General features: G+C 46.1%; 54 protein-coding genes and 1 riboswitch. Of the genes, 18 read left to right on the top strand and 36 right to left on the bottom strand.

Annotation, left to right across the window (positions count from 1 at the left end; all coding sequences use genetic code 11):
- The first annotated feature begins 291 nt into the window (after positions 1 to 291).
- Positions 292 to 747: an RNA-binding protein gene (locus VHA02S_RS18710; RefSeq protein ID WP_005451980.1), complete on the top strand. Its 456-nt coding sequence runs from the start codon at positions 292 to 294 to the stop codon at positions 745 to 747.
- Here the strand turns inward: VHA02S_RS18710 and murI are convergent.
- The 3 genes from murI to VHA02S_RS18725 form a co-directional block, all read right to left on the bottom strand.
- Positions 710 to 1,516, bottom strand: a complete 807-nt coding sequence (murI, locus tag VHA02S_RS18715) for a glutamate racemase (RefSeq protein WP_005451981.1) — start codon at positions 1,514 to 1,516, stop codon at positions 710 to 712. The genes VHA02S_RS18710 and murI overlap by 38 nt on opposite strands.
- Positions 1,517 to 1,556: 40 nt before the next feature.
- On the bottom strand, positions 1,557 to 2,240 hold the full coding sequence (locus tag VHA02S_RS18720; protein ID WP_009695926.1) for a Dph6-related ATP pyrophosphatase: 684 nt from the start codon (positions 2,238 to 2,240) through the stop codon (positions 1,557 to 1,559).
- Positions 2,241 to 2,322: 82 nt separating this feature from the next.
- The gene (locus VHA02S_RS18725; protein ID WP_038897956.1) at positions 2,323 to 4,176 is read right to left on the bottom strand and encodes a TonB-dependent receptor domain-containing protein; all 1,854 of its coding nucleotides are present in this window, start codon (positions 4,174 to 4,176) and stop codon (positions 2,323 to 2,325) included.
- A gap of 58 nt (positions 4,177 to 4,234) precedes the next feature.
- Positions 4,235 to 4,435: riboswitch (cobalamin riboswitch) on the bottom strand.
- 184 nt (positions 4,436 to 4,619) lie between these two features.
- Here VHA02S_RS18725 and trmA point away from each other — a divergent pair.
- On the top strand, positions 4,620 to 5,729 hold the full coding sequence (gene trmA, locus VHA02S_RS18730) for a tRNA (uridine(54)-C5)-methyltransferase TrmA (protein ID WP_005451984.1): 1,110 nt from the start codon (positions 4,620 to 4,622) through the stop codon (positions 5,727 to 5,729).
- Positions 5,730 to 5,793: 64 nt separating this feature from the next.
- On the opposite strand, the gene VHA02S_RS18735 is transcribed toward trmA, so the two are convergent.
- Positions 5,794 to 6,159, bottom strand: coding sequence for a YijD family membrane protein (locus VHA02S_RS18735; protein ID WP_005430908.1), 366 nt, complete (start codon positions 6,157 to 6,159; stop codon positions 5,794 to 5,796).
- Entirely contained in the window at positions 6,159 to 6,800 is a 642-nt protein-coding gene (gene fabR / locus VHA02S_RS18740; RefSeq protein ID WP_005430912.1) for an HTH-type transcriptional repressor FabR, read from the bottom strand. The genes VHA02S_RS18735 and fabR overlap by 1 nt, the downstream gene beginning before the upstream one ends.
- Before the next feature lie 261 nt (positions 6,801 to 7,061).
- On the opposite strand from fabR, the gene sthA reads away from it, so the two are divergent.
- Entirely contained in the window at positions 7,062 to 8,492 is a 1,431-nt protein-coding gene (gene sthA, locus VHA02S_RS18745) for a Si-specific NAD(P)(+) transhydrogenase (RefSeq protein WP_012126563.1), read from the top strand.
- 68 nt (positions 8,493 to 8,560) lie between these two features.
- Here sthA and dinF read toward each other — a convergent pair whose 3' ends face one another.
- The 3 genes from dinF to lexA all read right to left on the bottom strand — a co-directional run bounded on the left by dinF (position 8,561) and on the right by lexA (position 11,609).
- Complete coding sequence (gene dinF / locus VHA02S_RS18750) at positions 8,561 to 9,904, bottom strand: MATE family efflux transporter DinF (RefSeq protein WP_038897955.1); 1,344 nt, start codon at positions 9,902 to 9,904, stop codon at positions 8,561 to 8,563.
- A 55-nt stretch (positions 9,905 to 9,959) separates the two neighbouring features.
- Positions 9,960 to 10,754, bottom strand: coding sequence for a class I SAM-dependent methyltransferase (locus tag VHA02S_RS18755; RefSeq protein ID WP_005451992.1), 795 nt, complete (start codon positions 10,752 to 10,754; stop codon positions 9,960 to 9,962).
- A gap of 234 nt (positions 10,755 to 10,988) precedes the next feature.
- Positions 10,989 to 11,609, bottom strand: coding sequence for a transcriptional repressor LexA (gene lexA, locus VHA02S_RS18760; RefSeq protein WP_005438488.1), 621 nt, complete (start codon positions 11,607 to 11,609; stop codon positions 10,989 to 10,991).
- Between the two features lie 368 nt (positions 11,610 to 11,977).
- On the opposite strand from lexA, the gene plsB reads away from it, so the two are divergent.
- Positions 11,978 to 14,404, top strand: coding sequence for a glycerol-3-phosphate 1-O-acyltransferase PlsB (plsB, locus tag VHA02S_RS18765; RefSeq protein ID WP_038897954.1), 2,427 nt, complete (start codon positions 11,978 to 11,980; stop codon positions 14,402 to 14,404).
- 84 nt (positions 14,405 to 14,488) lie between these two features.
- Here the strand turns inward: plsB and ubiA are convergent, their stop codons facing one another.
- Both ubiA and VHA02S_RS18775 read right to left on the bottom strand, forming a co-directional pair.
- Complete coding sequence (gene ubiA / locus VHA02S_RS18770; RefSeq protein ID WP_005451994.1) at positions 14,489 to 15,343, bottom strand: 4-hydroxybenzoate octaprenyltransferase; 855 nt, start codon at positions 15,341 to 15,343, stop codon at positions 14,489 to 14,491.
- Positions 15,344 to 15,883 (bottom strand): chorismate lyase, encoded by a 540-nt coding sequence (locus VHA02S_RS18775; protein ID WP_009695930.1) that lies wholly within the window; start codon positions 15,881 to 15,883, stop codon positions 15,344 to 15,346.
- 153 nt (positions 15,884 to 16,036) lie between these two features.
- Between VHA02S_RS18775 and VHA02S_RS18780 the strand changes: the two genes are divergently transcribed.
- Positions 16,037 to 16,447, top strand: a complete 411-nt coding sequence (locus VHA02S_RS18780; protein WP_005451996.1) for a flagellar basal body-associated protein FliL — start codon at positions 16,037 to 16,039, stop codon at positions 16,445 to 16,447.
- Positions 16,448 to 16,550: 103 nt separating this feature from the next.
- On the opposite strand, the gene glpG is transcribed toward VHA02S_RS18780, so the two are convergent.
- The 6 genes from glpG to ftsY all read right to left on the bottom strand — a co-directional run bounded on the left by glpG (position 16,551) and on the right by ftsY (position 22,028).
- Positions 16,551 to 17,393 (bottom strand): rhomboid family intramembrane serine protease GlpG, encoded by an 843-nt coding sequence (gene glpG, locus VHA02S_RS18785; RefSeq protein WP_038897953.1) that lies wholly within the window; start codon positions 17,391 to 17,393, stop codon positions 16,551 to 16,553.
- Positions 17,393 to 17,713, bottom strand: coding sequence for a thiosulfate sulfurtransferase GlpE (glpE, locus tag VHA02S_RS18790; RefSeq protein ID WP_009701354.1), 321 nt, complete (start codon positions 17,711 to 17,713; stop codon positions 17,393 to 17,395). The genes glpG and glpE overlap by 1 nt, the downstream gene beginning before the upstream one ends.
- 412 nt (positions 17,714 to 18,125) lie before the next feature.
- Positions 18,126 to 18,983 carry an RNA polymerase sigma factor RpoH gene (rpoH, locus tag VHA02S_RS18795; protein ID WP_005452003.1) on the bottom strand — a complete coding sequence of 286 codons (858 nt, stop codon included), beginning with the start codon at positions 18,981 to 18,983 and terminating at the stop codon, positions 18,126 to 18,128.
- A gap of 175 nt (positions 18,984 to 19,158) precedes the next feature.
- Positions 19,159 to 20,127: a permease-like cell division protein FtsX gene (ftsX, locus tag VHA02S_RS18800; protein WP_005452004.1), complete on the bottom strand. Its 969-nt coding sequence runs from the start codon at positions 20,125 to 20,127 to the stop codon at positions 19,159 to 19,161.
- Positions 20,117 to 20,791 (bottom strand): cell division ATP-binding protein FtsE, encoded by a 675-nt coding sequence (gene ftsE, locus VHA02S_RS18805; protein ID WP_005452005.1) that lies wholly within the window; start codon positions 20,789 to 20,791, stop codon positions 20,117 to 20,119. Before ftsE ends, ftsX begins: the two co-directional genes overlap by 11 nt.
- 22 nt (positions 20,792 to 20,813) lie before the next feature.
- On the bottom strand, positions 20,814 to 22,028 hold the full coding sequence (ftsY, locus tag VHA02S_RS18810) for a signal recognition particle-docking protein FtsY (protein WP_038897952.1): 1,215 nt from the start codon (positions 22,026 to 22,028) through the stop codon (positions 20,814 to 20,816).
- A gap of 223 nt (positions 22,029 to 22,251) precedes the next feature.
- Between ftsY and rsmD the strand changes: the two genes are divergently transcribed.
- Both rsmD and VHA02S_RS18820 read left to right on the top strand, forming a co-directional pair.
- Positions 22,252 to 22,851, top strand: a complete 600-nt coding sequence (rsmD, locus tag VHA02S_RS18815) for a 16S rRNA (guanine(966)-N(2))-methyltransferase RsmD (protein ID WP_005452007.1) — start codon at positions 22,252 to 22,254, stop codon at positions 22,849 to 22,851.
- A 25-nt stretch (positions 22,852 to 22,876) separates the two neighbouring features.
- The gene (locus VHA02S_RS18820) at positions 22,877 to 23,143 is read left to right on the top strand and encodes a DUF1145 domain-containing protein (RefSeq protein WP_005438504.1); all 267 of its coding nucleotides are present in this window, start codon (positions 22,877 to 22,879) and stop codon (positions 23,141 to 23,143) included.
- A 65-nt stretch (positions 23,144 to 23,208) separates the two neighbouring features.
- Here the strand turns inward: VHA02S_RS18820 and VHA02S_RS18825 are convergent, their stop codons facing one another.
- From VHA02S_RS18825 to VHA02S_RS18840, 4 genes are all read right to left on the bottom strand, one after another.
- Complete coding sequence (locus tag VHA02S_RS18825) at positions 23,209 to 23,793, bottom strand: YhgN family NAAT transporter (protein ID WP_005452008.1); 585 nt, start codon at positions 23,791 to 23,793, stop codon at positions 23,209 to 23,211.
- Positions 23,794 to 23,905: 112 nt separating this feature from the next.
- Positions 23,906 to 24,127, bottom strand: a complete 222-nt coding sequence (locus VHA02S_RS18830) for a YecH family metal-binding protein (RefSeq protein ID WP_009700794.1) — start codon at positions 24,125 to 24,127, stop codon at positions 23,906 to 23,908.
- Positions 24,128 to 24,196: 69 nt separating this feature from the next.
- Positions 24,197 to 24,817 (bottom strand): lysoplasmalogenase, encoded by a 621-nt coding sequence (locus tag VHA02S_RS18835; protein ID WP_005452011.1) that lies wholly within the window; start codon positions 24,815 to 24,817, stop codon positions 24,197 to 24,199.
- Positions 24,818 to 25,837: 1,020 nt separating this feature from the next.
- Positions 25,838 to 26,203 (bottom strand): hypothetical protein, encoded by a 366-nt coding sequence (locus tag VHA02S_RS18840; RefSeq protein WP_005430355.1) that lies wholly within the window; start codon positions 26,201 to 26,203, stop codon positions 25,838 to 25,840.
- Between the two features lie 241 nt (positions 26,204 to 26,444).
- On the opposite strand from VHA02S_RS18840, the gene VHA02S_RS18845 reads away from it, so the two are divergent.
- Positions 26,445 to 26,774 (top strand): DUF2500 domain-containing protein, encoded by a 330-nt coding sequence (locus tag VHA02S_RS18845; protein ID WP_009695938.1) that lies wholly within the window; start codon positions 26,445 to 26,447, stop codon positions 26,772 to 26,774.
- A gap of 1 nt (position 26,775) precedes the next feature.
- Here VHA02S_RS18845 and VHA02S_RS18850 read toward each other — a convergent pair whose 3' ends face one another.
- A complete protein-coding gene (locus VHA02S_RS18850) occupies positions 26,776 to 27,789 on the bottom strand; it encodes an acyltransferase (protein WP_005452013.1) in 1,014 nt (337 codons plus the stop codon).
- Positions 27,790 to 28,039: 250 nt separating this feature from the next.
- Here VHA02S_RS18850 and VHA02S_RS18855 point away from each other — a divergent pair, with 250 nt between their 5' ends.
- Complete coding sequence (locus VHA02S_RS18855; RefSeq protein ID WP_038897951.1) at positions 28,040 to 28,420, top strand: cystatin domain-containing protein; 381 nt, start codon at positions 28,040 to 28,042, stop codon at positions 28,418 to 28,420.
- An 89-nt stretch (positions 28,421 to 28,509) separates the two neighbouring features.
- Here the strand turns inward: VHA02S_RS18855 and arsJ are convergent, their stop codons facing one another.
- From arsJ to rhtB, 6 genes are all read right to left on the bottom strand, one after another.
- Complete coding sequence (gene arsJ, locus VHA02S_RS18860) at positions 28,510 to 29,727, bottom strand: organoarsenical effux MFS transporter ArsJ (protein ID WP_038897950.1); 1,218 nt, start codon at positions 29,725 to 29,727, stop codon at positions 28,510 to 28,512.
- 257 nt (positions 29,728 to 29,984) lie between these two features.
- Positions 29,985 to 30,479 (bottom strand): cyclin-dependent kinase inhibitor 3 family protein, encoded by a 495-nt coding sequence (locus VHA02S_RS18865; RefSeq protein ID WP_005452015.1) that lies wholly within the window; start codon positions 30,477 to 30,479, stop codon positions 29,985 to 29,987.
- A gap of 11 nt (positions 30,480 to 30,490) precedes the next feature.
- On the bottom strand, positions 30,491 to 31,492 hold the full coding sequence (locus VHA02S_RS18870; RefSeq protein WP_005430364.1) for an ArsJ-associated glyceraldehyde-3-phosphate dehydrogenase: 1,002 nt from the start codon (positions 31,490 to 31,492) through the stop codon (positions 30,491 to 30,493).
- A gap of 27 nt (positions 31,493 to 31,519) precedes the next feature.
- Complete coding sequence (locus tag VHA02S_RS18875; protein ID WP_005452016.1) at positions 31,520 to 31,855, bottom strand: metalloregulator ArsR/SmtB family transcription factor; 336 nt, start codon at positions 31,853 to 31,855, stop codon at positions 31,520 to 31,522.
- Positions 31,856 to 31,957: 102 nt separating this feature from the next.
- Entirely contained in the window at positions 31,958 to 33,181 is a 1,224-nt protein-coding gene (locus tag VHA02S_RS18880; protein WP_005452018.1) for an EAL and HDOD domain-containing protein, read from the bottom strand.
- A 28-nt stretch (positions 33,182 to 33,209) separates the two neighbouring features.
- On the bottom strand, positions 33,210 to 33,824 hold the full coding sequence (gene rhtB / locus VHA02S_RS18885) for a homoserine/homoserine lactone efflux protein (protein WP_005452019.1): 615 nt from the start codon (positions 33,822 to 33,824) through the stop codon (positions 33,210 to 33,212).
- A 65-nt stretch (positions 33,825 to 33,889) separates the two neighbouring features.
- Between rhtB and VHA02S_RS18890 the strand changes: the two genes are divergently transcribed.
- Positions 33,890 to 34,879 carry an alpha/beta fold hydrolase gene (locus tag VHA02S_RS18890; protein ID WP_038897949.1) on the top strand — a complete coding sequence of 330 codons (990 nt, stop codon included), beginning with the start codon at positions 33,890 to 33,892 and terminating at the stop codon, positions 34,877 to 34,879.
- Between the two features lie 171 nt (positions 34,880 to 35,050).
- Entirely contained in the window at positions 35,051 to 35,875 is an 825-nt protein-coding gene (locus VHA02S_RS18895) for a Cof-type HAD-IIB family hydrolase (protein WP_009695945.1), read from the top strand.
- 69 nt (positions 35,876 to 35,944) lie between these two features.
- On the opposite strand, the gene VHA02S_RS18900 is transcribed toward VHA02S_RS18895, so the two are convergent.
- The gene (locus VHA02S_RS18900) at positions 35,945 to 36,415 is read right to left on the bottom strand and encodes an EVE domain-containing protein (protein ID WP_005452022.1); all 471 of its coding nucleotides are present in this window, start codon (positions 36,413 to 36,415) and stop codon (positions 35,945 to 35,947) included.
- A 41-nt stretch (positions 36,416 to 36,456) separates the two neighbouring features.
- On the opposite strand from VHA02S_RS18900, the gene VHA02S_RS18905 reads away from it, so the two are divergent.
- Together VHA02S_RS18905 and VHA02S_RS18910 are read left to right on the top strand one after the other, a co-directional pair.
- On the top strand, positions 36,457 to 38,007 hold the full coding sequence (locus VHA02S_RS18905) for a COG3650 family protein (RefSeq protein WP_038897948.1): 1,551 nt from the start codon (positions 36,457 to 36,459) through the stop codon (positions 38,005 to 38,007).
- Positions 38,007 to 38,603: a tRNA-uridine aminocarboxypropyltransferase gene (locus VHA02S_RS18910; RefSeq protein WP_038897947.1), complete on the top strand. Its 597-nt coding sequence runs from the start codon at positions 38,007 to 38,009 to the stop codon at positions 38,601 to 38,603. Before VHA02S_RS18905 ends, VHA02S_RS18910 begins: the two co-directional genes overlap by 1 nt.
- Before the next feature lie 110 nt (positions 38,604 to 38,713).
- Here the strand turns inward: VHA02S_RS18910 and VHA02S_RS18915 are convergent, their stop codons facing one another.
- From VHA02S_RS18915 to lptM, 7 genes are all read right to left on the bottom strand, one after another.
- Positions 38,714 to 41,200: a bifunctional diguanylate cyclase/phosphodiesterase gene (locus VHA02S_RS18915; RefSeq protein ID WP_017817446.1), complete on the bottom strand. Its 2,487-nt coding sequence runs from the start codon at positions 41,198 to 41,200 to the stop codon at positions 38,714 to 38,716.
- 138 nt (positions 41,201 to 41,338) lie between these two features.
- Positions 41,339 to 42,055 (bottom strand): 5-amino-6-(5-phospho-D-ribitylamino)uracil phosphatase YigB, encoded by a 717-nt coding sequence (yigB, locus tag VHA02S_RS18920; RefSeq protein ID WP_038897946.1) that lies wholly within the window; start codon positions 42,053 to 42,055, stop codon positions 41,339 to 41,341.
- Positions 42,056 to 42,067: 12 nt separating this feature from the next.
- Positions 42,068 to 43,009 (bottom strand): tyrosine recombinase XerC, encoded by a 942-nt coding sequence (xerC, locus tag VHA02S_RS18925; RefSeq protein ID WP_005430404.1) that lies wholly within the window; start codon positions 43,007 to 43,009, stop codon positions 42,068 to 42,070.
- Entirely contained in the window at positions 42,975 to 43,679 is a 705-nt protein-coding gene (locus VHA02S_RS18930) for a DUF484 family protein (RefSeq protein ID WP_038897957.1), read from the bottom strand. Before VHA02S_RS18930 ends, xerC begins: the two co-directional genes overlap by 35 nt.
- 20 nt (positions 43,680 to 43,699) lie before the next feature.
- Positions 43,700 to 44,530 (bottom strand): diaminopimelate epimerase, encoded by an 831-nt coding sequence (gene dapF / locus VHA02S_RS18935; protein WP_038897945.1) that lies wholly within the window; start codon positions 44,528 to 44,530, stop codon positions 43,700 to 43,702.
- Positions 44,531 to 44,540: 10 nt separating this feature from the next.
- Entirely contained in the window at positions 44,541 to 45,794 is a 1,254-nt protein-coding gene (lysA, locus tag VHA02S_RS18940) for a diaminopimelate decarboxylase (protein ID WP_005452029.1), read from the bottom strand.
- A gap of 61 nt (positions 45,795 to 45,855) precedes the next feature.
- Positions 45,856 to 45,972, bottom strand: coding sequence for an LPS translocon maturation chaperone LptM (lptM, locus tag VHA02S_RS26590; protein ID WP_005533626.1), 117 nt, complete (start codon positions 45,970 to 45,972; stop codon positions 45,856 to 45,858).
- Positions 45,973 to 46,046: 74 nt separating this feature from the next.
- Here lptM and cyaY point away from each other — a divergent pair, with 74 nt between their 5' ends.
- The gene (gene cyaY, locus VHA02S_RS18950) at positions 46,047 to 46,361 is read left to right on the top strand and encodes an iron donor protein CyaY (RefSeq protein ID WP_005438551.1); all 315 of its coding nucleotides are present in this window, start codon (positions 46,047 to 46,049) and stop codon (positions 46,359 to 46,361) included.
- A 75-nt stretch (positions 46,362 to 46,436) separates the two neighbouring features.
- On the opposite strand, the gene VHA02S_RS18955 is transcribed toward cyaY, so the two are convergent.
- Positions 46,437 to 48,965, bottom strand: a complete 2,529-nt coding sequence (locus VHA02S_RS18955) for a class I adenylate cyclase (protein ID WP_005452031.1) — start codon at positions 48,963 to 48,965, stop codon at positions 46,437 to 46,439.
- 348 nt (positions 48,966 to 49,313) lie between these two features.
- On the opposite strand from VHA02S_RS18955, the gene hemC reads away from it, so the two are divergent.
- From hemC to VHA02S_RS18975, 4 genes are read left to right on the top strand one after another with little or no spacing between them, the layout of a single operon-like run.
- Positions 49,314 to 50,252, top strand: a complete 939-nt coding sequence (hemC, locus tag VHA02S_RS18960; protein ID WP_005438556.1) for a hydroxymethylbilane synthase — start codon at positions 49,314 to 49,316, stop codon at positions 50,250 to 50,252.
- Between the two features lie 2 nt (positions 50,253 to 50,254).
- Entirely contained in the window at positions 50,255 to 50,983 is a 729-nt protein-coding gene (locus tag VHA02S_RS18965) for a uroporphyrinogen-III synthase (protein WP_038897943.1), read from the top strand.
- 17 nt (positions 50,984 to 51,000) lie between these two features.
- Complete coding sequence (locus VHA02S_RS18970) at positions 51,001 to 52,212, top strand: uroporphyrinogen-III C-methyltransferase (RefSeq protein WP_005452033.1); 1,212 nt, start codon at positions 51,001 to 51,003, stop codon at positions 52,210 to 52,212.
- On the top strand, positions 52,212 to 53,393 hold the full coding sequence (locus VHA02S_RS18975) for a heme biosynthesis protein HemY (protein ID WP_005452034.1): 1,182 nt from the start codon (positions 52,212 to 52,214) through the stop codon (positions 53,391 to 53,393). The genes VHA02S_RS18970 and VHA02S_RS18975 overlap by 1 nt, the downstream gene beginning before the upstream one ends.
- Positions 53,394 to 54,236 lie beyond the last annotated feature (843 nt).

The following is a 54,236-nucleotide window of genomic DNA, read 5'->3' on the forward strand; positions in this document are numbered from 1 at the left end:
TTTTTTCAAATTCTTTTTTCTCTCTTCCGACTCGCTGTGTGACTTTCGTCTCACTCCGTGTCGGTGGATGCGCAGTATAGGGAGTTGAGAAATTAGCGCAACCTTTTTTTGAAAAAAACTTTCTAAGCGGTTATTTATCCACCAAATGCGTTATATCTGCATATTTCTTCGTCACATTTGAGACATATCACAGCAATTGGTTGGAAAAACACCAACCATATACGTAAGATTCATGTGTCTATTTTGTTAATAGGCAGCCAATCTCTTTATCATCTATATGTAGTAATCAAAATGACGTCTAAAAAAAATCTGATCTTGTGTGCTGGGTTGGCGGTCATTGGGGGAATCATCTTCTCTCAGTTACCTGTGTCACCTGCCTTGAGCTTTGTTATCGGTGTTGTCGCTACTGCTTTTCTTTTTTCACTTTCTAGCAAAACACCTGTTCTTCAATCTTCGGATTCCGATCCTTCAACTAAAACGCTGTATGTCGGCAACCTTCCTTATAAGGCAAATGAAAGTCACGTTCGAGATTTGTTTGCTGAGTATGGTCAGGTCTATGCAGTACGCTTAATGAAAGATAAGCGCACTGGTAAAAGGAGAGGGTTTGGTTTTGTAGTGATGGCTGCGGCAGATGCAAAACCTGCTATCGCTAAACTTAACGAGAAGGAATATATGGAGCGTACACTTAAAGTGCGTATTGCTAACGATCCTAAACACCCTGATGGCGGTAAACCTGAACAGGATTAAACCCTAAGGTCGCCAAACAGGTATTCAGTGCATCTTCTTGCCAAGGAGGTGCACTGGCATAAATCTTCTTACTCCCTTCCTCTTGGCTTTCTTCCTTCATATCGCTGAGTAGTAATGCTTTCACTCGACGAGCAATGGCTTCGCCAGAATCAATTAACGTAACCTCTCCACCTAACGCTTGATGGATTTCCTCTTTAATCAAAGGAAAATGAGTGCACCCCAATACAGCTACATCGACTTTATTACGTAATGGGAGAAGAATGCTTTCGAGCTCTGGAATAGAAATACTTTCGCCACGCAGCTTTTCTTCTGCCATATCCACTAAGCGAGTGGAACCTAATAGTTCGACAGGTTTGCCTTGAGCAAAGTCACGGATCAGTTCATGAGTATATTGACGAGTCACGGTCGCGGGCGTAGCAATAAGTCCTACACCCTGAGAAGCGAGTAATGAGGCCGGCTTGATCGCAGGCACCACTCCGACAACCGGAATGGATAGATTCGCACGCAATGATGGCAACACTATGGTACTTGCGGTATTGCAGGCGATGACTACTATGTCAGCTTGATGCTCTTCAACCAATGCTGCCACCAGCTTATTAACGCGAGTGATCAGCACATCTTGGTCTAGCTCACCATATGGGTAAGCTTCGTTATCGAACAGATACAAGTAATCCATGTTTGGTAGAAGTCGGTGGATTTCTTGGAAGACCGATAGCCCTCCGACACCGGAATCAAACACTAGGACTTTTTTCTTACTTGATGCTCGCACGAGTCTTACCTGCAAATTAGAGACTCGGCGATCATACTGGTTAGATTTGTTTTGGCAATGCTTTGGCTCGGTATCTTTGATGACTGAATCGCTCCCCTGTTTCCACTTCAAGCTTAGCCAACTCTATATGTCCTTGAAATGATGAGGTTGATGTCACCAATGTATGGAATTCGCCATCTTCGCCACAGGGATCAATATGACCGGGTAATGACTCAATCAACGTTTTGTCATACCAACGTCCACACCACTCCGGCGGCAATACATTTCCATCGGTGGTAATCAACATGGTTTGAATTCCACGCTCGATAATTTCAAATGCCAATGCCTTGCTTTCTTCCCCCAACAAAGGGAATACACATTCCCAGCCGGCAGGTTCAATATAGCTGCGTCGATAATCAGCAATACCATTACAAAACATATCACCGAACGCGACAGCTTCTACATTCAGCCCACTGCTTTGTAGTGCATTAACGATCGTCGATTGATAAATGTCGTTATTCGGGAACACTTCAGGCAGTTCGATAGTAATGAGCGGAAGGCCAAGTAAGTCCGCCTGCATTTGCACGACCTCAAGCGGGGTTGCTTGAAAAGGGACTTCTTTATCAACATAAGTGGTGTACAAGCCAACTACCTGATAATGCGGATCTTCGTTTAGACGCTCCAACGTTAATGTAGAGTCTTTTCCGCTTGACCAGCTAATCACAACACGTTTTGGTTTAGTCATCGTCTTTCCTTGTTACCTATTTCCACCAGCGCTTTACTTACAAAAAGAAAGACCGCCGATATGGCGGTCTCGTTTAGCTTGATTAAAAGCGGTAGTCTGCCGAGACAAAGTACTGACGCTCTGGCGTCGCGTAACTAGTGTACATCTCGTAGTTTTTATCGAAAGCGTTGCTTAGCTTCGCATTAATATCCCAGTTTTGGTTCACGGCGTAAGAAGCAGTGAAGTTCCATAGGCTGTAGCTCGGTAGTCTGGTACTGCCATTAAAGCGTTCACCTTGGTACAGGTACTGCGAGCCCAACGTCCATTGGTCAAACGTTGCGTAGGCGTTCCACTTAGCACCACGCTTGGAGCGGTACGCTAGCTGAGTATCTTTTGCCCCAGACTTATCGACAGGATCTTTATAATCTAAGTAAAACTCGTGAGAAACGATATCCGTGTCGAATTTCACCTCTAGTTCGACACCTTTGATCTCAGCTTCACCCACGTTTTGCATGCCAGAGCCTTTCCAAATCAACATGTTCTCAATTTGGTTGTAGTAACCCGTCACCGTCCAATCAACAATCGATACAGCACCAGATAGCGACAGCTCGGTATTTTCTGATTCTTCTGGTTTTAGGTTTGGCATTTCGTAGCCTGGGTAATACAAATCAACAAAGCTCGGCGCACGGAAAGCAGTACCGTGGCTCAGGGTTAACTCATAACCTTCGTAAAAACTCCAACCCGCAGCGGTTTGCCATGTGGTGTTGTTACCAAATTGATTGTTGTCGTCATTACGTACGCTTGCTTCTAACGTCCATACGTCATAAACATATTGAGCAATGGCACTAACACCAAAGTTAGTTCTTGGGTTCTTCTCTGGATCATAGTCTTTAGCTGGTCCCCAACTGTTCGCCGCAATGTAGCCTTTTGCTAGCTTCTCAGTACGGTAATCCAAACCGCCACCAATACTCAGTTCTTCGTTAACGCTGTACGAGTTCAACCAAATCGCGTTGAACTGCTCAATAGCAACATGATCGCCAGTAGATTTGTTTTGACCTGATTTATGGTCGTAGTTGTCTTGTTGACCATAAGCCAATTTTAATTCAGATGAGTAAACGTCTTTGTTGTATTCCAGCGATATGTCGGTACCTACATACTCTACTTCACCAGTTTTTTTCTCATGACCACTCCAAATACTACTGTTGTCGTAATCGTATTCATTGTTGTAAGCACTCACCCCAACGTAACCAGACAAGTTGTCAGAAAAGTTTTGTTGGTAACCCAACTTCAGGTTTAGCGTTTCGAAGCCATGCTCATCGCCATCATTCAATCCTGGCTGAGGCTTAACATTAAAACCATCGGTTTTCTCGTATCCTAAGACACCCTTAAAGTGTTTACCTTCACCCACAGGTTTAGAGACCACAAACGTGCCTTTTTTATGGTTATTTGAGCCATAACCTGCAGACACTCGACCTGAATCGTCATTAATAGGCGCACGAGTAATAATGTTGATTACGCCAGAGATCGCTTCTGAACCATAGATAGAGGCTCGTGCACCACGAATGTAATCGATACGTTCGACAGAGTTGATTGGAAATTGGTTAAAATCGATACCACCCATGATTGCACGAGGCATACGCACCCCATCAACTAAAACGAGTACTTGAGACGAGCTACCACCTCGAACGTAGATAGATGCGGATTGACCACGCCCACCGTACTGAGCAACTTCAACACTCGGCAGTGTACGGAACACATCAAACAGACTATTTGCTTGCAGGCGTTTAATGTCTTCTTTGGTTACCGTGACGGTTTGTGCAAGAACAGCACCATCAATTTGCTTGAAGCGGTTTGCCGTAACCACAACCGTTTCATCTGCGGAAACTTCTTGGGCCTGTGAATAAAAGGTAGGTGAAAGCAGCGATGCACACGTGATCGCAAGAAATGTTTTTCTCATTGTATTGTCCTAAGTCGCGTAATTCCTACCGAGCCCTACTCGTGTTGAGCAGTCCAGTGCTGTGGCTCAGTTGCTGGCAGGTATTCGGACTTAAGAGCAAGGTTGTACCGCCTACTTACTCGACTTCCCACATAAACTAATGCAGTGTCTTGATGAGCGTTCGTTCTCTTTTACCGCTGCGCGTCAGTTCTGGATTCTCACCAGATTCCCATTTCAGCCATCTAGATTGCTAGATAGCACCAGCTTGGGGCAAATACTATTAAGCTATTGATTATTTGTCCAGCCAATATTACCTCTGACAATTGTAACGATTTGGTTCATTGGTGTATCAACTGACACAGAACACACTATCTTTAAATCAATTGGGGCACAAAACTGGACATCCTATTGAGATTGAATAAAATCTGCGCTCTTAAATTGAATGCACCATAAAAGGTAAGATCATGGCTACTCTTGATGTAAACCCACAACGCTACCAAGAACAACTGGCTGAAAAAGTCGAACGTCTGAACGATATGTTCGCGCCATACAACGTGCCAGAACTGGAAGTGTTTGAATCACCAGAGCAGCACTACCGCATGCGTGCTGAGTTCCGCGTTTGGCATGAGGGTGAAGACCTTTACTACATCATGTTCAACCAAGAAACTCGTGAGAAATACCGCGTTGACCAATTCCCAGCAGCAAGCCGTCTGATCAACGACCTGATGCCACTATTGGTTGAAGCGATGAAAGACAACGAATCGCTACGTCGTAAGCTGTTCCAAGTGGACTTTCTATCAACGCTTAGCGGTGAGATTCTGGTTTCACTGCTTTACCATCGCCAACTGGATGAAGAGTGGATTGAAAACGCGAAAGCCCTTAAGCAGCGTTTGAATGATGAAGGCTTCAACCTAAACATCATTGGTCGTGCTCGTAAAATGAAGATTGTCTTAGACCGTGACTACGTGATCGAGAAGCTAGACGTAAATGGTCAAAGCTACATCTACCAACAAGTAGAAAACAGCTTCACTCAACCAAACGGCAAAGTCGCTGAGAAGATGTTGGAATGGGCAGTCGACTGTACTCAAGAAAGCACTGGTGATCTCCTAGAGCTTTACTGTGGTAACGGTAACTTCTCTTTGGCGCTGGCACAAAACTTCGATCGCGTTCTTGCAACTGAATTAGCGAAGCCATCTGTGGTTTCTGCGCAATACAACATTGCAGCGAACGAGATTGATAACGTTCAAATCCTACGTCTATCTGCAGAAGAGTTTACTCAAGCAATCGAAGGTAAGCGTGAATTCCGCCGCCTACAAGATGCAGGTGTGGATCTGAAGAGCTACAACTGCAACACGATTTTTGTCGATCCACCACGCTCAGGTATGGATGTCGACACTTGTAAGATGGTGCAAGGTTACGAGCGCATCATGTACATCTCTTGTAACCCAGAGACACTTAAAGAGAACTTGGACATTCTATGTGAAACCCACAACGTGACGCGTTTTGCTCTGTTTGACCAATTCCCTTACACACACCACATGGAAGCAGGTGTACTGTTGGAACGCAAAGCGTAATCCACCAGCATCAGACATAAAAAAGCGAGCTCAATGGCTCGCTTTTTTGTTGGATTCGTTTTGCTTATTCAGCGGTGGTCTTCTTTTCCATGAAACCCAGCTTCTTACCGATCCACGCTAGGAGAATCATTGAAACCAGAATGGCGAAGAAGTTAGAGCCTGCTTCTGGGTATTGCGCTTTAATAAACGCAGAGTGACCAAATGCACCTACGAAGAAACACGCCAGACCAACAAGTGGGATATCTTCTGATACTGGGTTGTTTAGGTATTCTTGGTACAGCGCCTGTACAGCTAGCACGAGTGCAATCAGAGGGAAGATTGAAAAAGATACTTCACTCATGGTCAACCATGACAACAAAGCATCACCACACATACCTGCAACCAGTGCCAAAATCAGCGTTTTCTTTTCAGATTTATTTCCATTCGACATTATTCTATCCCGCCTTTTAATCGGTTACGTTCACGTTCTTTGCGATACCAATAGGCCCCTTTGGCTATCATTCGCAATTGCATGATCAATCGCTCGGCGAGTTCATCGCGCTCGCGTCGATCTAAATCTAAAGCTTCCGCACCAGAGCTAAACACCAAAGTAACCGACGCCTCTGCTTGAGTGAACGCCTCTTCTTTGGTCATACCGGTGCTCATTAAGTACTCAGTTAATTCTGCCGCAAAATGCTGAATTTCTCGAGCGACGGCAGTACGAAATTCAGAGGAAGTGCCGGAGCGCTCACGCAACAATAAGCGGAAAACGTTAGGACTACTTTCAATGAATTCCATAAAGGTTTCAACTGAAGTTCGAATCACACTGCCTTCTTTGACAATACGCTGACGCGCTTGACGCATCAGTTGTCGCAACAACAAACCACCTTCATCAACCATGGTTAAGCCCAGCTCGTCCATGTCTTTGAAGTGACGGTAAAAAGAAGTTGGTGCAATTCCTGCCTCTCGGGCAACCTCACGCAAGCTGAGATTGGAAAAGCTGCGATCCGCACTGAGTTGATTAAATGCCGCATCGATCAACGATCGACGTGTTTTTTCTTTTTGCTGCGCGCGGATTCCCATCGATTTCATTCTTTAACTTGCTCTTTTTCTATTGGGTACGAGAGCTTCAATATAACGCATATCGCACCCACGTATAAAGCGACGTTATCTGCCGATAAGCGGCGAGCACGTTACTATTGCCATGCACCCAATTGCAATTGTCTCGCTTCAAATAGTAGACATACAGCATACCAATTAGTTCTTTTGGGCGATTCTGCGTGATCACTTCCACTCTCTAGCAGGCATTACGTGTTCCCAATAGAGTAAATGAGTTAAAATCCCGCTACAGCAATGTTAAGCAAATATAACAAGGAAGACATCATGGCGCATGCTAATCACTATGACGTGATCGTAATTGGTAGTGGCCCGGGCGGTGAAGGGGCGGCGATGGGATTGACCAAAGCCGGACTGAATGTTGCCATCGTAGAAAAGGAAAGCAGTGTTGGTGGCGGTTGTACGCACTGGGGAACCATACCATCCAAAGCATTGCGTCACGCAGTTAGCCGTATCATTGAATTCAATAGCAACCCGTTATTCTGCCGCAATAACACCAGCCTTCATGCAACATTTTCTGACATTTTAGGTCATGCAAAATCGGTAATAGATAAACAGACTCGACTTCGTCAGGGCTTTTATGATCGCAACTCATGCACACTGTTGTTTGGTACAGCCCGCTTTATCGATAACTACTCCATCGCCGTCATGCAAAGTGATGGTACGGAAGAAGTATACTCAGCAGATAAATTTGTTATCGCTACAGGCTCTCGTCCATACCAACCAAATGACGTTGACTTCTTACATGAACGCATCTACGACAGTGATTCCATCCTGAGCCTGAAGCACGACCCTCGCCACATCATTATTTACGGTGCAGGCGTGATTGGTTGTGAATACGCCTCAATCTTCCGCGGTTTAGGCGTGAAAACTGACCTGATTAACACTCGCGACCGCCTGCTCTCTTTCTTAGATAACGAAGTATCAGACGCATTGTCTTACCACTTCTGGAACAGTGGCGTGGTGATTCGTAACGATGAAACATTCGAGAAAATCGAAGGCACTGAAGATGGTGTCATCGTGCATCTTCAATCTGGCAAGAAGATGAAAGCCGATTGCCTACTGTATGCTAATGGTCGAACGGGTAACACAGACAAACTCAACTTACCTGCGGTTGGACTTGAGGGTGATTCACGCGGACAGCTCAAAGTAGATGGTAACTACCGTACAGAGGTAGAACACATCTACGCAGTCGGTGATGTAATTGGCTACCCTAGCCTAGCGAGTGCAGCGTATGACCAAGGTCGTTTCGTGGCACAAGCCATCACTAAAGGGCAAGCTGACGGTAATCTGATTGATGACATCCCAACGGGTATCTACACCATTCCAGAAATCAGCTCAGTGGGTAAAACCGAGCAAGAACTGACTGCGGCGAAAGTGCCTTACGAAGTGGGACGTTCTTCGTTCAAGCATCTAGCTCGTGCACAGATTGCAGGTAAAGACATCGGCAGTTTAAAAATCCTCTTCCATCGCGAAACCAAAGAGATTCTTGGTATTCACTGCTTTGGTGAGCGCGCTGCGGAAATCATCCACATCGGTCAGGCCATCATGGAACAAAAAGGCGAAGCCAATACGATTGAATACTTCGTCAATACCACCTTCAACTACCCGACGATGGCAGAAGCGTATCGCGTAGCGGCACTGAACGGTTTGAACCGATTATTCTAATTCAATTGGGTTGCCATGATCCAAAAGCTAAAATAGCAGGTTTCGACCTGCTGTTTTTTTATGTGTAACTAGGCAAGAAAGCTTCCCTTGCGCCATTGATAGAAGAAGATAGCACCAAGTCCAATCCCTCGCATTGCCATGAAACTGGTCATCGCAAACCATAGTGCATGGTTTTGCCAAACAGAGAACAAAAAGAAGATTGCAAAGAAGCAGCAAGTCGCCACGAACATACTGTTTCGCATGTCTTTACCTTTGGTGGCACCAACAAAAATGCCATCAAACAGGAAGCACCACATCGACGTCAATGGCATGACCACCAGCCACGGCAGATATACCGCCGCTTGCTGCTGCACCGCTTCAATCGAAGTGATCATGGCGATCAAGTGCGATCCCGCCAAACCAAATACCGCAGTCAAACCTAAACAGATGATAAGGCTCCAAAAGAAAGTACCAATCAGCGAAGCATTGAGCTGCGCTCGGTCTTTGGCACCAATCGCTTTGCCAACCATGGCTTCCATGGCGTAAGCAAAACCGTCCATGCCATAAGAAATCATCATCAAGAAACTCATCAATACCGCATTAGCCGCAACCACATCATCACCAAAGCTCGCACCTTGGAAAGTCATAAAGCTAAACGTAGCTTGTAAACAGAGCGAGCGTAAGAAGATATCGCGATTGAGTTTTACGAAACGCCCTAGCTCATGTTGAGTATCAGTTAGCAGGCTTTTAGGTGATGGCAACAGACGGGCACACCACGTCCTCCATACACACATCAAGCCAAACGCCATGCCAGAGTAATCAGCAATCACCGAGGCTAGCGCTGCCCCTTCAACTTTCCAACCCAAACCAATCACAAACAGTAAATCGAGCGCGATATTGGTCACGTTAGTGATGATCACCATCCACATTGGGGCTTTGGAGTTTTGCGTTCCGAGCAGCCAGCCCAACAGCACAAAGTTCATCAGCGCAGCGGGGGCACTCCATACTCGGATAGAGAAATATTGCATACCGTAGTGCTTCACTTCAGCACTGGCATCACTCCAACCAAATATCAGATCCGCGATCGGGTTATGGGCAATAAGGAAGACTAACGCAAACAGCAATGCCATGAGTGAGCCTTGCATAAACACCAAGGCGAGTTGTTTTCGGTCTTCACCACCATAGGATTGCGCCGCTAATCCAGTGGTCGACATACGTAAAAAGCCAAGCAACCAAAACGTCACACTGATCATGGTACTACCAAGCGCAACACCACCTAGATACCAAGCGTGTTCAAGGTGACCGATCACCGCAGCGTCAACCAAGCCCAATAGTGGAACAGTAATATTCGACAGCACCATAGGGATAGCGAGCGCTAACACTTGGCGATGCACTTGAGGATTCGATAAAGGAGAGAAGATAGAGTTTGTCACAGGCACCTCGTTGTTTAGATCAGCGAGTGTACCTGAGTGTTCAATGCCTAGCCAATTACCACTTGATGTGAACGAGAACTGGCGTGAGACGATGCTTCAACATTGGGATCTTATTCAGCCAGCGCTGCCATGCTTTCCAACGTGAGCAAAATCGGTCGAATGGCGAGAAGGCTTTGACCCATTGTGCCCATGGCAGCCAATGCAGTACTTGTTGTGCTGGTGCTTCAAAACCATGTGCATACGTATCTGAGCCGAGCTTCTGACCCCATTTACTTTCGGTTAAGTCACCTGCTAGTACCATGCACACTTCTGCCGATACAAAATAGCGACCCAGAGTTTGGATGAAAGTCGCAACACGCGATTCATCGCAATCGAGTAAAGCCATCTCACACAGAATCAATACTGGTGCTTTTTCAGGAATGCGCAGTTCATCTAACCAATTCATGTCTTCTACGCTGCCACAACGATGCTCGTAGCGTTCGTTTTTATGAAACAATCGCTGACGCCAAACCAGATTCTCGGTGACATCCAGTTCAATCCAGTGACAACGACCATTGTCCAAACGGTAGAAACGCGTATCTAAGCCCGCACCAACGTTAATGATCCAAGCGTCTGAGTGTTGTTGAAGAAAGTGACTAACCTGCTGATCGCACAGCTGAGTTAAAGTCACGTGCAGCAGTTGCTTCTGATCGACGTCGCCACTGATGCAATCTGGTGCCATCTTGCAGCTCAAGCACGCTTTTGCAGCGATCGGATCGTACACCAAACCGTTATCGACCAAGCTTTCGCGGCTACGCAAAAACAACGGTTTCAACAGATGATTGGGTACGTGATGTTGAGGCTTGGACATGGGCATTTCCTTGCGCCGAAAAGAAAATGGTTAAATGGAACTAGATGATAATAAATCTCAATATCACTTGCAAGTTTTAACGCAACAGCCAAACGCTCTGAATCAGTGCGAGCGTAACTATGCTCGGAAGAAAAGAAATATGCTTTGAAGAAAATAAAAGTTGGAATAGAAAGTGCAGAAAACACAAAGCCCAGCAGAACGCTGGGCTTTATTAGAATGCTTGAGGTAAGAAACCTACATCCAGTCAGTGTTACGGATGATGCCAACCGCCAGACCTTCAATCGTCAGGTGTTGCGATGTTAGGTCAACTTGGATTGGTGAAAACTCTTCATTCTCTGCATGCAGTAGAACAGTAGAACCTTTACGCTCTAAACGCTTCACCGTCACATCATCATCAACACGTGCAACCACAACTTGACCGTCGCGCACATCTTGAGTTTTGTGCACAGCCAGCAAGTCGCCGTCCATAATACCGATGTCTTTCATACTTTCGCCGTTTACGCGAAGTAAGAAATCTGCTTTTGGTTTGAACATCGCAGGGTCCACTTGGTAGTGAGACTCCACATGCTCTTGAGCCAGAATCGGCTCACCAGCAGCAACTTGACCAATCAAAGGCAGACCTTGATCGTCGTTTGCCGCATCTTCGAGTAGGATTCGAATCCCGCGAGATGCGCCTGGAATAATTTCAATCGCTTGTTTACGAGCAAGCGCTTTTAGGTGTTCTTCTGCGGCATTCGCAGAGCGGAAGCCAAGCTCACGCGCAATCTCTGCACGAGTTGGTGGCATTCCGGTGTCTTCGATTTTGCTTTTAATCAAATCGAAGACTTGTTGTTGGCGTGGCGTTAACGGCTTCATATGTCACCTGTCTTTTTATACAGTTAACTGTGAGTATATCCAGTAAATGAACAAATGAAAACCCAATTGGTTGTTTTTTAATTTATTTGCGCCAGTTTCAGATCCCACCCACAAACCTCAAGTGAACATTCGTTTTAAACGCGCAATAGCCAATTCGTCTAATGAAAGCAACAACCTAGGGGTTCGACTAATTTCCGCTCAATAAAATTAAAAGGTTTGACCAGTTTCTGGTATCCTTGCTGCGCTTAAAATTTATCGCCTAGGCTTATTTCTATAGCCGTATCTATTTCCTTTCCTATAGAAGAAGGGAAAGCGGACGCAGAAATAAGGTTAGGCTTGTTTGAATACCTATTGAGGCTGTGAACTTTATGTCTTCTGGACAATCATTTTCACGTTCATTACTAAAACTACCTTTATCGGTAATGGTAAAGGGCACCACAATCCCATCGAATCCGATTGACGATCTCAACATCGACCTAGCGAAACCGATTGTGTACGCCTTACCGTTCCGTTCGAACGTGGATTTGCTGACACTACAAAAACAAGCTTTGAGCCTTGGTCTCCCAGACCCGCTTAGCCCGCTAGAAATCAATGGCAAAAAACTGACTCGTTACGTGTTTATTGCCTCTCGTCCAACCGTGATGAGCAATGATAACGACGTACCGAGTGAGTCTGTTTCTCTGTTTACTGATTTACTTGAATTGCACAAGCTCGATAGCGAACTAGACGTGCAAATGATTCCAGCGACCGTACTTTGGGGTCGTAAGCCAGGTAAAGAAGAAAACCATAAGCCGTACCTGCAACCAATGAACGGTCCGCAAAAAGCAAAAGCGGTAATGGCAGCAGGTCGTGACTGTTTGGTGCGCTTTAGCCCAGTGGTTTCACTGCGTTACATGGCAGACTCTCACGGTACCGACAGCGCTATTGCACACAAGCTAGCGCGCGTTGCACGTATCCACTTCTCTCGTCAGAAGCTCGCGGCATCGGGTCCAAACCTGCCTCAACGCCAAGTGCTGTTTGCACGCTTAATGAAATCGCCAGCAATCGAAAAAGCGATTGAAGACGAAGCGCAAAGCAAAAACATTTCTATCGAGAAAGCACGCAAAGAAGCCCATGACATCATGGATGAGATTGCAGCGGACTTCTCTTATGGTTTGGTTAAAAACGGCGATCGTATTCTTGGCTGGTTGTGGACGAAGCTGTACCAAGGTCTACACATAAACAACGCTTCGACTGTTCGTCGCCTAGCGCAAGATGGTCATGAGATCGTGTACGTACCATGTCACCGCAGTCACATGGACTACCTACTGCTTTCTTACGTTCTATACCATGAAGGTATGGTGCCACCGCATATTGCTGCGGGTATAAACCTGAACTTCTTCCCAGCGGGTCCAATCTTCCGTCGTGGTGGTGCGTTCTTTATTCGTCGTAGCTTTAAAGGCAATAAGCTGTACTCCACGATTTTCCGTGAGTACCTATCAGAGCTGTTTGCTAAAGGTTACTCGGTTGAGTACTTCAGTGAAGGTGGTCGTTCACGTACTGGTCGTCTACTTCAAGCAAAAACCGGTATGTTGGCAATGACGATTCAAGCCATGCTACGCGGTCTAAACCGTCCAGTAACGTTAGTGCCTGTGTACATCGGTTACGAGCACGTAATGGAAGTGGGTACTTACGCCAAAGAGCTTCGTGGTTCACGCAAAGAGAAAGAAAACGCGGGTCTTGTGCTGCGTACTCTGCGTAAGCTGCGCAATTTTGGTCTTGGTTACGTTAACTTCGGTGAGCCAATTCAGCTAAACCAATACCTGAATGAACACGCTCCTGAGTGGACGAAAGACATCGATCGCATGGGCGGCAGCAAGCCACAATGGATGAACCCAGTGGTGAACGGTCTGGCAAACAAGATGATGACGCACATTAACGACGCGGCAGCGACTAACGCGCTAACTCTATGTGCGACCGCGCTATTGGCGTCTCGTCAGCGTGCATTGTCTCGTGACTCTCTAATCAACCAGATTGAATGCTACCTGAAGCTACTTAAGAACAACCCATACTCAAACACTTCAACAGTTCCAACAGAAACGGCTGAAGAGTTGGTAGATCACGCTATCTCACTTGATAAGTTTGTGATTGAAACCGACACCATGGGTGACATCATTTCGCTGGATCGTAGCCAGTCGATTCTGATGACTTACTACCGCAACAACATCATTCACCTGTTCGCCCTACCATCATTGATTGCTCAGATAATTATTCGTCAGCGCAACGTGACCGTAGAGAAGATTCAAGAAAACGTCGCTCAAATCTACCCATTCCTGAAAAAAGAGCTGTTCCTAAGCTACAAGGAAGAAGAGTTGAACGAGCTAGTCGTGAAGATCTTGAACGAGTTCATTGAGCAGAAGATGGTTTGCCAAGATGGTGACAAACTGGAAATTAACCAGTCAAACAACCAATCCTTGGTTTTGTTGGGTCGTACTATCACTGAAACACTGCAACGCTACTCTATTGCGATGAACTTACTGGTAGCTGACCAAGAGCTGGGTAAATCAGACCTTGAACAGCAGAGCCAAGACATTGCGCAGCGTTTGGGTCGTCTACACGGTATTAACGCGCCAGAGTTTTTCGACAAAGGTGTGTTTGCTGCAATGTTCAATACGTTGAAAGAGCAACAATACCTAGATAGCGACGGCAACTGCGATCTTGAGAAGACACAGCAATTTGCCAAACTACTCTTTGCTTTGCTCTACCCAGAAGTGAAATTGACCATCGAAGAGAGTATCCATCAGCTGCAAGCATAATTGGCTTAAGCTCGATATTCATCTCGACAAAACATAAAAGGCATCCAATTGGATGCCTTTTTCTATCTGAACGTTTGTACTGAGTTACCAGAAAGCGATAAACAGACCGACCGCAATCACCATTCCCACATAGTTGTTGTTAAGAAAGGCTCTGAAGCACAAGTCGCGCTCTCGGTGGCGAATCAAGTGTTGCTGGTATACAAACAAAGAAGCCGCAACCAAAATCGTCCAATAGTAGCTTTGCCCAAGTTCGTAATGTTGACCAAGCAACACTAACATCGCCAAGGTAATCAACTGCAGAACACCAATCACCAGCTTATCGTGACGCCCGAACAAGATAGCCGTTGATTTAATACCAATCTTTAAATCATCATCACGGTCGACCATCGCGTATTGAGTATCGTAAGCAATGGTCCACAAAGCGTTAATCACAAACACAAACCACACAATCCAAGGCAATTCGCCTGTTTGTGCTGCCCATGCCATCGGAATCGCCCAACTAAAAGCCAAACCTAAAAACAGCTGAGGCAAATGGGTGTAACGCTTCATAAATGGATAAATGAACGCTAAAAAGATACCAGCAAAGGATAGCTTGATCGTCAGCGGGTTCATGGTCAGCACCAATAAGAATGAGCTGATACCTAGAACTAAAAACAGACCAATCGCTTCTTTCGAGGTCACTTTACCTGAGGGTAAAGGACGCTGCTTGGTACGTTTCACATGACCATCAACTTTACGGTCAGCAAAATCGTTAATCACACAACCGGCGCTTCGCATTAGGAATACACCTAACACAAACACGATGAGTACATTCCAACTTGGCATGCCTTGGGCGGCAATTACAAGTGCCCAAACCGTCGGCCACAATAACAAGAGTGAGCCAATTGGGCGATCCATTCGCATCAGTTGCCAATATGCTTTGGCTTTTTCTGCGGACATTTACACCTTCTCCTTAGCGTAAACTGGTGAATTGGGTAAGAATAGCTCAGCAACCAGCATGGGTTTGTGATTCATCCACAGTCTTGAGCGTCGCGCTAAAAGGCGCCCCTGTGGCAAATTAACCCATCCCATTTGCAGAGCATCGCGCTCAACGTTATCGGCGCTGAACACAGTTAAGCCCAGCGGAATATCTCCTTGCTGAGCTAAGTCATACTGTTGATCGACCAAGGTTGAACGAGGGATGAGCGTGCGTCCAATGACCCAATCTGTATTGTCGCCACATAAAATCACCTCTCTCAGTAGGCAATCTTGCTCAGACAATAGCTGGCTCTCATCCTGTTTTAACGTCTTGGCAGTGACGATCTGATTGTGCAGCAATTCCACTGTTAAGCGTTGGCAGTGCTGACCTAAACGACGTGACAAAGAGCCCTTTTCTTCAAGCCAATGCTTGGCGAATTCGTTAGGGAATTCAAAATCTTCGGGGTTTTGCCACTCTACTTCCAATAAAGAAGTAAGATAGAGTGATGTCGGCTGATTCATACTAGTATTCAATTGGAGGCTTTATGCGTACAATAAAGCAACAACTTACCGTCTTATTGAAACTGTAAGTTCCGTTATTTGTTATAGACGGTCTATTGTATCAAGACTGAAGCGATTCGAATATCGCGATCCAGAGAAAGAAAAGTTAGAAATATGTACAAACGTTATATAGCCCAAATTATTTTCGCGCTAAGTCTGCTTATTTCAGCACCGAGTTGGGCTGAATCTGAAGAGGCAGCACCTAAGTTAGCCTACTTTACGCTCGAACCCGATTTAACTACGAACTTCTATACCAAGGGTAATAAACTGGGTTATGTACAGGTGCGTATCGATATCATGGTGATGAGTCAGCAAGACCTCGCCGTTGTCGAACACCACCAACCATTGATCCGAGATGCGGTGATTGAACTATTGGGTAAACAAACAGAAGATACGATTAAGTCTTTATCTGGTCGTGAGGATCTGCGCAAAACGTTGGTGAAAGAACTCAATGAAACCCTACTGCCAGAGACGGGTAAAACCATCATCGCTGATTTGCTGTTTACCAAATACCTTTACCAATAATATGAACAGTTAAAGCTGACGAGCTGCTCCTATTAAACGAAAGACAGATAAACAAAAGACCACCGATTGGTGGTCTTTTTGTTGGTGTCTGTAAATCATTAACTTAGGAGGCTTGTTGGTATTTCTGTTTACCAGAATCAAACAACGCTATCGCCATACCAGAAAGTAAGCCAACTAAGTGGGCCGTGTTGGCAATCGCCATAAATGGTTGAACATAGCCAAGAACCAACCACACCAGCATAAAGCCAATAATAGGTTTAGGAAGTGTTAAGCCAAGATGTGGACAACGGTAACCAAGGATCCACAAGTAACCAAGTAGCGCATAAACCACACCAGATAAACCGCCGAAGTTTGCTCCTTCAACATAAAACTGACCCGCGCCGGAGAGCGCTGCAGAAATAAGGAAGATTTGCAGTAACTTTCCAGAGCTTAAACGGCGCTCGATATCACCTCCCAATTGCCACCACCACAAGAGGTTGAACACAATATGGGTAACAGAGAAGTGCAATAACGCATGGCTAACCCAGCGCCAGAGCTGCCATTGCTGCCCTTCGAACGCAGGAAAATGCAATAAAGCAAACACACCATCACCAAAGCCGAACATCTGCAAAAAGTAGATAACGGCACAGACAACCATGATCAGCAAGGTCACTGGGCCCGCCTTAGCTTTCACCATACCCATAATGCTCGGGCTGGAATAATGAAATTTGCTCTTACGAGTATCGGCAACGTCCCACGAAGCGGCGCTATATTTCGACGCTGATGGATTGGCTAAGAATTGTTTTAGCTCGGCTTCGACTTCAATTTCATGCTGCGCATCCGTCAGCCAAAGTGCAAACTGTCCTTCACCTTCCGGCGTCATCTGAATATCAATCTTGCGTGATGCCATGTAATCAATGAAGGCTTGCGCCATACGTGGATTATTTAACGTTACCAATCTCTTCATTAACTTCTCACTATCGGTAGTTCTGCTCGTTGCCAGGCTTCAAAGCCGCCATCCACACTGTACACCTGTTCGAAGCCTTGGTTAACCAAATATTGTGCCGCACCTTGGCTACTGATGCCGTGGTAACACATCACTAGGATTGGTTGTTCGAATTCCACATCGTTCATGAAAGGAACGATCGAATCATTAGTCAGATGAAAAGCGGATTCTGCATGCGCGACAGCAAAAGATTGAGGGTCACGAATATCTACAAGTTTTGCTTCACCTTGTTCGAGCAATGCCTGAGCGCCTTGAACATCGATATGTTGAAACTGGTCCATTTACTTTCTCTATGTCGTTTTCGTTATTGACGCCATTGTAACCTATCCAAAGCCAAACTTAGACACAGAGATAGTCAGGTCATTGAAAGCTGTACACATTCGCACCGTTTGTGGATAAATCTGTGAATTGCGTTGATAAAGTATATTTGGATCATTTGATCCACAAGATGTAGTAATGATCTTGATCTAACTGTGTGTATATTTACAACTATCCCCAAGTGAAAAACCACGCCTAAGCCTTATTTAGTCCGGCTTTCGAACAGTTGATGAATAATTACTTCACAGAGTTATACACAGGTAGCACAGATAAATTAGATCGCAAACACTATCGATTTTCGATCGAAAACAAAAAAGCCGAGATCACATGATCTCGGCTTTCTATGAAAATCTTACTTTAGATTAGAAGCGAAAGTTAGAACTCACCGACAGCAAGTTTCAGTTTCTTCATCGCGTTCTTTTCTAGCTGACGAATACGCTCGGCAGATACACCAAACTCATCCGCTAGATCTTGAAGTGTTGCTTTCTCGTCATCCAACCAACGAGAACGGACAATACGTTGACTACGCTCATCCAAACTCGCAAGAGCGTGACCTAAACGATTATTAGTATGCGTTTCCCAGTTAGCAGCTTCAATATTATCTGCTACATCAGACGATTTGTCCTCTAGGTACAACATTGGCGCTGTGTACGAGTTTACATTGTCGTCGTCATCCATTGGCATATCGAACGTTGAGTCCACTGCCGCTAGACGCGATTCCATTTCACGTACTTCTGAAGGCTCGACACCTAGCTCACGGGCTACGGTTTCAACTTCACCGTTGTTGAACCAACCTAGACGCTTTTTCGACTTACGTAGATTGAAGAACAGCTTACGTTGCGCTTTGGTTGTCGCGATCTTAACAATACGCCAGTTACGCAATACGTATTCATGGATTTCAGCTTTGATCCAGTGAACAGCGAAAGAAACCAAACGTACACCCACTTCAGGGTTAAAACGCTTAACCGCTTTCATAAGACCGATGTTGCCCTCTTGTACTAGATCAGCCATTGGCAAACCGTAGCCTGAGTAGCCACGAGCAACGTGAACAACGAATCGTAGGTGTGACAAGATAAGGCCTTTCGCCGCGTCAATTTCACCCTTGTAGTGTAATCGTTCTGCAAGCTCACGCTCTTCGTCTGCAGTTAGCATTGGGTAGCTGTTTACAGAACGGATATAGCTATCAAGGCTATCTTGCGTGACTAGAGCCATCGGATACGCTTCTTTTGTCATTCAATTCCTCATCAATCTCTGATCTGGAGCATTACATTGCAATTTAGCTTGGCCATCTTGAACTTAAAATGAACAAGTTTCAAGAAGGGCGAGTAATTATCCATAAACAAATTGTCTAAACAAGAGGTAAAAATTAGCTTGTGCTAATAAATTCCAAGTATAAGACCTTTATCACCTAAACTGGTTCAATTTCTTTTAGATGACGCTGCGCGGATACTCGTGCGGCGATACAACCCAGCAAACTACCAGTGATAATTAATAGCAGAGATTCATCCCAACTCAGACCAATCAAGCGGAACTGACTGTCGTATAGTGAAGCCAATTGCTCAACGGCATTGTTCATCACCACAGTAATCAATGCGGTGACTAACCAAGCAATGCTCGCCCCCAGCACACCGAACCACATACCCGTGTACAGGTAAGGACGCAGAATGAAACCGTCGGTCGCACCAATCAGCTTCATGGTTTGAATCTCTTCTTTGTTCGCCAGCACATTAAAGCGCAATGTATTGCCGACGATTAAAAATACAGCACCTAACATCAGTATTGTCAGGGTGATGACAATAATGCCAGCAAGGGTTTTGATGGCATCAAGACGCGCCAGCCAATCTTCATCGAGCCTAACGTCAGTAACGTCTTGTTGCTCACGGACTTGCTTGGCTATCGACTGAATATCACTCTTTACTTCTGAATCAGGTGTGATCACCAACACGCCTGGTAGTGCGTAACCACTCAACAGACTCAACGCTTGGTCAAAGCCAGCGTATTGGCTTAAATCAGATAGACCTTGTTGCGGCGAAATATATTCCACCTCTTTTACCAAAGGCCACGTTTCGATTTGGTCTTTTAACACCATCACACGCGCATCAGGCATGCCTTCTACTAAGTAAGCACTAACTTGCGATGGTGAAGCGACGTCTTGTGCTGCGCTCGCCACGTTTTTACCCAGCAAGTACAAGCAAGCTGGCATCGCTAATGCCACTGAAATAACAGCTAAGGTAAGAATGTTACCTAAAGGACGACGCCATAACGCGCCAAAAGAAGATTTTGCTTGTTTTGCATGGACAGAGAAAAAACCATCGGTATTTGCACGCTTGGCACTGCGACCTTTCCCTTTCTTCTGGGTGCGCTTGTTACCTACCATAGTCTTCTACCTCACTTAGGAAGCCTTGGTTCAATTCAAAATGGCGATATTGTGGGCGAGTGTTTACTAACCCGATATCGTGCGTCGCAAGGAGAATCGTTACGCCAGCACGGTTAAATTCTTCAAACAATCGTAACACACGATTAGACAGCTCTGGATCAAGGTTACCAGTTGGCTCATCGGCCACCAGTAGAGTTGGTCGGTTTACGACAGCGCGTGCAATACCAACACGTTGTTGTTCACCACCCGAAAGTTGACTTGGCAAACAACGGGCTTTATCCAACAAGCCCGTTTTATCCAACGCCGCAGAAACACGGCGTTTGATTTCGTTTTCAGAAATCGATTCGATGCGCATCGGCAGTGCAACGTTGTCGAACACACTGCGATCCATCAATAGACGGTGATCTTGGAAAACAATCCCGATATTGCGACGCAAGAAGGGAATGTCTTTGTTTGGGATACGAGTGATATCGTGACCATTGAAATGGATTTTGCCATCGGTTGGTCGCTCTATCGCACATATCAGTTTCAACAAGGTACTTTTACCTGCCCCGGAATGCCCACCTAAAAACGCCATTTCTCCGCGTCGAAGGTGAAAATCGACTTTCTGTAAGGCTTGTCGACCACCTCGGTAAGCTTTGCTCACTTGCTGAAATTTGATCACCGTTGATTTCCTCTAACTCTTGTTACTCTTCACGACTAAACAGAGCGTCAATGAACTCTTGAGTTTCAAATGGACGCAAGTCTTCGATGCCTTCGCCTACACCAATGTAGCGAATTGGGATTTCGAACTGATCAGCGATAGCGAAGATCACGCCACCTTTCGCTGTACCATCCAGCTTAGTCAATGTAATCCCGGTTAGAGGGGCAACATCACTGAAAAGTTTCGCTTGGCTAATTGCATTTTGACCTGTACCTGCATCTAGCGTCAGCATGATCTCGTGTGGCGCTGAGTCATCAATCTTCTTCATTACACGTACAATCTTACGCAGCTCTTCCATTAGGTTCGCTTTGTTTTGTAGACGACCGGCAGTATCGGCAATCACGACATCGACGCCACGCGCTTTTGCCGCTTCAATCGCATCATAGATAACCGAGGCACTGTCCGCGCCAGTGTGCTGAGCAATCACAGGAACGTTGTTACGCTCACCCCATACTTGTAGCTGCTCAACCGCTGCCGCACGGAAGGTATCACCCGCCGCAAGCATGACTTTCTTACCTTGGTTTTGGAATTGCTTCGCCAACTTACCGATTGTGGTGGTTTTACCGACACCATTCACGCCAACCATTAAGATAACGTAAGGGGTTTTGCTGCTGTCGATTTCGAGAGGCTGTTCTACTTTCGCAAGGATTTCTGCCATCTCTTCTTTCAGCAGGCCGTAAAGTGCTTCACCATCTTTAAGATCACCGCGAGAGGCTTTTTCAGTCAGATTGTTGATGATTTTTGTGGTGGTTTCCATGCCTACATCAGCAATCAACAGTTGTTCTTCTAGCTCTTCGAAAAGGTCATCATCGATCTTCTTACCGCTGAACAAACCAAAGAAACCCGCACCGATGTTTGCTTTTGTGCGGCTCAGGCTACGCTTCAGGCGAGCAAAGAAGCTCTCGGTTGGTTTTTCTTGTTCTTGAACGCGAGGTGCAACTGGTACTTGTGGCTCTTCTGCTTCTGCTTCTGCTTCTGCTTCTGCTTCTGCTGGGGCAGCCTCGGCTTTCTCCGGCTCCGCTTCAACCGCTGTTTTTTCTTCTGCTTGCTCGGCAACGTCTTCTGTTGGTTGTTGCTCGGCGGCAGGAGCTTCCGCTGCTTCTTCTTTTACTGATTCTTCAGTTGTCGGTTTTTGGCTTTGCTCTTCATCACCAAAACCTAGCCACGAAAGTAATCCGCGCTTCTTTTTTTCCGTCATCTGGGGCTATCCTAGATTGTCTTCTTATCTATTAATGACTCTTTTCTGACAAGAATATTAACTTTACAGAAAAGGCGAATGACAAAGTTGTGAAAACTTTCCAATTAGGTAAATCTAATCTTATTAGTGTTACACTCTGTCATCTTGAATATTCTGGGCTGTATCCAAGCTCAAAGCTTGGGCGATTGGGTATAGTATCACTTTATTAGCGGTCAAAAAATCTATGGTAAGACGTCGCCAGCAAAACTCATCACAAAAAACGCCAACAACGGGCTTTGTACGCATTATTAGTGGGTTATGGAGAGGTAGAAAGCTCCCTGTTCATGATGCAGAGGGCTTACGCCCAACCACGGATCGCGTAAAAGAAACCCTGTTTAACTGGTTAGCTCAAGATGTACCGCAGGCGAAGTGTCTCGACTTGTTTGCGGGCTCAGGCGGTTTAGGCTTTGAATCAGCTTCACGCCAAGCTGACCAAGTAACTATGATTGAGCTAAATCCACAAGCATTTCAGCAACTGCAAAAGAACGTAACTTCCTTGAATGCCAACAACATTCAAGTAGTGAACACTGATGCAATTAGCTTTTTGCAGCAACCAGGGACACCTCACCACGTAGTATTCATCGATCCGCCATTCCGCAAAGGATTATTGGATGAAACCGTGACCTTGCTAGAGCAAAACGGCTGGCTTGCTGAAGATGCGATGATTTATATTGAAACTGAAAAAGAGCTGAACATTGCTGGGCTACCAGAGAGCTGGCACCTACACCGCGAGAAAACCGCAGGTCAAGTGAGCTACCGTTTATACGAACGCTCACCAGCTTAAAGCCTCGATTTAAAAGGATAGTTAAATGAAAGCATTATTGATACTGGCTAAAGCGGCCATCGCCTTTGTCTGGTTCGTGTTGATCCTCAACTTCTTTATGCCATTCCCTGGCAAAGCAGCGATTGCGTTGTACATCATGACCGCATTCTTGTTCATCATGCACGGTTTGCAAATGGCGATCTTCATTGGTGCATTTGGCGACAAGATTAAGATGAGCGCATGGGAAAAGTACTCCATTTTGATTTTTGGTATTTTTGCTCTGCTCGATATTCGTCGTAAGCACATGATGTAATAAGACAGATAAACGAAAGCCGCTCATAAGAGCGGCTTTTTTGTATTTATCATCTCGGTAATGGCTCAGCCCATGTAGCTCTTCACCCCATCAAGGAACATTTGGGTAGATATCATCACTAGCAGTAGTCCCATCAATCGCTCAACGGCTTTTAAGCCACGCTCTCCTAGGATACGGTGGAAGAAGCTGTAGAACATCAAAATAAAGAAAGTCGCGCCCCAAGCAATTAACACGGCGGCAGACAGCTCCATAATCTTATCGGGATGCTGAGAAGAAAGTAAAAGCAGCGCTGCAATCACCGAAGGTCCCGCAATCATCGGGATAGCCATTGGTACAATAAACGGCTCTTCGCCGGCAGCCAATCCAGTAATGCTGCCAGCACTTGGGAAAATCATCTTAATGGCGATGATAAACAGAATGATACCACCAGAAATACTCAAGGTTTCAGGCTGAACATGAAGGAAGCTCATGATGCTCTGCCCTGCAAATAAGAACAGCATCAAAATCATCAAGGCAAACACTAACTCACGGATCAGTACTTTGCGACGACGCTTTGCATCGAGATGTTTGAGAATGGATAGCACAATCGGCAAATTGCCGAGCGGGTCCATAATAAGAAACAGCATGGTCGCTGCAGAAAGAATGTCCATGTTCTGACCTCGACAGGAAAATTGGCGGCCAGTATAACAAAGTGACTACATGAATATATGTTTGAAGGCGAAATGCATTTATCGCCTTCACAGAACAACGCTTAACCGCCGCTTAGTGATTGCAAACGCGCGCCATGTTTACGACAAACTTACCTTCTAGCTCGCGTACTTTTTCTCGCTTTAGCAAAAACTCTAGCAATGCATCTAAGTCTAGATCATTCAGCTTACAGGTATGAAAGCGTGCCTCATAACCAAAGTGACCCGCAAGCTCATCACGGTTCATTGGGGTTTCACGAAGTAGGTTCAGTAGATTGTGAGCATGAATTTCAGTCATTATTGACTCCGGTCATCAAGTTGAATTCGTCCAGTTTACTGAAAAAAAGACGAGGTACTTTGACCTGAGTTAGTAAATGATAGAGGCAACAATTAACGCATGAGCAAAAAAGTAGCTGCCACTCACCCAGACATAGGCGCGTTTCATCGGCTTACGATAACCATGTATTGCATAAGCTAAGGCGGAATAAATCATCACTAAGGTGCCGCTAAACCCGAGCGCATTCGCAAAGCTCGGCACTTGTAACCACACCTCTCCCGCAGCCCAAGCCAGTTGAACCAGCATAATGCCCATAATCACGACCGGAAAGACCATGGAATCCAATTGTGGCAATAGTAGGAAAAACGCGACGATACTTGCAGCGAGAAGCAGAGCTAACAACCACCAAACGATGTCACCATTGAGCTGAACCCAAAATGATTTGCTATAGCAGATTTGTGCTAGGAGATAACCCGCGAAATAAAGAGGTTTGCGAGATTTAAATGAATGAAGAGTGTCAGCAAACATCGAAACCACTAAACCACCAACGATCCAATATGTGTGTGGTGCTGAAGAACCTTCGGTCAGTGCCAAAATCAGCAGCAATAGCAGAGTAAAGATTTTAAATGTGAGAGACTGCGTTGGATTGGCTTGTTTCGCCCCCAACACGGAATACATCCCCGATAGCCCTATCGCTAACCAACTCCACATGCCGATACACCTTTCACGTAATCTCGCCGCTAGTCTAGGTAGACCAATCTTGATGTAAAGATGCAATCAGTGAAAGTTGGATCTCGATAGCGAATCGCAACATTTTGTAGCCGCAACTTACTCAATTAATGGTTATCGTTTTTCTCGCAATCATTGAGGTGAATGATTTAGTCAAAGCAATCAACGGCGCCGAAATAAATTCGCTGACTTTCAATAAATTGAAAAACAAACCGCCAATTTGTTCGCCATGCAACCGTTATGGATAAATAACCGACACAAAAACCAAATCCACCACCTCTGACCACTCAGAAAGCTAAAAACACCGTTCCATAACAAGACTCGTAACTACCAGAGTAGTAAAACCTCAGGTTAAAAGTTCAAACAACTACACCTAACCACTTGATATAAAAAAGAATAGTTAACAAAAGCGATAAAAACCTAACCTTAGCTATTGTAGATTATAGCTAAAGCCTTTTGATACTGTAGTTTTCTCATTAGATAGGAAAAATAAGACGAAATGGACGTCCATAAGTGTTCACTTCATTAGCACAAAACCTAATTTTCTCAACTTTTGAGAAATTCAGCAAAAATAGTCAACCAACATCACCACCCAGACAAGAAACACTATTTCATCATAAGATCACTCATATTTAACACATTAAAATCATACACTTAAAAACAAAAAGAAGAGAAAAACAACAAGTCGAACACTTAAAGAACAGCACAAAAAACACAGTTTTATTAGTCAATTTAGGGTAAAAACACTTAAGTTAAGTGCGAGTTTTGAAAACTTTTCCGCTTTGAAGTTGATCAAAGCTCAAAAACAGTGCTATATTATTTACATCGAGTTCATCAATGATTTTAGGGGTAGTGTTATGATTTCTTCTTCTCAAAAACAAGGGCTGGTAATGATTGCAGTGGTTGTTGGTTTAATGACACTGCCAATGATGTACTAAGTTACTGTTTAAAATAAAAAAGGGACGCTTTCGCGTCCCTTTTTTATTATTCAAATTTTATCGTCTACAAATGCTTAACCAGAATGTCCCAATGCATGTAGTAGAAACCAAGTGCAGCGAGCGTAATCAAGGCCATTAACAAAATCGCCGCTCGCCAAATAAAGCGTGAACTTCGTGGTGTCAGCTCCTTTTCGCATGCATCGCACGCAGCTAAGAAACCTTTTCGATCGTCCAGCTTGTAATCCTCTTCGTGAACAACCTTGTTTCTTACGGTCGCAATAAACCGCAACTTAGCAACAACGTCATGCGGCAAGCGCTCTTCACAACTAGTGATAAGCTGATGTAACCCTTTCCCTTCCGCGTGGTATTGCGTACGCAGAAGTTTCTCGATCGTTCGGGTACGCATGACTACTTTCTCAATATCTGACATCGTAACCCTCCTTACTTGACCCTTCCTTCGTCAGTCATTTCATTCTTCTATAAATTTAGAACTTTTTCGAGCCAAAAGGTGCAAATTTCCTTTTAAATTGTGCTCTTGAACGCATATAAAATGTGAAGTGCGCCGAATAAAATCTACGACGCTTTTACTAGATCACGAATAATTTATCTCAACTCATAGTTTAATCAGGGAGTTCTGTAAAATAGGTGCCAATGAAACATTGGAGGTTATCATGCCAATCTCACTTATTTTGGCTTTGTTCGCTCTGATTGCGCTCGGCGCATGGGCGTTTTTCCGCTTCTACAGCAAACATTACTTTGGCGAAGATGCACCTGAGCAAAGTGCTCAAGTGACCATCTTAGACAAACAAGCAATAGAAGTACCGGATGCAGAGCCAGGTCAAGACGATCAAGAATATTGGATTTATGTACAACGCGGTTCGATTGGACCAAAACGCGAATTTCAAATCGGTGTGCACTATTACCACGCACTCAATCCGGGTGATAAAGGCACACTGACTTACCGTGGCGATAAGTTCTTACATTTCGCCTTAAAGCGCTAATCTACGGTAGCAACCAGCGAGTCTTGGCGGACTTGGAGAACAGATAGCTCATCGCCAAGGCTCCAGCACCACTCAATACAATCCAGACAGGAATCACCCATGCAGGGTGGCCTTGATACCAACCGAATGCTTTCATCGGCCATAAGAAGATTGGGTGAAGAAGATAAATGCCTAAACTGTGCTGGCTAATAAAACTCACCACTTTTTGCGCTTTCGGTGCCAAGCCCTCTCCAAAGTAACGACACAACATAAAAATCATCGATGCTGCGAGAATCACATTCAATGTTTTGTATGAGAACCAGCGCCCTACTGTGTATTTGTCTGCTTCTAAACTGTTGGTCACAACCATAGTAAACGTCACTGCTAATGCCACCAACCCAAACGCAGTAAACGCCGTCACAACGGAACGGTTTAATGGAATTTTCTTAAACAACACATAGCCTAACGGTAAATACCCCATGTAAAGCCAATATTGATTACTCCATGGTCCATCAATTTTGAATAGGAATAAGGTGCTCGTGAACAACCAAAGCGCTAAATAGGTGTAAATAACGCTGTCATCGACATTGCGAACCATCCATTGAAACAACGGAATCACAAAATAGAGTGGAATAAAGTAGTAGAAAAAACCAAGGTGATAATAAGTTGCATGATACGGACTGTTACTCACCACTTCTTTTACCGTGGCAAAATCAAAACCTTGCGCTGTCCAACCCGATAAATACGCGTAAAACATCGACCAAACCAAAAAAGGCACCAGCACTTTGCCTAAACGTCGTTTGACGTAGTATTTGGCATCAAAAGGACGCGTATCGCTGAGCATCAATGCACCAGTTATCAAAATAAACACTGGCACCGCCCAACGCGTCACGCTGTTCACTCCGACTGCCGTCGCCCATTGATCGAATGGAATCACGCCCAATTCATTACGATATGGCGCTAACACGTGAATAGCGATCACTGCCACAGCAGCGACACAACGTAATAAGTCGAAAAACAGAACCCTTTCTCTCATACCCTTTCCTAGTTTGTGTAACTTCACGTCTATAGCATAGGGTAATTTTCGCTCAGTTAAATAGTTAACAATCTGTTTTTGCTTATTTTTAACTCAGCTATGAAGCTCTAATAACATTGATTTGCACAATAGTTAGCGACAAATCCTATTGTACAAATAGGATCACCAGCCCTAAGCTTTCTTGGATATGAAACAGATTTAGCCGTTTCTTTCCATTAGGATGCTGGACAGATTATTAAGAGAGGTCTTTATGAAGAAAACATTATTAGCATCACTGGTTAGTGTAGTGGCTTTAGCTGGATGTAATCAAAAGGAAGAGACCGTGGCACCAACACAATCGCAATCGGAAGCGAACCCTATCTGCAGCACGGAAAATCTTGCTGGCGGCTGGTCACAAGGTGAAGTAACACCTGAGGCTCAGCAAGCGCTCGACTTTGTTCTTGGGCAGATGAATACCGCTGCTAAACTAAAAGAAATCTTGAGCGTACGAACTCAAGTCGTGAATGGCATTAACTACGCGATTGAATTCGAAATGGACAATGGTGAAGTCTGGAACACCATCGTTTACCGTTCGTTAAAAGGTGATATGGAAATGACGCAACCGGCACAGCAAGGTCGCCTTTGCCCATAACCAAGATTTACTGATTTGCGATACTGAATCGTAAATACAAAAATGGCTCCCAATATGGAGCCATTTTTATTTCTAACTCGTAAATCGATTTAAGCCGTAGCTACTTTGGTTTTTGGTAGCTTGATAGAAATGACCGTTGTCAGCGCTAAGAAGGCAAAGGACACCCACAAACATGCAGCAAGCCCTGCTTCTTGGTAAATCCAACCAGAAAGAACCGTACCGATCAAACGTCCCATCGCATTCGCCATGTAATAGAAACCGACATCCAATGAAACACCGTCGCCTTTTGCGTAGCTGACGATTAGATAAGAGTGCAAAGATGAGTTCACCGCAAATACGGCACCAAAAATCATCAAGCCCACCACAATGACCAGTTCTGGTTGCCAGCCAATCTGCACGCCGTAAGCAATTGCACCAGTGATAACAGCAAGGATACCAGCCCAAATTAATGCCGCGCTGCCATCTGGCACTCGACCTTGCGCTTTACCGGTAATACGAGGTGCAAAGCCTTGAACGAATCCGTAAGCAATCACCCAAGCTGCCAGGAAGCCGCCCACCATCAGGTGATCCCAACCAAATACGCTGCCAAGGTAAATCGGCAGTGCAACAACAAACCACACATCACGAGCACCAAATAGGAACATACGCGCTGCAGAAAGGATGTTCACCGATTCTGACTTAGAGAAAATCTGACGAAATTTAGGTTTGCTCTTCGCCTTACCCATATCCGCTTCTAACCAAACTAAACTGCACACGAAGACAATCGCCAGCACACTTGCCATGATGATCATCGAAGTTTGGAAACCAAACGCTGATAGCAATAAACCACCAACAAAGAAACCCGCACCTTTCAGTGCATTCTTCGAGCCCGTTAAGATCGCAACCCACTTATAAAGTGCACCTTGCTGTTCGTCTGGCACCAAAGTTTTGATCGCACTCTTGGCACTCATCTTATTTAAGTCTTTGGCAATACCCGAAATTGCCTGCGCCGCCATTACCCAAGGAATGGTCAACCAAGCATTGGGCACTGCCAGCATCAGCAAGGCGAAAATCTGCATCCCTAAGCCGACGTTCATGGTTTTGTTCAAACCAAGTCGAGCACCTAACCAGCCGCCAACCAAGTTGGTCACTACGCCAAAAAATTCATAGAAAAGGAACAGCGAAGCAATGGCTAAGCTTGAGTAACCTAAGTCATGGAAGTAAAGCACCACCAGCATACGTAGTGCACCATCCGTCACGGTGAAGTTCCAATAGTTGAACGTCACCAGCATATACTGACGGATACTTTTGCTTAGTTTTGAAATCATAACGACCTCAGATGTACAGCATTTAGAGTATTTAGATCATGATGTTCCAAATACTCTATGACCTGAACACCAGCATTGAGCCATCTCAATACTGGCGCTAAATTGTGAAACAAGAACTGATGAAAATCTAAATATTATTTATTAATAAACAATAGTTTAAATGTAAAACCAATAAACAAGAATCACATAAATTGGTAAGCCATCACAGCATAAAGAGAGCTTTTGGATCATGATGTTCCAAAAGCTCTATAAGCTGATCAAGCGTTTTGAGCTACACGCTCGATGTACTCAACTTGTACAGGCTTTGTGAAAGCACCAGGACGCAGCGCTTGCACTTCACGCACGATGTCTTCTAGCGCCCAATCTTTCTCTAACAGTAGGTGCGCAGCGAACAAACCTGTGCGACCAGAGCCCCCCATGCAGTGCATTGCAACCTTACCACCTTGAGCAAGAATCGCGTGCAGTTCAGGACTCGCTTGTGACCATTTTTCAGCGAACTCTTCGCCCGGAGCACAATCATCTTCAATCTCAATTTGGAACCATTTCATGCCCAATTGTTGAGTCAATTCACCCAACGCAGACACGTCTTTTGCTGCTAGTTCAGCATTATCAAGAGCAGTAACAATTGCTTCTACGCCTTGCGCTTTTAGCTGCTCTAGCGAAGCTTGCAGTTCAACACCTTTGGTGCCTGGACATGGAGTCAGTACCAACGCGCCCGCTTCTAAATCTAATTGCCATGTAGGATGAGACATCTTAAAGCTCCTTATGCCATACCAACGTTACGAACCAATTCTGCAGTACGCGTCGCGTAACCCATTTCGTTATCGTACCAAGCGTAAATCTTCACCATACGAGAACCTACTACCATGGTTGATTGCGCATCAACGATAGTTGAACGTTGGTCGCCTTTGTAATCAATAGAAACCAATGGGCGCTCTTCAAAGCCAAGGATGCCTTTTAGCTCGCCTTCAGAAGCTTCTTTCAGTAATGCGTTAACCTCTTCTGCTGTGGTATCACGTTTCACATCAAAAATAATGTCAGTGAGTGAGGCGTTTGCCAGAGGAACACGAACCGCGTGACCGTTAATCTTGTCTTTCAACTCAGGGAAGATTTCAACAATCGCTTTTGCACTGCCCGTTGTGGTTGGGATTAGGCTCATGCCACACGCACGTGCACGACGTAGGTCTTTGTGCGGCGCATCCAGAATCGTTTGTGTGTTAGTTAAATCGTGAATCGTTGTGAATGACGATTGTTCAATGCCCAGTTTTTCGTGAATCACTTTCACAACAGGTGCAATACAGTTCGTTGTACAAGACGCTGCGGTTACGATGCGGTGCTGCGCAGGGTCGAAGATGTGGTCGTTCACACCCACTACGATGTTAGCTACGCCGTCTTCTTTTACTGGTGCGCTAACAACAACACGTTTTACGCCTTGCTCTAGGTATTTGTTTAGGAATGAGGTTTTGCGATGAACGCCCGTTGCTTCAATCACAACATCACATTGACCCCAGTTCACAGCATCGATATCACGCTCTTGTGAAGTCGTGATGCGCTTACCGTTGATCACCATGTCTGTGCCTTCAACTTGCACTGCATGGTTCCAACGACCTTGAACTGAATCGAACTCAAGTAAGTGACCCAGAGTCGCCGCATCACCCGCTACATCGTTGATGTGTACGAACTCTAGTTCTGGCCAATCAAACGCTGCGCGTAATGCCAAACGACCAATTCGACCGAAACCGTTAATACCTACTTTAATCGTCATAATCTTCTACCTTTAAGCTTTCGCTGGTTAACAGCACGCTGCGCGAGCTTTGTCGTGCAAACGTGAAATATCTTCTTGGTACTCTTGCTTCAAGCAATTCGAGGCTACCAAGTCATCAATCAGTTTTTGCATCCATCCCGGTAATTGATCTGACAGCTCGTAGTACACCCATTGCCCCTGACGTTTATCAACCAAAATACCATTTGATCTTAGCTGAGCCAGATGGCGAGAAATCTTTGGTTGGCTTTGTTGTAGCGCATGGGCTAAATCACCAACACAAGTTTCCCCTTCACGAACCACCAGCATTAAGCAACGCACACGAGTCTCGTCGGAAAGAAGTTTGAAAAACTGATGTGGAAGCATACTTACATACCTATATATGGATATGCGCATATAGTTATTTAAAAATAGAATAACGTCAAGCGATCGTGCTCGACTGTAATAAAAGTTTAATATTTGATCAGATTAGGCGCCAGAAAAGGTCTGGCTCCAGCGAACGGCTTCGCCAAGTTCAGACTTAACATCATCCACAGAAAGTCCGAGTTGCTGGGAGAATTGCTCCACGCCTGCCCAATCGGCACGCTCGTAGCATTCCTCAATTGCCAACAACGCGCCGTATTCACCTTGGCGATGCAACAAGGCTTGCTGCACGGAAGGGCTTAAAGGCAGCTGTCCCACTAAAGATTCCACAGACAAATCAAGCATGGCGTCGAGAATCGATAACAAGCCAACCATAAAACCCTGCTCGTTGAGATGCGCAAAAGGTTGATAGCGCGACATAGCTTCGCAGAATTGAGCGCGTTGCAAAGATAAGTTGTACAACTCGCGCGGCTTCTGCCCGGAGATATATGACGCAACCACCAGTGAGACAAACATTTTGAGCTTTTCTTGTCCAAGATAAATCAAAGCTTGGCGGAATGAAGTGATGGTCACTTCTAACGTGGTCGATTGTGTATTCACAAAACGCAGTAACTTGTACGACAGCGTGACATCTTGAGTAATGATGTTTTCAATCCGGTCAAAGTCTGGATCGGGGACACACACTTCTCGAAATAGCTTGAGCGCCAACACTTGCTCGGGACTCACGTATTTAGTCTGCATCACTTCAGGCTTGCTGAAGAAGTAGCCTTGGAAGAATTTAAAGCCTGCCTCTTTGGTCGCTTCAAACTCAGCTTCGGTTTCTACTCGCTCAGCTAAGAAATGGTATTTGGTGCGCTTTTTAGTGTGCTTCTTAACTAAGTCGCATGCCTTTTTTAGCCCCATCGCCATGATATCGAGTTTCACGATATGGACATACGGTAAGAAACGACGCCATTCGTCAGTCAACGTGAAGTCATCAAGCGCGATCAAATAGCCTTCACGGTACAGTTCGCGAATGGCTTCAAGCAGCTCATCGGTTGGTTGGCAGGTTTCGAGTACCTCAACCACGATTTTGTTTTTCGGCAAGCTTCTTGGCAGCCGACGCAGCAAACTTTGGTGAGGAAAATTGATGAAGCATCGTGAAGATGCAATCAGAGGATTGGTTCCGACAGAGAGAAAGTTCTCTACTATCAATCGGTATGTCGCCCTGTTTGAATCGATGTGCGCAGGATAGGCATTACTTTCACCATCGCGGAACAACAACTCATATCCCAGCGTCTGTCTTTTACGGTTAAAGATTGGCTGGCGGGCGACATATGCGTTTTTCATTCGAAATTATTGTGCTTTTTATAACTTGTTACTTAGCTGCCGCTAATAATGCACCACATCCCATGAACATTGAACCGAATACTTTATTAATTTTGCCCATGATCTTATCTGAGCGAATAAAGCGTCCCATTTGTGCGGCCAAACTGGTGTAGCCCAGCATCACAAACGCGTCAATGGTCACCGTCGTCACGCCCAATACCAACAGCTGAGTTAGTTGGTCTTTCGCTGGATCGATAAATTGTGGAAACAGTGCCACCAAGAATACGATCGATTTCGGGTTAGTCAGGTTGATAAGAATGGCTTTGTACAACAGAGAAGTACCTGACATGGTTTGGTGACTTTCGGTCGCAACCAAGCCGGATGTATCACGCCACTTTTGAATGCCGAGCCACACAAGGTAAGCTGCACCAACCCATTTGATCACAGTAAATGCCGTTGCCGATTGCGCGACTAAAGCACCAATGCCAGCGCCAACCAAAGCAATATGAATTGCCAAACCAATCTGTAAACCAACGATAGCACCCAATGACTTGCGCGTGCCGTAACTCAAACCATTACTGATTGAGTTGACGGTGCCAGATCCCGGAGCCAGACTAAAAACGATTGCAGTTACCACATAGGCTAACCAAACATGGGTATCCATTGCATTTCCTCAATAATTCTTCGATGATACATCGCGTAAACAACGTATCTTCAGGTAATCGACTAATGGCTATTAACCATTCACCTTTGACTTATACTCAAGAGACCTTATTTGAGCAAGCAATAGGTGGTCCGATCGCAGCACTTTGGCAAGAACGCCAAGAAGGCTTTGTAAAAGGGACAGAGAAAAAGAAAATCTACTGGTGCAAACTCACCAATCCCGAACACACCAAAGCCGTACTGATCGTCAACGGTCGCATTGAAGCCTCCTGGAAATACCAAGAACTGTTCTACGACCTATATCGACAAGGTTATGACGTGTATTCGTTTGACCACCGAGGACAAGGTTTATCAGATCGCCTGCTACCAGACTCAGACATGGGTCACGTCTATAACTTTAATGATTATATTGACGATATGGAATTGGTACTGCAGCAACTCAATTTGAGTGGATACCAGCAGCGCTTTGTCATTTCCCACTCGATGGGCGGTGCAATTGCAACACGTTACCTGCAAACTCACCCAGACCACAACTTTGACGGTTTGATTCTGAGTGCTCCGATGTTTGGTATCAACCTTCCTTGGTATCTCAGCCCTATCGCGATTCCAGTCACGCAAATCCTTGCAGCGGTTTCCCCGCAACCAAGCTACGCGCCGGGTCATAAGGAATACTACCCAAAACCGTTTGAAGATAACCCACTTAGCCAAAGCTACGATCGTTATCACTGGTTCCGTGGTTTATACCGCGATAAACCAGAGCTACAAGTGGGCGGTCCGAGTACACGCTGGGTATGGCAAGGCTTGATGGCAGCCAAGCAATGTATTTTGCTGACACGCCAAATTAAAGTTCCGGTTTTATTGGTTCAATCAGGTAACGATCGCATCGTGAGTAACGCCGCGCAGCAACGCTTTATCGATAAGCTAAGTAAGACTAACCCCAATGCCAGCCTAGTTTCTATTGCTGGCGCAGAGCACGAAATCTTGTTTGAAAAAGACCAGTATCGCAACCAAGCACTTGATGCGGTTTTTGCCTTCATGCGTGAGCACAGCCAATAAATCAGATTAAAGAGGAAATACGAGCTCAGCGATTTACCCTCTTTTTCCTCCTTATTTTGGCGTAGACTTCATCATGTTCCCCGCACTCGGAGCAGTACGATCTAGTCAATCTACTGCGCTCCGTGTGCAATCAACCTGTTCTACTCTATCCGAACCGTTTACGAGGGCTTCATGAGCACATCGCTACCTTGCAAAGAGATCACTAAAATCGTTGCCTCAGATCTGGATGGCACTTTACTCGCACCAAACCACCAGCTAAGCGCTTACTCGAAAGAGACGCTCAAAGCGCTGCATGAACAAGGCTACACATTTGTCTTTGCAACGGGTCGCCACCACGTAGACGTCGCAAGCATTCGTCGCACGGTAGGTATTCCGGCTTATATGATTACTTCGAACGGAGCACGTGTGCACGACCAGAATGATCAAGAGATGTACAGCCAGAACGTACCTGAAGATTTGGTTCAATCAGTGATCGACACGATCAAAACGGATCCTGAAATACTTATCCACATGTATCAAAACGACGACTGGTTGTTGAACAAAGATGACGATGAGTTACGCGAATTCCATGAAGAGTTCACTTATAAGTTGTACGATCAAGACAACGCACCAACTGATGGCATTGCGAAAATCTTCTTCACTCACCCAGCAAAAGATCACGACCATCTTGTGACCTTCGAGACTAAGTTACGTGAGCAATTTGGCGATCGACTAAACATCGCATTCTCAACACCTTGGTGTTTGGAAGTGATGAGCGCTGGTGTGTCTAAAGGTGATGCGTTGAAGGCAGTCGCGGAGTCTATTGGGCTAACATTGGAAAACACCATCGCCTTTGGTGATGGCATGAACGACGTAGAAATGCTATCCATGGCGGGTAAAGGATTGGTGATGGGTACATCTCACGAGAAAGTGATGAAAGCACTACCAAACAATGAAGTAATCGGCAGCAACGTTGACGATGCGGTTGCACACTACCTACAAGATCATCTGCTATAACCTGTATTGGCTATCAACAACAGGTTATCGGCAAAATCACAAAGGGCTGCACTATGCAGCCCTTTTCTTTTATCGCTGACTCGGCAACTTCTCTTTACCGAGGATTGCTTGCCACTCTTCTTCGCTCACAGGCATGATCGATAAGCGATTGCCGCGTTTCACCAATGGCATGTTTTCTAGTTCTGGCATCGCCTTCATGACCGACAACGGAATCAAGCGTTCAGTCTTACGCACAAACTCAATATCCACCATAATCCAACGCGGATTTTCTGGGTCGGATTTCGGGTCGTAATAATCGCTCTCAAGGTCAAACTGGAAGTGATCGGGATACGCTTCACGGGTCACTTTGGCAATACCAGCCACACCCACGTTCTTGCAAGAGGAATGGTAAATCAGCACCAAATCACCCAATTTGACTTGGTCACGCATCATATTACGCGCCTGATAATTACGAACTCCCTCCCAACATGAAACCTTTTGGGTTCGAAGCGTGTCAATAGAAAAGGTATCTGGTTCTGTTTTAAATAACCAATATGCCATAATGCCATCCGATGCAGATTAAGTAATGAGGAAGATATAACATGAAGGCTTTGAAAAACCCAGTGGCATTAGCCACACTGCTGGTCCTGCAAGCATGTAGCATGCAACCGCAGCAGTCCGATGCAGACACCCCAACTATTCCGCCTGCATCCTTAGATAAGCCGGAAACCATCTTACCTCAAACCTTTATGCTGCGTGGTGAAGTAGTGATTGGGCATGAAAGCCAGTACATCACACCTTGTGGCAGCGACAAACAATACTGGCTGCAACTGTCACCGCAACAAATCCAACGTGCAGTAGCCATCACCAATGAACCTTATCAAACCATGTATGGTGAAGTAATTGGTCATCTCAACCCGCCGGGCATCGACGGTTTCTCTGCAGATTTCGATGCTAACTTTGTGGTTGAGCAGGTGAACTTCCTCACCACAGAAAATCCGCATCGCTGCAAACAAACCAGTAAACCCACTCGCGTATTTGGTAATGAACCTTCGTGGGCTGCCAACTTTGAAGGCAATACGCTCAAGTTCCAGCAAATGGGCAAGTCGACACAAACACTCGAGATCAAAAGCAGCAAACTGCAACCTCGTCAGCGTACTTACCAGTTGGATGACGGTGAACTGCGCATGACCGAGAACTTGTGTTCAGACACCATGAGCAACTCTCTCTACGGCTGGAAAGCAACACTAGAGCATGGCGATAAAACCTATCAAGGCTGTGGTATGACAGCCAACGTAGATTCAACATTAGAATGGGTGAACACTTACGTCGCGACGTCGACCCAGTCACAAGGCTTCGAAGTGCAAATGACACTCAACAGCGACCACAGTGCCATCACCAAATACAGCTATTCAGACGGACAACCGCCATTGATTGAACGCGGCTACTGGCAACAACTGAGCCCATCGCAAGTACAAGTATTGATGACTCACCACCAGCAACAACGCTTAATGACCGAGCGCCTATTTACTCGCGAAGGCAACCAGCTGAAAGCAGTCAAAGAGAAAGTGGGCAATTTGGTTTATCCCATTGCCGATGGCGGCTTAGTGCTATACCCAGCAACAGTGCGTAACTCAGGCATTGAGCAAGAAGCGCCTGAACGCGGTAGTGCGCCAATTGCAGCTGCGGACATTCCATCCAGTGCCGAATTTAATTCAAAAGTGGATGCGGCGGTACGTAACTACTTTTTCATTAATCAAACCAACCCAAGCAATAACCAATACCGTTGGCTGACTTACGATCTGAATGGCGATGGTGATGAAGAATTACTGGTGCAACTTGATTGGTGTGGCTCTGGCGGTTGTACTCTGCTGATATTCGAAAACCACGAGAAAGAGTGGCGTTTCAATAGCCGTATGACGCTAGTGCAAAGCCCAATTATGCTTGGTCAACAAACCTCGCACGGCTGGCGTGACCTGATTTTCAATGTCAGCGGTGGCGGCGCAACACCTGGGCAACACGTGATGCAATACACAGGCGTAAGTTACCCAATCAACCCAAGCTTGGCGCCAAAAGCGAGCAAAGAACAAGTCAGCGGCGTGCGTCTATTCTCAGATGGCATCAGCCCTGTTCGTGATGGGGTGCGCTTGTAATGGCGCAGCCTTGTCCACATTGTGGCTTCCAGTTCAACTGCATCTGTTCACTGCTGCCGAAGTTAAGCAGTGAACACTCGCTGATGCTGTTAATGCACCCCAATGAACTGACGCGCGATACCAACACTGGCAAACTGCTCACCCAGTGCCAACTGAATGTCACTCAAGTCGTTTGGGACCGAAAAACGCCACCAGCAGCGTTGTTAGAAACGTTAGCTAATCCAAGCCTGCTGCCAGTGCTGCTATTCCCAAGTGAAGAAAGCCTAACGCTTGAACAAGTACAGCAACAAAGTACCGAGCAAGACAGACAACCGTTGTACATCATTCTTGATGCGACTTGGCAAGAGGCGCGCAAGATGATCAACAAAAGCCGTTGGCTAGAAGGTGTCGCGATGATGGGCTTAGCCACTCAAGTCGATTCGCAGTATCAACTGCGCCGCAACCAACAAGAAGGTAATCTATGTACCTTTGAAGTAGCAGCGCAATTGCTGGGGCAACTCGGTGAAGAGCAAAACCAGCAACAGATGCTGGACTTCTTCGAGCAATACCTTCCTCGTTTCCAAGCCGAGAAAAGTGGTCACGAGCTCAAAGCCTAACATTCTTAAGAATCAAAAAAACGCAGCTCTAACGCTGCGTTTTTTATTGGATGCTGTTTCACGTGAAACAAAACTTTAGAGCTCTTAAGCTCAATTAGAGCAAAGCCACATTAAAACAAACGTGTCGGTTCACCCAAATAATAACCTTGCAGATAGTCCACCCCCATGTCCTGCGCAATGTCACACACCTCTTTGTTGTGCACGAACTCCGCGACGGTCTTAGCATTAAATACCTGACACAAACGCACCAACTGCGAGGCAATCTTGCGCTGCTTTTGGTCTTTGTCGATATAGCGAATCAAACTGCCATCGAGCTTAATCACTTCCGGCTCTAACTTGAGGATCTCATCAATATTGGAGTAACCCGAGCCAAAGTCGTCGACAATGATGCGTGCACCTAGGCTTCTAAAGTGACTGCACACCTCAATCATTCGCCCGTAGTCTTTGATTTGCTCCGACTCCAAGACTTCTAAACCAATCCGTCTTGGGTCGTTCAGCTGAGTAATAGCATGTTCAAGCAACATCAAGGTTTTATCGCTGAGTAAATCCTGAGGTGACAAGTTAATTGAGAAGTCACCATGCTGGTCTTTCATGTAGTTGAGCGTTGAGCGAATCATGTGACGGCTCAAACGCGTGTACAAATGCGTATCAGAAATGATAGGTAAGAAACGCCCCGGCGCAATGATGCTGCCATCCTCTTCCATGATGCGCACCAAACACTCTTGGCTCGCGGGACGATGGTTGTAAGCGTGCACAATTGGCTGACTGTAGGTAATGATGTTCTGCTTGAGAATAGCGCGGCTCACACAGCTCAACCAACCCAACTGCTCTTTTCGCACATCTTCATTGACCTCAATGTCTTTGGCATTACAGATATGAGTATTACTTCGCACCCCAGCTCTTCGCGCTTCAATGCCTTTGAGGAGCAATTCATCCGGCGATGCAGTTGGAAAATCACGACGGCTAACTAAGCCACCGCACAATGAAATCGAAAGGTAATCAATATCTCGTAAGCCACTTGGTTCAAAGTTGGTTTGCTCAACCGCATCAGCAAAGCGAGTAAAGTGTTGCTTAATCATTTCACTGCTTCCGTCAGCTTTGAATAAGAACGCCCACTCACCGACACCAATGCTATAAAGTTGCAGCGCGGCAGGTTTACCAAGCCGTTTACGCAGGCGATTGCTAAAGTGCATCGACAAGTCTTTCAGCAGTTGGTCGCCAACGCGATAACCGTACTTTTCGTTGATATGGCTAAAGTTAAGCAGTTTGAGCGTCAGTAAATGCTCATCGGTATCAATGCTGATCAAACGCTCTTGCAGCGCAACACGATTTTGTAATCCTGTGCGGCTATCTCGGCGGAAGCTCTGTTCTAGCTTTTTCGCTTGGCGATCGAGTTGATACCCCATATGAGCGTTCATGTTATTTAGATCGCCAATCGCATTGCGGATCAGGCTAAACAAGGGAGAGATAGAAGTGCTCACTTCTTGCTGTGGCATATTAAGCGCAGCAACTTCATCCCCCTCACGCATCGCCAAGTAAGTCAGGCTATGGTGCAGAATTTCTTGTTGGTGATTCTCGCCGTACAACTCGCCCATGCAGTAACTGCCCGACGTGTGAGAAATGTCCGTGAAGGCACGAACTTCATCGCTGCTATCAATAAAATCAAGTCGCGATGCGCAGTTATAAATCATCACGGCTTCAGGCTGATGCATGGAAAGCTCCACCACTCCATGGCGAACTTGTTCAAGCGTTAACGAAGGATGGTTGTAACAGAACTGAACTTCATCACCCAAACACCAAGGACGGTCGAAGCTCATGCTGCCGTCGGGATGGATTTCCGTCACGGCACACACCTCTTTTCGCCCAATGGATTCTCGATAAAGTGGGAAATTCAGCAGTTGATTGAGCGATAGGTCGTGCCCGTCAGCAAGGTAATGTTTGTACACTTCCAACGCTTTACGCTCGCCCAAGCGATACAAGCGCGTCCCTTTGGCGTGAGTAACCTTATGCGGCATACCAATCGGGTTCCACTCAGAATACGCGCTCGTCCATGTTTTCAAAGTATTGCTGTGCAAGGCAACCGCGACAACCGCTTCATCATAAACTTGGTCTTGATGCAGAACCCAACAACCGTCATCGATGGTTTGAGCCAAACCGCCAGAAACCTTCGGACCGTCGGCATCAAATACGCGATACACCGGATAATCACGGCGTTCGATTTGGACAGAAAAGCTAATAATGGCTTTGGAGTTATCTTGCAGTTGTAAAGCTTGCTTGAGATCGTAGCCATCGATATCTGGCGAGAAGGAATAATGCTGAACCGCAGACGTGAGCGTGGTTTGTTCAAACTCCATCACACACACTAAGCAGCCATGGTTGATGATCTCACCTTCCAAGATAACGTGACGGGTGCTGTGACCGATGATGTGCGTGTTGGGTAATCTTTCGAGTATTGCCCGAGCGAGCGAGGCAGCGGAATCGCGTGATTGGGTGGATAGGAGTTGCACCAGATAACGTTTATCTGCACAACACTGAGAAGTGACTAAAAAGTCATTAAGCTGATCCACATTTTGAACCAGTTGAGAGAATGCTCGCATTTACCCTACCACTGCCGTCATCAAGCCACACCACATGGAAGTGGTTTTATTATTTTACTTTGATGAGAGTAATTTACGTGGCTTTAGACGGCTTTTCTAGAGTCAGAATGAAGATTGAATGGATTAATGCGAAAGTGATTACAAAAGCGCGAGTAACGACTGCAAGTTATTGATTTCAATGTCAGGTAACGTTCGCGTTTTTGCCTGAGTAATGACATTTTTATTCATGTCATTAAACCAGCATGCGGCAAAACTCGCGAGTTTTGCACCTTGAACATCCGTCACCAGATGATCGCCGACATGAAGAATGTGCTCACTAGGCAAATCCAGAAACTGCTGCGCTTTGGTGAACATATCCGGCGCAGGTTTCGCGCTGCCATCCGGCCCTGCTTTCAGCACTTGCTGGAAATAAGGCGTAAGACCAATTCGATCTAAATCCACATTACCGTTAGTGATTGCTACCAGCGGGATTTCTTGCCCGAGTTCAGCAAGTACATCGAGGCTTTGCTGTGGTACTTCAAAACGGTTACGCCAGTCTAAAGCAACCTCGACTGCGGCTTGCGCAGCTGTATGGGCAGCTTCGTTATCGTACCCAACTTGAGAGAAGGCTTGCTTGAGCTGCACTAAACGCCACAAAGTGACGTCACTCTTCAGCTCAGGTTGTTGCTGCACGACACGCTGCTTGAGTGCAAACCAATCGGCTTTATCTAGGTGAGCGACCGCCGGATGATGGTGTTTAAGCCAAGATAACAACTCACGCTCCATACGAACTATCACTGGATAGTTGTCATAGAGGGTGTCATCAAGGTCAAACGTCATCGCCTTTACAGGCGCAATACGGCGGTAGAATTTCATGAGATTCCTTGGTTAGTCCGACTTATCGTCGTTTCTCTTACGGGCTCTTGGATGCGCCTGATCATAAGCTTGTGCTAAATGTTGGAAATCCAAGTGGGTGTAGATTTGGGTAGTGGAAATGTTTTCGTGCCCCAATAGCTCTTGCACCGCACGTAAGTTATTGCTCGATTCCAACATGTGCGTCGCAAACGAGTGACGCAGTTTGTGCGGGCTGATATGGCTCGCTACCGACTGTTTCTGCCCCCATTCCGCCATACGCTTTTGCACACTGCGATGTGAGATTCGTGTACCCAGCTTAGAAACAAACAGTGCCGGTTCACCCGGCGCGGCTAGATCACCACGCACACGCAGCCACTTGCCAACCCATTCGGTTGCCATACCAGAGAATGGCACTTTACGTTCTTTATCGCCTTTACCAATCACTCGTAATTCGCCACTGCGCAGCTGAACATCACGCACGTCTACGCTCACCAGTTCTGCCAAACGCAGACCAGCGCCGTACATTAGCTCCATCATGGCACGATCGCGTACCGCTAACGGGTCGTCCTCGTTCACTTCGAGCAATTGGTTTACTTCATCCACATCGAGGTTCTTTGGTAGTGGACGTTTCTTACGTGGCGCAGAAACCCCTTTGGCTGGGTTAGCTGACATTTCTCCACGTAGGATCAGGAAATCGAAAAAGCTGCGTAGAGAAGATAAGCGCGTCGCTAAGCTGCTGGCTTTCATGCCTTCACGCATGCCTTTACCTGCCAATTGACGAACCCAACCAGCATCGACTTGAGACCAATCTTTCAACCCCATCTCAGCCAAGTGGTGAGCCATGGTTTCCAATTGTTGTTTGTAGTTGCGTTGGGTGTGCAGGCTAAGCCCCTTTTCGCTTCGCAGGAATTCGTAGAAGCGTTCAAGAGGCTTTTGAAGACTATTTGGCAGAGGAGTGTTGGGAGTTGTCGTCATCGTGACTTTGCCATACCAATGTTTGAGCGAGATGTGCCACTACTAAGGATAGGTGACGCAAAAACAAGGTATCCATATCTGGTTGGAAATGACCGCCATCTTCGCTAGAAAACGCCAGTACGCCAAGCATCTGCTTTTTCACAAGCGGTAACACCACATAGGAACCCATTTCTGGAACGTCCATATCTCCAAACAACGCTTCGCGATCCACTTTACGCAGACGACCTAAGTACGCCTCTTTGCCGTTTAAGTGGTTGGTAGCAAAACGTTGGTAGCTTTCCTTACTCAATTGAGTCGCAGCATCACACTGGCTCAATAGACGCACATACGCCTTCAAGCCAAGGTCTTTGGCTTTCAGCTCAATGGCGTTGATGACTTGCTTAAAGTCGCCGCACTTAAGGATTTGTCCTTGCAGATCCATGAACTCGTAGAAGGTGCGATCATTGTTCGCCGCTAAAGACATCAGTGTGGTGATCTCTTCTTCTAGCTCTTCAATTCGTTGACGTTGGCGGTTCATTTGAATGTGAACTAACGAGACCGTGCCTAAATCTGCATGAGGCATAGAAAGGCGATCAACCAATTCTGGGCGTTGAACGAAGAAGTCAGGATGATCTTTTAAATACTGAGCAACGACTTCTGCGGTCAGCGCATCCGCTTCAACTTCTGGGATTTGGTTTTCTTGTTCTTCAACTAGCACGACAATTGACCATCAAATACGTGAGTTGCTGGACCGGTCATAAACAATGGTTTGCCTGGACCTTGCCAATATATGCGTAGGTCACCACCAGGAAGTGAAACTTTCACGTTTTCATCCAATAGACCTTGCAGGATGCCCACCGCAACTGCGCCACAGGCACCGCTGCCGCAAGCTTGTGTTTCACCCGCACCACGCTCATACACGCGTAGGCGGATGTGATTGCGATTCACAACTTGCATAAAGCCCGCGTTCACACGCTCAGGGAAGCGTTCGTGTGATTCTAATAGCGGTCCGAGTGTTTCCACTTCTGCCGTATCCACATCGTCGACCACAGTCACCACGTGCGGGTTACCCATGCTCACTGCGCCACAGAACAGGGTCTTATCGCCTGCACGCATGATGTAGGTTTTCTCTTTCTGCTTCGCTTTGAAAGGGATCTTGTTCGGCTCGAATTCAGGTACGCCCATGTTCACCGTGACTTCACCATCATCTTCAACATCAAGAATCATCTTACCTTTCTTGGTGCTAACGCTGATGCTGTACTTATTAGTCAAACCTTTCAAACGGACGAAACGCGCGAAACAGCGAGCGCCATTACCACACTGCTCAACTTCACTACCATCGGCATTAAAAATGCGGTAGTGGAAATCGGTTTCTGGATCATAAGGCGCTTCAACCACGAGCAATTGGTCAAAACCGACGCCCGTGTGACGATCCGCCAAACGACGGATCAAATCTTGCGAGAAAAACACGTTCTGGGTAATGCAGTCGACGACCATAAAGTCGTTGCCCAAACCGTGCATTTTGGAAAAGTGGAAATGCATTTGTTGTGTGTTACTCCGGTAGAATCTGTTCCAGCTGCCACAAACTGGTCAGCTCCTCACGCTGGCGAACAAGGTGGCTTTGGTTGCCATCCACCATCACTTCCGCCGCTCGGGTACGAGTATTGTAGTTCGAAGACATCACAAAACCATAGGCGCCAGCAGAGCGAACCGCGAGTAGATCACCTTCTTGCAGTACTAGTGCTCGATCTTTGCCCAAGAAATCGCCCGTTTCACAGATAGGTCCGACTAAATCGTAAGTCTGTGCTTCACCTTCGCGTGGTGAAACTGGGACAATATCTTGCCATGCTTGATACAGCGCAGGACGCATTAAGTCGTTCATCGCCGCATCGATAATCGCAAAGTTTTTGTGCTCAGTGTGTTTTAGGAATTCCACACGCGTCAACAAGATACCAGCGTTAGCTGCAATTGCACGACCTGGTTCGAAAATCAGTTCAAGATCTTGATGGTTCTCAAGACGACCTAACAGTGCTTTCGCGTAATCAGAAGGCTGTGGTGGCAATTCATCACGATATACCACACCCAGACCACCACCAACGTCCAGATGACGGATGTTGATGCCTTGTGCTTTCAGATCATCAATCAGAGCCAAGAGGCGATCTGTCGCGTCGATGAAAGGTTCAATCTCAGTCAACTGAGAACCAATGTGGCAGTCGATACCTTGCACGTTGAGATTTGGTAGGCTCTGAGCAAATTTATATACTGCCGGAGCACGGTCAAAAGCGATACCAAACTTGTTGTCGCGCAGACCAGTCGAGATATAAGGGTGTGTTTTTGCGTCTACGTCAGGGTTAATTCGTAGAGAAATCGGTGCAACCACACCTAACTCACCTGCGACTTTGTTCAAGCGCTCAAGTTCAGGTTCTGATTCCACGTTGAAGCATTTGATGCCCAGCTCCAGTGCGCGTTTCATCTCTGCTGGCGTTTTACCAACACCCGAGAACACCACCTTCTTCGCATCACCGCCAGCCGCGATAACGCGTTCAAGCTCACCACCCGATACAATATCGAAACCTGAACCCAAACGAGCCAGTGCATTCAATACGCCAAGGTTAGAGTTTGCTTTTACTGCGTAACAAACAAGATGAGGATGCTGACCCACAGCGCTATCAAACGCATTCCAGTGACGCTCTAGCGTTGCTCGTGAGTAAACATAAAGAGGAGTGCCATGTTGCTCGGCGAGAGCTTGGAGTGAGACGTCTTCGGCCCAAAGCTGGCCATCATCCTGATAGTTGAAGTAATCCAAAATTTGCTTCCCTTAATTAATTCGACTGCTAAACCCTGTTTTCACCCGAAGGTGTGGCTGATTATTGTGACTGCTCGTTTTGTTGAGCGTCATCTGGGATATAAAGTGAACCTGATTGACCACAACCAGCAAGGGTCGCTGCAACCATCACAAACAACACCGTAAGTAATTTTTTCATTTTGCATATCGTGATTATTAAACCAATGCCCCCTATAATCGCACCACACTCAGGAAAAGCAATAGGATAGACGGATGAACGATACTGAATTTCATCAACTGGTGGATGCGCAGATGCAACTCATCGAAGAATCCATCGATGATTCAGGTGCAGACATTGATTACGAAGTCACTGGCAACGTAATGACATTAGAGTTTGAAGACCGCAGCCAAATCATCATTAACCGCCAAGAGCCAATGCATGAGATCTGGTTAGCATCGAAGTCTGGTGGCTTCCACTTTAAGCTAGTCGATAACAAATGGACTTGCTCTAAAACGGGCATGGAACTGTTTGAAATGGTGAAAGAAGAGTGCGAAAAGCACGCTGGCGAAACGATCGATTGGGCATAAGCCAAATGGGTCTTCGTGGCGACCAGTCACCTAAACGACAAAAGAGCACCAAGGTGCTCTTTTTTGTTGTTCGTTTTACGCATTAACCGCTTTGGTTGGGCGAGTCGGCGTACAGCCATCATTGCGGTAAGGGATAATGTAGGTGTTCCCTTCTTCCGGATGAATAATTTGGTAGTACTGCGGCAAGTTAAAGTTAATAAACTTCGACGATACACGACTGTCATCTTTCACCGAGGTGTAGAAGCTGTTCACTGACGCAATCATTTCATCTTTCGAACCACTGAATTGATGATAAACCTCAACTTGGTTTGACTCATCCAGTACGTAGATATTGAAACCATCGTCAGTGTCTTCAAAGAAAAACTGCACCAAACCTTCACTGGCAAAGCCATCCACTACTTCTGGTAGTTGGTACTCTTGTTCACGATCCAGCATCAACAGCGGTGAACCTTTCAGCTTGTTGGTTGAAATACTGCGGTAGAAATCGACCGAGTTTTCTAGCTTCTGAACCGATACACCACGACGCTCAAAGAACAGACCGTAAGTTTGGTTAGCGAGGCGCATGGCTTTAAAGCGACGGCGTTTCTCTTGCTCAACCGGCTTCAAACGTAAGTCGATACACTCTGCCAATAGCTGATACACCATATTGCGCATCACGCCACGCATGTTCTTCGCGTAGCAGAATACATCCACCGACTCTGGCGGAATCGCATCTTGGTGCATTTTGCCAAGAATGGTCTTCAATGCATCCAACATCGCGGTTTCACCTTTGAAGTGCAGGGTACGCACTTCGTGCCATGAGTTGCGATAAACCAAATCGACACTGCCGACCAAGTTAATTTGCTCAGGACCAAAGCTGAAGATATCAGTGTTCTTCACATCCACTTTGAGTGAGCGACCAGACAACTCTGCCGTTGGATCATTTTCAAAGTTGATGAACATCGCCATCTGGCTAATTTCGCACGGGCTACCCAACGCTTGCATGGTTGGACGACGCTTGCGTAACGAGAAGGTGTTACGTAGGTCGCTCACCATTTGGTAGAACTTATCGATGTCTAACTGCGCTTCACGCACCACAGCGTGCAAACGCGTCGACTCGGTAATCAAACCGTTAAAGAACGCCCAAGAAACCAACTTACTCAAGTACTCATGATGCTCAAGACAAGGCTGACCAAGAATGCGGTGCGCAATCAGTGGTTGCTTGTACAAGTACCAACCTGATTTGTTCACCCCACCCTCTTTTACTTCAATGAAGCTCAAGTCGGGTTCGTGCAAATCTGGCGAGATCTGAGGGTTAAGCAAAGTAACTTTACCCGGCAGCACTTCGAATGCCGCGTACAGCTTACGAGCAAGAATACTGATGTCTTGCGGACTGATCGCTGAAGTAATGTCGTTACGACGCGCAAACTGAATCAAGTTACGGTAGCTTTGCATCAAAGCATCCAACAGTGCATGGTGCACCACTTTCACTTGTTCTACTTTCCAGTTACGGCGATCGTCGAGCTCTGCCAATACCACTTCATCCCAATCCCATTTCGCAATCATGTCGCTCAAGGCTTCACGACGCCAAGCTACAGAGCCTACATCAGGTTCACGAGACAGCTTTTCATGGGTTTTAAGGTAGAAACAGCGACGAACTAAATCCAAACGTGTGTCGTCTTGGATTCGCTCTAGGTAACGCGTTACTTTCTCTAGCATCAAGTAGTACGCATCCATGCCGTACAAGTCAGGCTCGTGGGCAAAGAAGCGACGTTTGGTGTCGATACTGAGAAGTTGTGTGTGCGGGTATTCCCACGAGTAAGCTTCAAGCAAGATCGCTTTCAACACGGATTTGTAAGGGGAATCGATACTCTTGTACAGCTGCCACAAGTTCGAGCCGAAATACTCTTCAGCAGGAATGCGGTTAAGCTGACCAAAGTTGATCCACTCATCACAGTTGATGTAGCCATCTTTACAAAGCTGTGCAACGTACTCGTCGTAACACTCTTCCATTTCTGGAGGCACGATTTGCCACAACAAACGCTGCCCTGCCAGACGAACCGCAGAACGGTAGAATTCATCCAGCAGTAATAGATGCTGAGAAGAACCACAGTTATCGCCGGTCATCTCTTCAGAACGGTTGCTACGAAAACGCTCTTCATCCATTAAGAAGAAGTTCGCTTCTACACCTTGGCTTTGTGCCCAATCGGTGATCAGCAAGCATTTGTTGGTCAGCAGTTCACGTTGGTCGTTATCCATCTCCGGTGAGATACACACCCAAATATCCAAATCACTTGAAGTACTTTGACCAATAGAAGAGGTACTGCCCATGGTATACAAACCTAAGATCGCAGGTTGCTCTGCTGTCTTAAGCGGTTGACCGATTGTCAGTTGGGTATCATCAAGGAATTGTTGCTGGAGATCGTTCAGCTCTAGACCAAACACACCATAAGGTACGTCTGCATCGTAGTAGCCGGGAATAACAGGATGGTTGTAGTTCAACAAGGCAGGAATCAAGTGGAAGACTTGCTGGCTTTGCGAATCCATAAGCGCCAGCGCACGGTCGATCCGTTGCTGGTTCAGGTTATCTAATCGCTGAATAAGTTTTTGGGTGTAAGCCTGCAAGGGAAGTTCCTTGGTTGAACAATCACGAAAATCTGCTGATGTTTTAAACCAAAACGGTGTAAAAACGTGATCAATTTAACACTTTCATCAGGGTTGGTAAAGATTTCCACCCGCAAATAGTTGTGGTCTGAAAACCCCACACTAGTCGCAAAAATCGATAGCGCAGTAGTGTCGCTTGTATTCACCTATAACTAATAATAGTCCTTAGCCTAAATGAGAATCCAGTCACACTATTTTCATAACGTCATGTAATTCGATTCATGACACCAAGAGAAGCCTAACTAACATTAAGACTTTCACGCGTTGAGTGGTAGGATTAGGCAAAACTAAAACAGCATTGAGAAGACCATGACACAATCTACGCCAATTCGCATTGCAACTCGAAAAAGCCCTCTTGCCCTATGGCAAGCTCACTATGTAAAAGACGCACTTCAAGCCGCTCATCCAGGTCTGGAAGTTGAGCTGGTTACTATGGTGACCAAAGGCGACATCATTTTGGATACGCCGCTAGCAAAAGTCGGTGGTAAAGGCTTGTTTGTGAAAGAGCTAGAAGTGGCAATGCTTGAAGGTCGTGCGGACCTTGCGGTGCACTCAATGAAAGATGTACCAGTAGACTTCCCTGAAGGTCTTGGCTTGGTGACGATTTGTGAGCGTGAAGACCCACGTGATGCATTCGTTTCTAACACTTACAACAACATTGATGAGCTGCCACAAGGCGCAGTTGTAGGTACTTGTAGCCTGCGCCGTCAGTGTCAGTTAAAAGAATACCGCCCAGACCTAGTTATCAAAGAGCTGCGTGGCAACGTAGGTACTCGTCTAGGTAAGCTAGATGCAGGTGAATACGACGCGATCATTCTTGCTGCTGCAGGTCTGAAACGCCTTGAGCTAGAAGAGCGCATCCGTAGCTTTATCGAGCCAGAGCAATCACTACCAGCAGTAGGTCAAGGCGCGGTGGGTATTGAGTGCCGTGTGGATGACGAGCGTCTACTTAAACTGCTTGAGCCACTAAACCACCAAGATACAGCAGATCGCGTACGCTGTGAGCGCGCGATGAACCTCACCCTTGAAGGTGGCTGTCAGGTGCCTATCGGCAGTTACTCACTGCTTGATGGTGACAACATCTGGCTACGCGCACTGGTTGGTGAACCAGACGGCAGCCTAATTGTGCGTGGTGAAATTCGCGGTCACCGCAACGATGCCGAAGCACTCGGTGTTCAACTGGCTAACGAGCTACTTGAAAACGGTGCGCGCGACATCCTAACCAAACTGTACGCAGACCACGAATAATCATGGCAGTGTTGGTCACTCGTCCGGGAGAGCAAGGCATGGCGCTTTGCTCTCTGCTCGAAAGGCACGGCAAAACTGCAATTTATCATCCTCTGATCGACATCGTCGCCGATCTCAGCGACACACAACTCTCCAAATACATTGAAACCGCTCAAATCATCATTGCTGTTAGCCAACATGCGGTGCAATGCGCAGAGCAAATCTTGCAGAACCACGCTAAATCATGGTCTAAGCAGGCTGTATACCTTGCCGTTGGTCAAAAAACAGCACACTATTTGAGCAAATGTACCCAACAGAAAGTACACTATCCACAAGTCAGTGATAGTGAACACTTGTTGCAGCTTCCCGAGCTAAACAATGTAGAAAAACAAACAGTTCTGATCCTTCGTGGCAACGGTGGTAGAGAGCTGATAAAAGATGCATTGGTGAGACGTGGAGCAAAAGTTCACTATAGTGAGACTTATAAGAGAGAATTTATCCCATTCGATCCAGTAAGCTGTGTCTCACTATGGAAAACCCAACAAATCGACCAGATTATCGTCACCAGTGGTGAACAACTGGATTATTTGTGCAGCCAATTGACGTCAGAGCAATTGACTTGGCTTAATCAACAAGAGTTGTATATCCCCAGTCAGCGAATCGCTGACATCGCAATTCAACGGGGCTTCACTCAGGTCAGGTGCACAGGAAGCGCATCCAACCAAGAATTACTGGCTGCTCTCCAGCCCTAGCTACACAGGATATAGGCATGACAAGTAAAAATAACGACCAAAAGAATAACGATAAAAACCTTTCCGAAGAAACCACATCGGCACCGCTAGCTGAAAAAGACACGCCTAAGAAGGAATCTGAGCCAAGCAAGGCAGAATCAAAGCCTGCTGAGCCAACTAAACCAGCAGAACCAAACAAAGTTGAATTTGAAGAGAAGCAAGGCAAACGCGGCGTCAAGCTGGGTACTGTTGCTATCGTCTTATCACTGATTTTTGGTGGCGGTCTCACTTACAAAATGCTTGAGCAGCAATCTGAATACCAAACTCAGATCGCTCAACTGCAAAGCCAACTGGAACAAGCTCAATCAGCAATGAAGCAAGAGCTTAGCCAAGTAAAAGAAGAAACTATTGAAAAAGCGACCACTGTCACTCACAAAGCAGAAGTGGTACTGGGTCAGCAACAAAAGAGCATCGAAAGCCTGCAACTGGCTGTCGCTGATGTGAAAGGTCGTCGTCCAAACGACTGGCTACTGGCAGAAGCTGACTACCTAGTAAAACTGGCAGGTCGTAAATTGTTCCTAGAGCACGACGTAGAAAGTGCTACTCAATTGATGGAAAGCGCGGACCAACGTATCGCAGCGCTGAACGACCCAAGCTTGGTCGGTCTGCGTAAAGCCATGGCAAATGACATTACTAAGCTGCGTGTTGTTCCTTTGGTAGACCGTGATGGCTTGGTATTGCGCCTCACTGCCCTACAGCAGCAAGTCGACAAACTGCCACTTGCGAATGCTTTGCTACCAGAAGCGGCAGCGGTAGAGAAGCAACAAGTGTCTGAAGACATTGCAAACTGGCAAGATAACCTGATGACGTCATTAAAAGACTTCTCAGAAAACTTCATCACCTTCCGCACTCGTGACGGCAACGTAATCCCTCTATTGTCACCACAACAACACTTCTACTTGAAAGAAAACATCAAAGCGAAGTTAGAGACGGCAATCAAAGCGGTTTACCAAGAGCAAGGTGAAATCTACACCACCTCTTTAGAAACAGCAGACAAGTGGGCAATGGCATTCTTCAACCAAGATGACAACTCGGTGAAAGAATTCAACAAAACACTGAGCCAACTGAGCAAGCAAGACATTCAAGTTGAATACCCTGCGAAGCTAGAAAGCCAAAACCAACTCTCTGACGTGATTCGGGAGCGCCTACGTCGTGAAGTGACCACAATGACAGGTACGGAGGATAAGTAATGGTTCGTCTTATTTTCCTATTTGTTGTTCTTGGTGCCGGCTTATTTGTTGGCACTCAATTCTCAGGTCAGCAAGGTTATGTCCTGATCTCTATTGCCAACAAAACCATTGAGATGAGTGTAACCACCTTAGTGATCTTCGTGATTGCGACCTTGGCGGCACTGTTCTTCTTAGAATACGTGGTCAAGAAAGTGGTTTACGCAAGCTCAAGCACATGGAATTACTTTAGCGTGCGCAAAATGCGTCGCTCTCGTCGCTACACCAACGAAGGCATCATCAAGCTACTTGAAGGTGACTGGAAAGGCGCAGAGAAGAAAGTAACACGCTGGGCAAATCATCACGACATGCCTCTCCTGTGTTACCTAGTGGCTTCAGAAGCAGCACAAGGTCAAGGTGACAAAGCGAAGCGTGACCAGTATCTAGAGCTAGCAAGCCAGCAAGAAAATGCGCACCTAGCAGTAGAACTGACTCGTGCAAAACAGTTCATTCGTGATAACGAATTCGAATCTGCATTCGATACACTGCAAGCGCTGAAAGGTCAGTACGCGAATAACTCGATTGTTCTTAACCTGCTAAAAACCACTTACATGCAGCTTAAGCTATGGCAACCGCTGATCGATCTGATGCCTCAGCTAAGCAAAGCAAAACTGGTAACGGAAGAGGAGCAAGCGGAACTGATTCAGAAAGCACAATGCGGCTTGCTACACGAAGTGGCTCAGCAGCAAGGCAGTGAAGGTCTTATCTCACACTGGAACGGGCTGCCACGTAAGGTAAAACAAGACGCTCATTTGATCGGCTGTTTTGCTCACGAGCTCATCTCACGTAAAGCAGATAACGAGGCATTCACAGTAATCAAAGAAGCACTGAAGAAGAGCCCAACACCAGAGCTGTACCAGTTACTGCCAGAGCTAAACTTACCGGATAGCCACCCAGTCATCGTATTCTTGGAAGGTGTCTTGAAGCGTGAACCAGAAAACGCAGCGGCGCAAAGTGCATTAGCGCACTTCTTCTTCCGCCAAGAAAAATGGCAAGAAGCGCAAGAGCACTTTGAGGTTGCGCTAAAACTTCGCTCAGACGTTTCTGACTATGCTTACCTAGCCGATACACTAGAGAAGCAAAACCTAACAAAAGCGGCTCACGAGGTCTCTCGTAAAGCGCTAACGCTAGTTCAAAACAACTAAGCGGTTCCGAAAGTAGAAAGCCGACAGATTACTGTCGGCTTTTTTATTGCCTGCAATTCTTCATGCCCTATCATCGTACGACTGACTCCCCCAAGAGCAGGGTTCTCTCTACTGACTGCACCTGATTAGAAATAATCATCAAAGCTTATGTCGTTCATTCCAAGCTGCTCTTCTTCGTGTCACTAAGAACCACGTGAAGCAACCGCGATCACTTTCTGCAAGACATAGCGACTGGTTTTAAATGGTTAGGAGGGAAAACCTCCTTCAGAACACAGTAAAGCGTAGTGATGGCCAAAGAAGTAACTAGGAGTAATATTATGCACTTATTCGATGTGAGAACCCCATATAGCGCTTGGGTAACGTTTGTTGTAAAAGCTAAAGCAAAGTCATATTCATCATCAGAGGAGGCTCAGAAGCGCTAATACGCATTGAATGCTGCTGCGAGTAGAAACGCTCTTTTGCTGATGCAATAGAGATAGGAATGGCAAGGAGAAAGCTCAATCACTTTCTCTGGAGGACAGTTTCTATAACCCTACGAGGCGAAGATGGCAGAAAGCCTCAAGGTACGCGTAGCACAAGACTTCTCAATAGACGAAGAGTAAAGGCGCTTAGTTTGGAGCGTGTTCGGTTGGGAGGTTGATTCAGACGCCTCAAAGCTACTTCCCAAGAATCAGAAACGACAAAAGCCCGTTGTTTTCTCAACAGGCTTTCTTTGTAGTGACTGAGTTCGAGGACGACTAATCCTAAGTCGCGACTGACTTGAGATTTGATGCAAATCCCGTCTAATTCTCAAACGTCAGAAATGACGAAAGCCCGTTGATTTCTCAACGGGCTTTCTATGTA

It is taken from the genome of Vibrio harveyi NBRC 15634 = ATCC 14126 = KCTC 12724 (assembly GCF_001591145.1).
Taxonomy (GTDB): domain Bacteria; phylum Pseudomonadota; class Gammaproteobacteria; order Enterobacterales; family Vibrionaceae; genus Vibrio; species Vibrio harveyi.

Excerpts from the sequence above, each read along its gene's own strand:
- VHA02S_RS18710 (WP_005451980.1), top strand. The coding sequence starts at position 292 with ATGACGTCTAAAAAAAATCTGATCTTGTGTGCTGGGTTGGCGGTCATT.
- VHA02S_RS18720 (WP_009695926.1), bottom strand. The coding sequence starts at position 2,240 with ATGACTAAACCAAAACGTGTTGTGATTAGCTGGTCAAGCGGAAAAGAC.
- VHA02S_RS18725 (WP_038897956.1), bottom strand. The coding sequence starts at position 4,176 with ATGAGAAAAACATTTCTTGCGATCACGTGTGCATCGCTGCTTTCACCT.
- trmA (WP_005451984.1), top strand. The coding sequence starts at position 4,620 with ATGGCTACTCTTGATGTAAACCCACAACGCTACCAAGAACAACTGGCT.
- VHA02S_RS18735 (WP_005430908.1), bottom strand. The coding sequence starts at position 6,159 with ATGTCGAATGGAAATAAATCTGAAAAGAAAACGCTGATTTTGGCACTG.
- fabR (WP_005430912.1), bottom strand. The coding sequence starts at position 6,800 with ATGAAATCGATGGGAATCCGCGCGCAGCAAAAAGAAAAAACACGTCGA.
- sthA (WP_012126563.1), top strand. The coding sequence starts at position 7,062 with ATGTTAAGCAAATATAACAAGGAAGACATCATGGCGCATGCTAATCAC.
- VHA02S_RS18755 (WP_005451992.1), bottom strand. The coding sequence starts at position 10,754 with ATGTCCAAGCCTCAACATCACGTACCCAATCATCTGTTGAAACCGTTG.
- lexA (WP_005438488.1), bottom strand. The coding sequence starts at position 11,609 with ATGAAGCCGTTAACGCCACGCCAACAACAAGTCTTCGATTTGATTAAA.
- plsB (WP_038897954.1), top strand. The coding sequence starts at position 11,978 with ATGTCTTCTGGACAATCATTTTCACGTTCATTACTAAAACTACCTTTA.
- ubiA (WP_005451994.1), bottom strand. The coding sequence starts at position 15,343 with ATGTCCGCAGAAAAAGCCAAAGCATATTGGCAACTGATGCGAATGGAT.
- VHA02S_RS18775 (WP_009695930.1), bottom strand. The coding sequence starts at position 15,883 with ATGAATCAGCCGACATCACTCTATCTTACTTCTTTATTGGAAGTAGAG.
- VHA02S_RS18780 (WP_005451996.1), top strand. The coding sequence starts at position 16,037 with ATGTACAAACGTTATATAGCCCAAATTATTTTCGCGCTAAGTCTGCTT.
- glpG (WP_038897953.1), bottom strand. The coding sequence starts at position 17,393 with ATGAAGAGATTGGTAACGTTAAATAATCCACGTATGGCGCAAGCCTTC.
- glpE (WP_009701354.1), bottom strand. The coding sequence starts at position 17,713 with ATGGACCAGTTTCAACATATCGATGTTCAAGGCGCTCAGGCATTGCTC.
- rpoH (WP_005452003.1), bottom strand. The coding sequence starts at position 18,983 with ATGACAAAAGAAGCGTATCCGATGGCTCTAGTCACGCAAGATAGCCTT.
- ftsX (WP_005452004.1), bottom strand. The coding sequence starts at position 20,127 with ATGGTAGGTAACAAGCGCACCCAGAAGAAAGGGAAAGGTCGCAGTGCC.
- ftsY (WP_038897952.1), bottom strand. The coding sequence starts at position 22,028 with ATGACGGAAAAAAAGAAGCGCGGATTACTTTCGTGGCTAGGTTTTGGT.
- rsmD (WP_005452007.1), top strand. The coding sequence starts at position 22,252 with ATGGTAAGACGTCGCCAGCAAAACTCATCACAAAAAACGCCAACAACG.
- VHA02S_RS18820 (WP_005438504.1), top strand. The coding sequence starts at position 22,877 with ATGAAAGCATTATTGATACTGGCTAAAGCGGCCATCGCCTTTGTCTGG.
- VHA02S_RS18825 (WP_005452008.1), bottom strand. The coding sequence starts at position 23,793 with ATGGACATTCTTTCTGCAGCGACCATGCTGTTTCTTATTATGGACCCG.
- VHA02S_RS18830 (WP_009700794.1), bottom strand. The coding sequence starts at position 24,127 with ATGACTGAAATTCATGCTCACAATCTACTGAACCTACTTCGTGAAACC.
- VHA02S_RS18835 (WP_005452011.1), bottom strand. The coding sequence starts at position 24,817 with ATGTGGAGTTGGTTAGCGATAGGGCTATCGGGGATGTATTCCGTGTTG.
- VHA02S_RS18840 (WP_005430355.1), bottom strand. The coding sequence starts at position 26,203 with ATGTCAGATATTGAGAAAGTAGTCATGCGTACCCGAACGATCGAGAAA.
- VHA02S_RS18845 (WP_009695938.1), top strand. The coding sequence starts at position 26,445 with ATGCCAATCTCACTTATTTTGGCTTTGTTCGCTCTGATTGCGCTCGGC.
- VHA02S_RS18850 (WP_005452013.1), bottom strand. The coding sequence starts at position 27,789 with ATGAGAGAAAGGGTTCTGTTTTTCGACTTATTACGTTGTGTCGCTGCT.
- VHA02S_RS18855 (WP_038897951.1), top strand. The coding sequence starts at position 28,040 with ATGAAGAAAACATTATTAGCATCACTGGTTAGTGTAGTGGCTTTAGCT.
- arsJ (WP_038897950.1), bottom strand. The coding sequence starts at position 29,727 with ATGATTTCAAAACTAAGCAAAAGTATCCGTCAGTATATGCTGGTGACG.
- VHA02S_RS18865 (WP_005452015.1), bottom strand. The coding sequence starts at position 30,479 with ATGTCTCATCCTACATGGCAATTAGATTTAGAAGCGGGCGCGTTGGTA.
- VHA02S_RS18870 (WP_005430364.1), bottom strand. The coding sequence starts at position 31,492 with ATGACGATTAAAGTAGGTATTAACGGTTTCGGTCGAATTGGTCGTTTG.
- VHA02S_RS18875 (WP_005452016.1), bottom strand. The coding sequence starts at position 31,855 with ATGCTTCCACATCAGTTTTTCAAACTTCTTTCCGACGAGACTCGTGTG.
- VHA02S_RS18880 (WP_005452018.1), bottom strand. The coding sequence starts at position 33,181 with ATGAAAAACGCATATGTCGCCCGCCAGCCAATCTTTAACCGTAAAAGA.
- rhtB (WP_005452019.1), bottom strand. The coding sequence starts at position 33,824 with ATGGATACCCATGTTTGGTTAGCCTATGTGGTAACTGCAATCGTTTTT.
- VHA02S_RS18890 (WP_038897949.1), top strand. The coding sequence starts at position 33,890 with ATGGCTATTAACCATTCACCTTTGACTTATACTCAAGAGACCTTATTT.
- VHA02S_RS18895 (WP_009695945.1), top strand. The coding sequence starts at position 35,051 with ATGAGCACATCGCTACCTTGCAAAGAGATCACTAAAATCGTTGCCTCA.
- VHA02S_RS18900 (WP_005452022.1), bottom strand. The coding sequence starts at position 36,415 with ATGGCATATTGGTTATTTAAAACAGAACCAGATACCTTTTCTATTGAC.
- VHA02S_RS18905 (WP_038897948.1), top strand. The coding sequence starts at position 36,457 with ATGAAGGCTTTGAAAAACCCAGTGGCATTAGCCACACTGCTGGTCCTG.
- VHA02S_RS18910 (WP_038897947.1), top strand. The coding sequence starts at position 38,007 with ATGGCGCAGCCTTGTCCACATTGTGGCTTCCAGTTCAACTGCATCTGT.
- VHA02S_RS18915 (WP_017817446.1), bottom strand. The coding sequence starts at position 41,200 with ATGCGAGCATTCTCTCAACTGGTTCAAAATGTGGATCAGCTTAATGAC.
- yigB (WP_038897946.1), bottom strand. The coding sequence starts at position 42,055 with ATGAAATTCTACCGCCGTATTGCGCCTGTAAAGGCGATGACGTTTGAC.
- xerC (WP_005430404.1), bottom strand. The coding sequence starts at position 43,009 with ATGACGACAACTCCCAACACTCCTCTGCCAAATAGTCTTCAAAAGCCT.
- dapF (WP_038897945.1), bottom strand. The coding sequence starts at position 44,530 with ATGCATTTCCACTTTTCCAAAATGCACGGTTTGGGCAACGACTTTATG.
- lptM (WP_005533626.1), bottom strand. The coding sequence starts at position 45,972 with ATGAAAAAATTACTTACGGTGTTGTTTGTGATGGTTGCAGCGACCCTT.
- cyaY (WP_005438551.1), top strand. The coding sequence starts at position 46,047 with ATGAACGATACTGAATTTCATCAACTGGTGGATGCGCAGATGCAACTC.
- hemC (WP_005438556.1), top strand. The coding sequence starts at position 49,314 with ATGACACAATCTACGCCAATTCGCATTGCAACTCGAAAAAGCCCTCTT.
- VHA02S_RS18965 (WP_038897943.1), top strand. The coding sequence starts at position 50,255 with ATGGCAGTGTTGGTCACTCGTCCGGGAGAGCAAGGCATGGCGCTTTGC.
- VHA02S_RS18970 (WP_005452033.1), top strand. The coding sequence starts at position 51,001 with ATGACAAGTAAAAATAACGACCAAAAGAATAACGATAAAAACCTTTCC.
- VHA02S_RS18975 (WP_005452034.1), top strand. The coding sequence starts at position 52,212 with ATGGTTCGTCTTATTTTCCTATTTGTTGTTCTTGGTGCCGGCTTATTT.